At 71.5% G+C, this 55,246-nt stretch carries 55 protein-coding genes (1 of these 55 cut by a window edge); 37 read left to right on the top strand and 18 right to left on the bottom strand.

All coding sequences use genetic code 11. The features are described from left to right. Nucleotides 1-1,720, top strand: the 3' portion of a protein-coding gene (locus ACYVAG_RS00275) for an ABC transporter ATP-binding protein (RefSeq protein WP_460765089.1). 152 nt of this gene lie to the left of the window's left edge; only the last 1,720 of its 1,872 coding nucleotides appear in the window; the start codon falls outside the window, past its left edge; it ends in the stop codon at nucleotides 1,718-1,720. Nucleotides 1,721-1,815: 95 nt separating this feature from the next. Here ACYVAG_RS00275 and ACYVAG_RS00270 read toward each other — a convergent pair whose 3' ends face one another. From ACYVAG_RS00270 to ACYVAG_RS00255, 4 genes are read right to left on the bottom strand one after another with little or no spacing between them, the layout of a single operon-like run. Continuing rightward, complete coding sequence (locus ACYVAG_RS00270) at nucleotides 1,816-2,634, bottom strand: putative RNA methyltransferase (RefSeq protein ID WP_460765087.1); 819 nt, start codon at nucleotides 2,632-2,634, stop codon at nucleotides 1,816-1,818. A gap of 19 nt (nucleotides 2,635-2,653) precedes the next feature. Next, complete coding sequence (locus tag ACYVAG_RS00265; protein ID WP_460765085.1) at nucleotides 2,654-3,412, bottom strand: SDR family oxidoreductase; 759 nt, start codon at nucleotides 3,410-3,412, stop codon at nucleotides 2,654-2,656. Nucleotide 3,413: 1 nt separating this feature from the next. After that, the gene (locus ACYVAG_RS00260; protein WP_460765083.1) at nucleotides 3,414-4,214 is read right to left on the bottom strand and encodes an SURF1 family cytochrome oxidase biogenesis protein; all 801 of its coding nucleotides are present in this window, start codon (nucleotides 4,212-4,214) and stop codon (nucleotides 3,414-3,416) included. A 56-nt stretch (nucleotides 4,215-4,270) separates the two neighbouring features. Beyond that, a complete protein-coding gene (locus tag ACYVAG_RS00255) occupies nucleotides 4,271-4,540 on the bottom strand; it encodes a DUF6457 domain-containing protein (protein ID WP_460765082.1) in 270 nt (89 codons plus the stop codon). 91 nt (nucleotides 4,541-4,631) lie between these two features. Here ACYVAG_RS00255 and moaA point away from each other — a divergent pair, with 91 nt between their 5' ends. Beyond that, on the top strand, nucleotides 4,632-5,669 hold the full coding sequence (gene moaA / locus ACYVAG_RS00250; protein ID WP_460765080.1) for a GTP 3',8-cyclase MoaA: 1,038 nt from the start codon (nucleotides 4,632-4,634) through the stop codon (nucleotides 5,667-5,669). 577 nt (nucleotides 5,670-6,246) lie between these two features. Here the strand turns inward: moaA and ACYVAG_RS00245 are convergent. Continuing rightward, complete coding sequence (locus tag ACYVAG_RS00245; protein ID WP_460765078.1) at nucleotides 6,247-6,588, bottom strand: DUF3099 domain-containing protein; 342 nt, start codon at nucleotides 6,586-6,588, stop codon at nucleotides 6,247-6,249. Between the two features lie 108 nt (nucleotides 6,589-6,696). Between ACYVAG_RS00245 and fabG the strand changes: the two genes are divergently transcribed. From fabG to ACYVAG_RS00215, 6 genes are all read left to right on the top strand, one after another. Further along, nucleotides 6,697-7,431 carry a 3-oxoacyl-ACP reductase FabG gene (gene fabG, locus ACYVAG_RS00240; RefSeq protein WP_460765076.1) on the top strand — a complete coding sequence of 245 codons (735 nt, stop codon included), beginning with the start codon at nucleotides 6,697-6,699 and terminating at the stop codon, nucleotides 7,429-7,431. Nucleotides 7,432-7,454: 23 nt separating this feature from the next. Next, the gene (gene fabI / locus ACYVAG_RS00235) at nucleotides 7,455-8,225 is read left to right on the top strand and encodes an enoyl-ACP reductase FabI (RefSeq protein WP_460765074.1); all 771 of its coding nucleotides are present in this window, start codon (nucleotides 7,455-7,457) and stop codon (nucleotides 8,223-8,225) included. Between the two features lie 61 nt (nucleotides 8,226-8,286). Beyond that, on the top strand, nucleotides 8,287-9,939 hold the full coding sequence (locus tag ACYVAG_RS00230) for a Mur ligase family protein (protein ID WP_460765072.1): 1,653 nt from the start codon (nucleotides 8,287-8,289) through the stop codon (nucleotides 9,937-9,939). Nucleotides 9,940-10,074: 135 nt separating this feature from the next. Then, nucleotides 10,075-10,881 carry a hypothetical protein gene (locus ACYVAG_RS00225; RefSeq protein ID WP_460765070.1) on the top strand — a complete coding sequence of 269 codons (807 nt, stop codon included), beginning with the start codon at nucleotides 10,075-10,077 and terminating at the stop codon, nucleotides 10,879-10,881. Beyond that, on the top strand, nucleotides 10,878-11,327 hold the full coding sequence (locus ACYVAG_RS00220) for a phage holin family protein (RefSeq protein WP_460765068.1): 450 nt from the start codon (nucleotides 10,878-10,880) through the stop codon (nucleotides 11,325-11,327). Before ACYVAG_RS00225 ends, ACYVAG_RS00220 begins: the two co-directional genes overlap by 4 nt. Next, entirely contained in the window at nucleotides 11,324-12,085 is a 762-nt protein-coding gene (locus ACYVAG_RS00215) for a DUF3618 domain-containing protein (protein ID WP_460765066.1), read from the top strand. The genes ACYVAG_RS00220 and ACYVAG_RS00215 overlap by 4 nt, the downstream gene beginning before the upstream one ends. Before the next feature lie 256 nt (nucleotides 12,086-12,341). On the opposite strand, the gene cphA is transcribed toward ACYVAG_RS00215, so the two are convergent. The 3 genes from cphA to ACYVAG_RS00200 form a co-directional block, all read right to left on the bottom strand. Beyond that, nucleotides 12,342-15,149, bottom strand: a complete 2,808-nt coding sequence (gene cphA / locus ACYVAG_RS00210) for a cyanophycin synthetase (RefSeq protein WP_460765064.1) — start codon at nucleotides 15,147-15,149, stop codon at nucleotides 12,342-12,344. Nucleotides 15,150-15,248: 99 nt separating this feature from the next. Further along, on the bottom strand, nucleotides 15,249-16,190 hold the full coding sequence (locus tag ACYVAG_RS00205) for a cyanophycinase (RefSeq protein ID WP_460765062.1): 942 nt from the start codon (nucleotides 16,188-16,190) through the stop codon (nucleotides 15,249-15,251). Nucleotides 16,191-16,283: 93 nt separating this feature from the next. Continuing rightward, on the bottom strand, nucleotides 16,284-16,991 hold the full coding sequence (locus tag ACYVAG_RS00200; protein ID WP_460765060.1) for a hypothetical protein: 708 nt from the start codon (nucleotides 16,989-16,991) through the stop codon (nucleotides 16,284-16,286). A gap of 53 nt (nucleotides 16,992-17,044) precedes the next feature. Between ACYVAG_RS00200 and ACYVAG_RS00195 the strand changes: the two genes are divergently transcribed. From ACYVAG_RS00195 to ACYVAG_RS00185, 3 genes are all read left to right on the top strand, one after another. Then, nucleotides 17,045-17,827 (top strand): ABC transporter ATP-binding protein, encoded by a 783-nt coding sequence (locus ACYVAG_RS00195; RefSeq protein WP_460765058.1) that lies wholly within the window; start codon nucleotides 17,045-17,047, stop codon nucleotides 17,825-17,827. 114 nt (nucleotides 17,828-17,941) lie between these two features. Then, nucleotides 17,942-18,730 carry a sulfite exporter TauE/SafE family protein gene (locus ACYVAG_RS00190; protein ID WP_460765056.1) on the top strand — a complete coding sequence of 263 codons (789 nt, stop codon included), beginning with the start codon at nucleotides 17,942-17,944 and terminating at the stop codon, nucleotides 18,728-18,730. A 4-nt stretch (nucleotides 18,731-18,734) separates the two neighbouring features. Beyond that, nucleotides 18,735-19,538 (top strand): TrmH family RNA methyltransferase, encoded by an 804-nt coding sequence (locus ACYVAG_RS00185; protein WP_460765054.1) that lies wholly within the window; start codon nucleotides 18,735-18,737, stop codon nucleotides 19,536-19,538. 37 nt (nucleotides 19,539-19,575) lie between these two features. Here the strand turns inward: ACYVAG_RS00185 and def are convergent, their stop codons facing one another. Beyond that, nucleotides 19,576-20,166, bottom strand: a complete 591-nt coding sequence (gene def / locus ACYVAG_RS00180) for a peptide deformylase (RefSeq protein WP_460765052.1) — start codon at nucleotides 20,164-20,166, stop codon at nucleotides 19,576-19,578. A gap of 39 nt (nucleotides 20,167-20,205) precedes the next feature. Between def and ACYVAG_RS00175 the strand changes: the two genes are divergently transcribed. Then, the gene (locus tag ACYVAG_RS00175) at nucleotides 20,206-21,126 is read left to right on the top strand and encodes a tyrosine recombinase XerC (protein WP_460765050.1); all 921 of its coding nucleotides are present in this window, start codon (nucleotides 20,206-20,208) and stop codon (nucleotides 21,124-21,126) included. A gap of 8 nt (nucleotides 21,127-21,134) precedes the next feature. Here ACYVAG_RS00175 and ACYVAG_RS00170 read toward each other — a convergent pair whose 3' ends face one another. Then, entirely contained in the window at nucleotides 21,135-22,142 is a 1,008-nt protein-coding gene (locus tag ACYVAG_RS00170) for a M23 family metallopeptidase (protein WP_460765048.1), read from the bottom strand. Between the two features lie 318 nt (nucleotides 22,143-22,460). Between ACYVAG_RS00170 and rpsB the strand changes: the two genes are divergently transcribed. From rpsB to ACYVAG_RS00130, 8 genes are all read left to right on the top strand, one after another. After that, nucleotides 22,461-23,411, top strand: coding sequence for a 30S ribosomal protein S2 (rpsB, locus tag ACYVAG_RS00165; RefSeq protein ID WP_460765046.1), 951 nt, complete (start codon nucleotides 22,461-22,463; stop codon nucleotides 23,409-23,411). Between the two features lie 138 nt (nucleotides 23,412-23,549). Further along, complete coding sequence (tsf, locus tag ACYVAG_RS00160) at nucleotides 23,550-24,362, top strand: translation elongation factor Ts (RefSeq protein WP_460765044.1); 813 nt, start codon at nucleotides 23,550-23,552, stop codon at nucleotides 24,360-24,362. Between the two features lie 198 nt (nucleotides 24,363-24,560). Beyond that, nucleotides 24,561-25,271, top strand: a complete 711-nt coding sequence (gene pyrH, locus ACYVAG_RS00155) for a UMP kinase (protein ID WP_460765042.1) — start codon at nucleotides 24,561-24,563, stop codon at nucleotides 25,269-25,271. A gap of 91 nt (nucleotides 25,272-25,362) precedes the next feature. After that, on the top strand, nucleotides 25,363-25,905 hold the full coding sequence (gene frr / locus ACYVAG_RS00150; protein ID WP_460766756.1) for a ribosome recycling factor: 543 nt from the start codon (nucleotides 25,363-25,365) through the stop codon (nucleotides 25,903-25,905). Between the two features lie 16 nt (nucleotides 25,906-25,921). Then, entirely contained in the window at nucleotides 25,922-26,824 is a 903-nt protein-coding gene (locus ACYVAG_RS00145; protein ID WP_460765040.1) for a phosphatidate cytidylyltransferase, read from the top strand. Between the two features lies 1 nt (nucleotide 26,825). Further along, complete coding sequence (gene rlmN, locus ACYVAG_RS00140; protein ID WP_460765038.1) at nucleotides 26,826-28,007, top strand: dual-specificity RNA methyltransferase RlmN; 1,182 nt, start codon at nucleotides 26,826-26,828, stop codon at nucleotides 28,005-28,007. 49 nt (nucleotides 28,008-28,056) lie between these two features. Beyond that, entirely contained in the window at nucleotides 28,057-29,394 is a 1,338-nt protein-coding gene (gene gdhA, locus ACYVAG_RS00135; protein ID WP_460765036.1) for an NADP-specific glutamate dehydrogenase, read from the top strand. A gap of 72 nt (nucleotides 29,395-29,466) precedes the next feature. After that, nucleotides 29,467-30,666: a CapA family protein gene (locus ACYVAG_RS00130; RefSeq protein WP_460765034.1), complete on the top strand. Its 1,200-nt coding sequence runs from the start codon at nucleotides 29,467-29,469 to the stop codon at nucleotides 30,664-30,666. A gap of 9 nt (nucleotides 30,667-30,675) precedes the next feature. On the opposite strand, the gene ACYVAG_RS00125 is transcribed toward ACYVAG_RS00130, so the two are convergent. Together ACYVAG_RS00125 and ACYVAG_RS00120 are read right to left on the bottom strand one after the other, a co-directional pair. Then, nucleotides 30,676-31,779 carry an LOG family protein gene (locus tag ACYVAG_RS00125; protein WP_460765032.1) on the bottom strand — a complete coding sequence of 368 codons (1,104 nt, stop codon included), beginning with the start codon at nucleotides 31,777-31,779 and terminating at the stop codon, nucleotides 30,676-30,678. A gap of 91 nt (nucleotides 31,780-31,870) precedes the next feature. Continuing rightward, a complete protein-coding gene (locus ACYVAG_RS00120) occupies nucleotides 31,871-33,343 on the bottom strand; it encodes a S8 family serine peptidase (protein ID WP_460765030.1) in 1,473 nt (490 codons plus the stop codon). 107 nt (nucleotides 33,344-33,450) lie between these two features. Between ACYVAG_RS00120 and ACYVAG_RS00115 the strand changes: the two genes are divergently transcribed. Genes ACYVAG_RS00115 through ACYVAG_RS00095 form a run of 5 tightly spaced genes read left to right on the top strand, consistent with a single transcriptional unit; the run spans nucleotide 33,451 to nucleotide 38,809 of the window. Next, nucleotides 33,451-34,140, top strand: a complete 690-nt coding sequence (locus tag ACYVAG_RS00115; protein ID WP_460765028.1) for a M23 family metallopeptidase — start codon at nucleotides 33,451-33,453, stop codon at nucleotides 34,138-34,140. Between the two features lie 44 nt (nucleotides 34,141-34,184). Further along, the gene (gene dxr / locus ACYVAG_RS00110; protein WP_460765026.1) at nucleotides 34,185-35,435 is read left to right on the top strand and encodes a 1-deoxy-D-xylulose-5-phosphate reductoisomerase; all 1,251 of its coding nucleotides are present in this window, start codon (nucleotides 34,185-34,187) and stop codon (nucleotides 35,433-35,435) included. Between the two features lie 10 nt (nucleotides 35,436-35,445). Continuing rightward, a complete protein-coding gene (locus ACYVAG_RS00105; RefSeq protein WP_460765024.1) occupies nucleotides 35,446-36,744 on the top strand; it encodes a M50 family metallopeptidase in 1,299 nt (432 codons plus the stop codon). Between the two features lie 52 nt (nucleotides 36,745-36,796). Then, on the top strand, nucleotides 36,797-37,942 hold the full coding sequence (gene ispG / locus ACYVAG_RS00100) for a flavodoxin-dependent (E)-4-hydroxy-3-methylbut-2-enyl-diphosphate synthase (RefSeq protein WP_460765022.1): 1,146 nt from the start codon (nucleotides 36,797-36,799) through the stop codon (nucleotides 37,940-37,942). 9 nt (nucleotides 37,943-37,951) lie between these two features. Beyond that, nucleotides 37,952-38,809: a GNAT family N-acetyltransferase gene (locus tag ACYVAG_RS00095; RefSeq protein ID WP_460765020.1), complete on the top strand. Its 858-nt coding sequence runs from the start codon at nucleotides 37,952-37,954 to the stop codon at nucleotides 38,807-38,809. On the opposite strand, the gene ACYVAG_RS00090 is transcribed toward ACYVAG_RS00095, so the two are convergent. Further along, nucleotides 38,806-39,918, bottom strand: coding sequence for an AMP-binding protein (locus tag ACYVAG_RS00090; protein WP_460765018.1), 1,113 nt, complete (start codon nucleotides 39,916-39,918; stop codon nucleotides 38,806-38,808). The two genes, ACYVAG_RS00095 and ACYVAG_RS00090, sit on opposite strands and share 4 nt — an antisense overlap. Continuing rightward, nucleotides 39,915-40,718, bottom strand: coding sequence for an SDR family NAD(P)-dependent oxidoreductase (locus ACYVAG_RS00085; protein ID WP_460765015.1), 804 nt, complete (start codon nucleotides 40,716-40,718; stop codon nucleotides 39,915-39,917). The genes ACYVAG_RS00090 and ACYVAG_RS00085 overlap by 4 nt, the downstream gene beginning before the upstream one ends. A 56-nt stretch (nucleotides 40,719-40,774) precedes the next feature. On the opposite strand from ACYVAG_RS00085, the gene ACYVAG_RS00080 reads away from it, so the two are divergent. From ACYVAG_RS00080 to ACYVAG_RS00070, 3 genes are all read left to right on the top strand, one after another. Beyond that, nucleotides 40,775-41,539 carry a VOC family protein gene (locus tag ACYVAG_RS00080; protein ID WP_460765013.1) on the top strand — a complete coding sequence of 255 codons (765 nt, stop codon included), beginning with the start codon at nucleotides 40,775-40,777 and terminating at the stop codon, nucleotides 41,537-41,539. A gap of 80 nt (nucleotides 41,540-41,619) precedes the next feature. Further along, the gene (locus ACYVAG_RS00075; protein WP_460766753.1) at nucleotides 41,620-43,392 is read left to right on the top strand and encodes a proline--tRNA ligase; all 1,773 of its coding nucleotides are present in this window, start codon (nucleotides 41,620-41,622) and stop codon (nucleotides 43,390-43,392) included. A gap of 283 nt (nucleotides 43,393-43,675) precedes the next feature. Then, complete coding sequence (locus tag ACYVAG_RS00070; RefSeq protein WP_460765011.1) at nucleotides 43,676-44,920, top strand: DUF222 domain-containing protein; 1,245 nt, start codon at nucleotides 43,676-43,678, stop codon at nucleotides 44,918-44,920. An 84-nt stretch (nucleotides 44,921-45,004) separates the two neighbouring features. On the opposite strand, the gene ACYVAG_RS00065 is transcribed toward ACYVAG_RS00070, so the two are convergent. Next, nucleotides 45,005-45,727 (bottom strand): dienelactone hydrolase family protein, encoded by a 723-nt coding sequence (locus tag ACYVAG_RS00065; RefSeq protein WP_460765009.1) that lies wholly within the window; start codon nucleotides 45,725-45,727, stop codon nucleotides 45,005-45,007. Nucleotides 45,728-45,806: 79 nt separating this feature from the next. Here ACYVAG_RS00065 and ACYVAG_RS00060 point away from each other — a divergent pair, with 79 nt between their 5' ends. From ACYVAG_RS00060 to ACYVAG_RS00050, 3 genes are read left to right on the top strand one after another with little or no spacing between them, the layout of a single operon-like run. Beyond that, nucleotides 45,807-46,343: a MerR family transcriptional regulator gene (locus ACYVAG_RS00060; RefSeq protein ID WP_460765007.1), complete on the top strand. Its 537-nt coding sequence runs from the start codon at nucleotides 45,807-45,809 to the stop codon at nucleotides 46,341-46,343. Beyond that, nucleotides 46,340-47,299 carry an aldo/keto reductase gene (locus ACYVAG_RS00055; RefSeq protein ID WP_460765005.1) on the top strand — a complete coding sequence of 320 codons (960 nt, stop codon included), beginning with the start codon at nucleotides 46,340-46,342 and terminating at the stop codon, nucleotides 47,297-47,299. The genes ACYVAG_RS00060 and ACYVAG_RS00055 overlap by 4 nt, the downstream gene beginning before the upstream one ends. A 43-nt stretch (nucleotides 47,300-47,342) precedes the next feature. After that, nucleotides 47,343-48,155 (top strand): sulfite exporter TauE/SafE family protein, encoded by an 813-nt coding sequence (locus ACYVAG_RS00050; RefSeq protein WP_460765003.1) that lies wholly within the window; start codon nucleotides 47,343-47,345, stop codon nucleotides 48,153-48,155. 3 nt (nucleotides 48,156-48,158) lie between these two features. On the opposite strand, the gene ACYVAG_RS00045 is transcribed toward ACYVAG_RS00050, so the two are convergent. Next, the gene (locus ACYVAG_RS00045; protein WP_460765001.1) at nucleotides 48,159-49,205 is read right to left on the bottom strand and encodes a DUF4439 domain-containing protein; all 1,047 of its coding nucleotides are present in this window, start codon (nucleotides 49,203-49,205) and stop codon (nucleotides 48,159-48,161) included. 74 nt (nucleotides 49,206-49,279) lie between these two features. Here ACYVAG_RS00045 and rimP point away from each other — a divergent pair, with 74 nt between their 5' ends. Both rimP and nusA read left to right on the top strand, forming a co-directional pair. After that, nucleotides 49,280-49,852: a ribosome maturation factor RimP gene (gene rimP, locus ACYVAG_RS00040; RefSeq protein WP_460764999.1), complete on the top strand. Its 573-nt coding sequence runs from the start codon at nucleotides 49,280-49,282 to the stop codon at nucleotides 49,850-49,852. Then, nucleotides 49,852-50,844, top strand: a complete 993-nt coding sequence (nusA, locus tag ACYVAG_RS00035) for a transcription termination factor NusA (protein WP_460764998.1) — start codon at nucleotides 49,852-49,854, stop codon at nucleotides 50,842-50,844. The genes rimP and nusA overlap by 1 nt, the downstream gene beginning before the upstream one ends. Here nusA and ACYVAG_RS00030 read toward each other — a convergent pair. Next, a complete protein-coding gene (locus ACYVAG_RS00030; protein WP_460764996.1) occupies nucleotides 50,837-51,532 on the bottom strand; it encodes a M50 family metallopeptidase in 696 nt (231 codons plus the stop codon). The genes nusA and ACYVAG_RS00030 overlap by 8 nt on opposite strands. Before the next feature lie 35 nt (nucleotides 51,533-51,567). Here ACYVAG_RS00030 and ACYVAG_RS00025 point away from each other — a divergent pair, with 35 nt between their 5' ends. Next, nucleotides 51,568-52,899: a TrkH family potassium uptake protein gene (locus tag ACYVAG_RS00025; RefSeq protein ID WP_460764994.1), complete on the top strand. Its 1,332-nt coding sequence runs from the start codon at nucleotides 51,568-51,570 to the stop codon at nucleotides 52,897-52,899. Beyond that, entirely contained in the window at nucleotides 52,892-53,584 is a 693-nt protein-coding gene (locus ACYVAG_RS00020; protein WP_460764992.1) for a potassium channel family protein, read from the top strand. The genes ACYVAG_RS00025 and ACYVAG_RS00020 overlap by 8 nt, the downstream gene beginning before the upstream one ends. A gap of 70 nt (nucleotides 53,585-53,654) precedes the next feature. Here the strand turns inward: ACYVAG_RS00020 and ACYVAG_RS00015 are convergent, their stop codons facing one another. Beyond that, nucleotides 53,655-54,224, bottom strand: a complete 570-nt coding sequence (locus tag ACYVAG_RS00015) for a hypothetical protein (RefSeq protein WP_460764990.1) — start codon at nucleotides 54,222-54,224, stop codon at nucleotides 53,655-53,657. A 143-nt stretch (nucleotides 54,225-54,367) separates the two neighbouring features. Between ACYVAG_RS00015 and ACYVAG_RS00010 the strand changes: the two genes are divergently transcribed. Beyond that, a complete protein-coding gene (locus ACYVAG_RS00010) occupies nucleotides 54,368-54,637 on the top strand; it encodes a YlxR family protein (protein WP_460764988.1) in 270 nt (89 codons plus the stop codon). Between the two features lie 176 nt (nucleotides 54,638-54,813). After that, nucleotides 54,814-55,246 (top strand): translation initiation factor IF-2 N-terminal domain-containing protein (locus ACYVAG_RS00005; protein WP_460764986.1); only part of this gene is annotated, 433 nt, incomplete at its 3' end.

Genomic DNA, 55,246 nt, shown 5'->3' with positions numbered 1-55,246 from the left:
CGTCCTCGGCGCGGTGTTGGGCGTGCTGCCGCCCCTGCTGCTGAAGGACATCATCGACGACGGCGTGCTGGGCCGCGACCTAAACCTCGTGGTGAAGCTGGCGCTTGTGGTTGCCGCCATCGCCGTGCTCGACGCGGTCGTCACGCTGGCCCAGCGCTGGTGCTCGTCGCGGCTGGGCGAGGGGTTGATCTATGACCTGCGTACGCAGGTGTTCGACCACGTCCAGTCGATGCCGCTCGCGTTCTTCACCCGCACCCAGACCGGCAAGCTCGTCTCGCGGCTCAACTCCGACGTCATCGGCGCCCAGCAGGCGTTCACCTCCACGCTGTCGACGTCGGTGAACAACATCATCTCGCTGGTGCTCGTGCTCGGCGCGATGCTCGTGCTGTCGTGGCAGCTCACGCTGGCCGCGCTCGTGCTGCTGCCGATCTTCCTCATTCCCGCCCAGGTCATGGGGGCACGACTGGCGGGCCTCACGCGCGACCAGATGTCCCTGAACGCCGACCTGTCCTCGACGATGACGGAGCGGTTCAGCGTGTCGGGAGCCCTGCTGGTGAAGCTGTTCGGCACCGACCGCACCGAGCACGCGGCGTTCGCCGAGCGCGCGGCCGCCGTGAGGGACGTGTCGGTACGCATCGCCATGAACGGCCGGTTCTTCATGACCTCCCTGACGCTCGTCGCGGCCCTGGCCACGGCGCTGGTCTATGGCGTCGGCGGCTGGATGTCGATCGGTGGCACCCTCACCGTCGGCACGCTGACCGCGCTCGCCGGCCTCCTGGCACGCCTCTATGGTCCGCTGACCCAGCTGACGAACCTGCGCGTCGACGTGATGTCGGCGCTCGTGAGCTTCGAGCGGGTGTTCGAGGTCCTCGACCTCGAGCCGGCGATCCGCGACCGCGCCGACGCCCGGGACGCGACCGGCGAGGCGTCGGTGGAGTTCCGCGACGTGACGTTCGCCTATCCCGACCGGGCCGCGGAATCGCTGGCCTCGCTGGAATCGCCGGGCCGCACCGCCGACGGCGGGAACGAGCCCGTCCTGCTCGACGTGTCGTGGCGCGCCGAGCCGGGCCAGACCGTCGCGCTCGTCGGCACGTCCGGGTCGGGCAAGACCACGATGACCCACCTCATCGCGCGGCTCTATGACGCGACGTCGGGCTCGGTCCACGTCGGCGGTGACGACGTCCGCGACCTGCGCATGGCGAGCCTGCGCGACCAGGTCGGCTATGTCACCCAGGACAGCCACATGTTCCACGACACCATCCGCGCGAACTTGGCGTACGCGAAGCCGGGCGCGACCGACGACGAGATGTGGGCCGTCCTCGAGTCGGCCCAGATCCGTGCCCTGGTGGAGAACCTGACCGACGGCCTCGACACCGTGGTGGGGGAGCGCGGCTATCGACTCTCCGGTGGTGAGCGCCAGCGCCTGGCCATCGCGCGCCTGCTGCTGAAGGCGCCACCCATCGTCGTGCTCGACGAGGCGACGGCCCACCTCGACTCGGCCTCCGAGGCCGCGGTCCAGCGCGCGCTCGACCACGCCATGACCGGCCGCACGTCGATCGTCATCGCCCACCGGCTCTCGACCGTCCGCGGCGCCGACCAGATCCTCGTCGTCAGCCACGGCCGCATCATCGAGCGTGGGACCCACGCCGAGCTCGTGGGCGCGGGCGGGGCGTACGCGGAGCTCCACCGCACCCAACTCTCGGCGGACGCGCAGGACTGAGCCCTTCGGCTCGGGTGTCACGAAATGGCCACTCGACCCGCGAGAACGGCCGATCTGGCCGGTTTTCGGGTGAGTTGGGGACGTTTCGTGACAGCTCAGCGGGCGAAGACGCTGACGTCGACCGCGAGGGTGGTCGACGCGGGTTCCCAGGTCGGGTCCGTCGCATCCCTGCTGTGGAAGGCGTTCGGGCCCATCATGACCAGGGCGCGGACCGCGTCGGCGTCGAGGTCGAGGGGCGCGGTGACGGCGGCCCGATGGACCAACCGCAGGTGGGCAGCGGCAGTCTCGTCGAGCCGCCCCAACTTGTCGGGCTCGACCTCCAGGAGGCCTCGCTCGCGGCGCAGCGAGGCGAGGTGGTCGGGCCGCGGCGTGACCACGACCAGCCGTCCGCCGGGCGCCAGCATGCGCGCGGCGTCGGCGAGGTTGCGCGGCGCGAACACCGTCAGCACCACGTCGGCCCACCCGTCGGCCACGGGCAACCCGGCCCACGTGTCCGCGACGATCGCGCCCACCCGGGGGAGGCGAGAGGCGCGGCGGCAGGCGTGCGCGGAGATGTCCGCGGCGATCCCGCGGGCGTCGGGGCCGAGCGCGTCGAGCACCCCGGCGAGGTAGTGGCCGGGCCCGGCGCCGGCGTCGACGACCGTGGCGGGTGCCCGGCCGGCGGACGCGCCGAGAGCCTGCAGGATGCCCTCGACGATCGGCCGGTAGTGCCCGGCGGCGAGGAAGTCGGCGCGCGCCTGCACCATCGCGGCCGTGTCGGCGTGAGGCGGCGCGGCACGGCCGAGGAGGTTCGCGTACCCCTGTCGGGCCAGATCGACGCGATGGCCCGCGGCACAGGCCAGCGTGCGGTCGTCGAGCGCGTACGCCGCCCCGCAGGTCGGGCAGGTGAGCCCGTCGACGACGTCGGCGATCATGGTCTCGGGGCGCGGCGGATCAGAGGGCCCGCATGGCGCCGCCGTCGACCGGCAGCACGAACCCCGTGAGATAGGACGCGGCGGGCGACAGCGCGAACGTGGCCACGCGGCCGAACTCGTCGGGACGGCCGAGGCGGCGCAGCGGGATTCCCTCGGCCGTCGACCGGAGGGCGGCCTCCTTGTCGTCCGAGCCCGACAGCAGGGCGTCGAGGCGCTCGGTGTGGACGCTGCCGGGAAGCAGCCCGAAGACGCGGATGCGGCGCGGGCCCAGCTCGTCGGCAGCCTGCTTGACGAGCATGGCGAGGCCCGGGCGCAGCCCGTTCGAGATCGCCATGGTCGGCAGCGGCGACTTCGACGACGTCGAGAGCACGAACCCGATGGCGGCGTCGTCGGTGGCGCGCTCCACGACGGCGGCGAGGGTACGCCGGGCGGCGAGGAACACCGACTCGAACGACGTGCGCCACTCGTCGTCGGAGTTGTCGAGGACGCCGCCGCGGGGCGGGCCGCCGACGCTGACGAGCGCGCCGTCGAGGCGGCCGAAGCGCTCGATCGCCAGGGCACAGGCGCGGTCGGGCAGCGCGGGGTCGCTCAGGTCGCCGGGGAGCGCGGCGGCGCGATCGTCACCGAGGGTCGCGACACGCTCGGCGAGGAGTTCCTCGCGACGACCCACGAGCACGACGCGCGCGCCCTCCGCCACCAGCTGCTCGGCGGTGGCGTGGCCGAGCCCGGAGCTCGCCGCGGTGAGCAGGAAGACCTTGTCGTCCAGTCCGAGATCCATGTCAGCCCTTCGTGTCGTCGGTGTCGTCGCTGCCGGTGTCGTTGCTGCCGCGGTCATCTCGTCTGGCGGCGGCCGCGGCCCGCAGCTTCCGCCGCTCCACCAGGTCGCCGCGGATGAACACCACGAGGCCGACCAGCCCGATCGCGGTGAACAGGAACCACTGGACGGCGTACCAGAAATGGGGTCCCTCGCTGAGCTCGGGGAGGGCCACGGGGACGAACGCGCCCTGCTGGGCGGGCTGTGACTCGGTGAGTGACAGGTAGCCGTCGACGATCGGATAGGGGAGTGCCTTCCCGATCGCCGGGGCATTGACCAGGCGTACCTGGTTGTTCACCGGGTCGACGGCCTTGGGTTTGCCGATCTCGCTGCGTCGCACGTGCCCGGTGACGATGACCTTGCCGGCCGGCGGGGGCGGGGCGGCGTCGGGGATCGCCTGCCCGCGCGGGACCTCGATGAAGCCGCGGTCCACCAGGACCGTCTGACCGGATGCCACCCGCAGGGGCGTGACCACCTCGAAGCCCGGCGTACGGTTGTTGAAGCGATAGCGCACCTGGAACTGGTGGGCGGGGTCGTAGGTGCCCTCGACGGTGACGCGCTGCCACTGGTCGTCGTCGGTGATCGGTCGCCCGAACACGGCCTCGAACGGGGCCGGTGGCCGCGCCTGGTTCGCGATGATCGTGGCGTTGCGCTGCTGCTTCTCGTCGAGACGCCTCAACTGCCACTCGCCGAGGTTGACGAAGGCCACCGCCAGCACGATCACGAAGACCAGCAGCGCGACCCATCGCTTCCAGAGGCTTCGCACCGGGCCACTGTACGCGGGTTGGCGGACGGTCGTGGGGCCGGCGGGCGTGGCCTTTCTCACTCGGGCGGGGCGACCTCGTCCTCGTTGGCCAGGGCGAGCTCGGTGGCCTTCGCCGCGGCGGAGCCGAGCGACTGGCCGCGGCCCACCGCGATGCCGACGAGGAAGGCGGTGAGGGGAGCGGACGGGCGTACGACGTTGCGCGCGGCGTCGCGGGCCAGGTCGAGGATGATGTGGATGGATTCCTCGTCCATCACATAGCCACCGGTGTCGAGGGTGCCGGCCAGCTCGTCGAGCCAGGTCTGCAGGCTCGTCGCCTCGTCGCTCATGGGGGGTCCTTCCGCCGCGTGCCAGGGTCGCGACCGATCCTCGCACGGGCGGTTCCACCCACGGTGGGGACCCCGCCTAGACTGGCACCCCATGACTGCCCCCGACTCCCGTCCGCCGCTGCCGGCCACGCTTCCCCTCGCGGACGCGCACGGCCGGGTCGCGACCGACCTGCGGGTGTCGCTGACCGACAAGTGCAACCTGCGCTGCACCTACTGCATGCCGGCCGAGGGCCTGCCCTGGCTGCCGCATGACGAGGTGCTCACCAACGACGAGTTGCTGCGGCTGCTGCGCATCGCGGTCACGCGCCTCGGCATCCGGACGGTGCGGCTGACCGGGGGAGAGCCCCTGCTGCGGCCCGACCTGGTCGGTCTGGTCGCTGCGGTCGCGGCGCTCGAACCCCGCCCCACGGTGGCCCTCACCACGAACGGCATCGGGCTCGACAAGCGCGCGGCGCAGTTGGCCGAGGCCGGACTGGACCGCATCAACATCTCCCTCGACACGCTCGACGCCGCCACCTTCAAGCAGCTGAGCCGGCGCGACCGGCTCGCCGACGTGCTGACCGGCGTACGCGCGGCCCGGGCCGCCGGGCTCGCCCCCGTGAAGATCAACACAGTCCTGATGCGCGGGGTCAACGACCACGAGGCGGCCGACCTGCTGGCGTGGGCGATCGACGAGGGCGTGCAGTTGCGGTTCATCGAGCAGATGCCGCTGGACGCCCAGCACGGGTGGACCCGCGCGAACATGGTGACGGCCGACGAGATCCACGGGCGGCTGGCGGAGCGCTTCACGCTGGATGAGGACCCGGCCGACGCCGCGGCGCGGGGGAGCGCGCCCGCCGAGCTGTTCCGGGTCGACGGCGGGCCTGCGCGCGTCGGCGTGATCGCGTCGGTGACGCGACCGTTCTGCGGGACCTGCGACCGCGTACGCCTGACCTCGGACGGCCAGCTGAGGAACTGCCTGTTCTCGCGGACGGAGAGCGACCTGCGGGCGACACTGCGCGCGGGGGCGAGCGACGAGGAGATCGCCGAGCAGTGGGTACGCGCGGTCGCGGTGAAGCTGCCGGGCCACGGAATCAACGACCCGAGCTTCCTGCAGCCGGACCGGCCGATGTCGGCGATCGGCGGCTAGAGGGTTTCTGTCCTGGTGGGGCGTGGGCGGGGTGTGGGCCGGGCTCCGCGAGCTTCGTCTTGCGGCTGGGACGCCGGGTCGTGGGTTCTTTGGTCCTGTTTGTCGGCGGCGTCTTTACGCCGCTTCGCCGAACTCGCGGGTGCCCGACCCACACCCCGCGCACGCCGGACGTCCTCCGAGCGAGCGCCAGGGATCGTGGGGTGAACGATCCGTCGACCGTCGCCGTTTCCGAGTGAACGTTCTGCTCGGCTGGTTGTGGGACACGGAGGGGTGAAAAGTGCACAGGTGTGCGCATTTCGTGGCTTGGGCGTGCGTACGGTGGGCGTGTTGCGCGCAGGTGTGCGCTTTGTGCGGGGCTGGGCTAGGCCCGGGGGTGGAAAGTGCGCAGGTGTGCGCATTTCGTGGCCTGGGCGTGCGTACGGTGGGCGTGTTGCGCGCAGGTGTGCGCTTTGCGCGGGGCTGGGCTGCGCCGGGGGGGTGGAAAGTGCACAGGTGTGCGCATTTCGTGGTCTGGGCGTGCGTACCGTGGGCGTGTTGCGCGCAGGTGTGCGCTTTTCGCAGGCCGGGCCCCCGCCCCCTAGTCCTGGTCGATGATCACGCCCGCGGTCGGTGACGCCTCGCGCTCCAGCGCACGGTGATAGCTCGGTCCCTCGTCGATCACCGGCGTGCGCTCCCCGCGCCGGTCGACCGCGTTGGCGAAGAGCACCGCGATGCCCGGCAGCACCGCCGCCGCGCCAAGCAGCACCCAGCGCCACGGGCCGCCCACGAATGCCATCGCGATGAAGCACGCGATGCGGATCGACATCGTGACGGCATAGCGGACCTCCCGGCGGGAGAGGTCGACCGATCGTCCCCGCCGCGCGGTCGTGATCACGAGGGGTTCGGGCTGACCGCCCGGCCGTCGCGCGCTCGCAGGCATCCCTCCACTGTACGCCGCCGCGTCCGCCACGCGCCCCGCGAGACGTCGTTTCCCCGACCCGGGGGTAATCGGTAGCGTGAGCCCAACCCGAGCGAGCAGGAGCACCACATGACGACCGAACCCCAGGCGACGACCCAGACCGCCCGCACCGTCCTCGTCACCGGCGGGAACAAGGGCATCGGCCGGGCCATCGCCGAGCGGCTCGTCGCGGCGGGCCATCGCGTCGCCGCCACCTATCGCAGCGGCGACGTCCCCGACGGGGTCCTCGGCGTGCAGTGCGACGTCACCGATCCCGCGGCCGTCGACCGGGCGTTCACCGAGGTGGAGGAGAAGCTCGGCTCCGTCGAGGTCGTCGTCGCCAACGCCGGCGTCACCGCCGACGGCCTCATCGCCCGCATGTCCGACGACGACTGGGCGAAGGTCGTCGACACCAACCTCGGCGGCTCGTTCCACGTCGCGCGCCGCGCGGCCCGCACCATGACCCGCAACCGCTTCGGCCGCTTCGTCTTCATCTCGTCGGTCGTCGGCCTGCTCGGTTCGGCGGGCCAGGTCAACTACGCGACGTCGAAGGCCGGCCTCGTCGGCATGGCCCGGTCGCTCGCCCGTGAGCTAGGATCCCGCAACGTGACCGCCAACGTCATCACACCGGGCTTCATCGAGACCGACATGACGGCGGTGCTGCCGGAGGAGAAGGTGGCCGCGTACAGGTCCCAGATCCCCCTCGGCCGCCTCGGCCAGGTCGACGACATCGCTGCCACGGTGGAGTTCCTGGCGTCCGACCGGGCGGGCTACATCACCGGCGCGGTCATCCCCGTCGACGGCGGCCTCGGCATGGGGCACTGAACCTCAACACCAGGAGACAAACCATGGGAATCCTCGAAGGCAAGCGCATCCTGGTGGCCGGCGTCACCATGAACACCTCCATCGGGTACGCCGTGGCGCGGCTCGCGCAGGCCGAGGGAGCCACCGTGCTGGTGTCGAACTTCGGCCGCGCGATGAGCCTGACCAACCGCGTCATCCAGAAGCTCGACCCGGTCCCGCCGTTGCTCGAGGTCGACGTGACCGACCCGGCCCACCTCGAATCCCTTCCCCAGAAGGTGTTGGAACATGTCGACGGGCTCGACGGCATCGTCCACTCGATCGCCTTCGCCAACCCCGAGACCGCCCTGGGCGGCAACTTCCTCACCACGCCCTGGGAGGACGTCGGCAAGGCCGTGGAGGTGTCGGCCTATTCGATGGCCTCGCTGACCATGGCCTGCAAGGAGATCATGGCGGAGCGCTCGTCGGTCGTCGGCCTCACGTTCGACGCGACCGTCGCGTGGCCCGCGTACGACTGGATGGGTGTCGCCAAGGCGGCGCTCGAATCGACGTCGCGCTATCTCGCGCGCTACCTCGGCCCCGAGGGGATCCGCTCCAACCTCGTGGCCGCCGGACCGCTGGAAACCCTGGCCAAGAAGGCGATCCCGGGGGCGAACGAGTTCAACGACGTGTGGGCCACGCGCGCCCCGCTCGGGTGGGACCCGAAGGACATGGAGCCCACGGCCCGCGCGGTCGTGGCGCTCCTGAGCGACTGGTTCCCCAGCACGACGGGCGAAATCGTCCACGTCGACGGCGGCCTCCACGCGATGGGCGCCTGAGGTGACGACGCTCGAGGCGCGTTTCCTGGAAGGGCCGAATCTCTATTTTCCCCGCCCGGCGGTGAAACTCACGCTCGACGTCGCGCCGCTGATGACGTTGGACACCCGCGCCGCACGCGCGTTCGCCGGTGACCTCGGCGTGCGCGCCGTACGCCCGGGCGAGCCCGGCAGCGCGTTCCGCCAGCGTTTCGTGGCGCGTGTGGTCGCCGTCCTGGTGCGGCGGATCTCCGCGGGGGCAGGGGTTTCCCGGCTCGCGGTGCGCTCCCGTCCCGGCAGCCGGCCTGATCAGCTCGTCGTGGCCGTGCCGTGGCGCCACGGGGGCCGCGTACGTGCGCTCGGTGACGCCGTCGGCGACGTGATCGAGGCGGCGGGCTCGGGCGAGGTCGCGCGCGTCATGGCCGAGGTGACCACCCGGCTGGCCGAGGCACCCATGGGCGCCGCGCCGAACCTGCTGCGGCCCCGCGTACCGGTCGTCGCGATCACCGGCACCAACGGCAAGACGACGACCTCACGCATGATCGGCCACATCGCCAGGGCTGCCGGCCGCAACGTGGGATGGTGCTCGACCGAGGGCGTGTTCCACAACGGTGAACTCGTCGAGACGGGCGACTATTCGGGGCCCGGGGGCGCCCGCATGGTGCTGTCCCGCAAGGGGATCCAGCTCGCGGTGCTCGAGACGGCGCGCGGCGGGATCCTGCGTCGCGGCATCGGCGTGACCCACAACAACGTCTCCGTCGTCACGAATGTCACCGCCGACCACCTCGGCATGGACGGCATCGACACCCTCGACCAACTGGCCGAGGTCAAGGGCGTCGTGCCGCGCATCACCCGCCCCGGCGGCTGGTGCGTACTCAACGGCGACGACCCGCGGACGTTCGCCATGCGGCTGACGTCGAAGGGCCGCCCGTGGGTGTTCAGCCGCGACGCCGACTCCCCGTCGGGACGGGCCGTCATCGACGAGGGCGGCCGCTTCACCACCGTCCTGGACGGCTGGATCTGCTGGCTGGAGGCGGGTTCCGACCCCGTGCCCGTCGTCGAGGTCGACGCGGTTCCCATGACCCTGTGCGGCCTCAGCCGCGTCAACGTGGAGAACTCCCTGGCGGCCGCTTCGGCAGCTCTGGGACTGGGCTTCTCCACCGCCGAGGTCGCCGACGGGCTCACCACCTTCGACCCCGAGCGCAACAACCCTGGCCGCATGAACATCTGGACGCTGAACGGTGTGACGATCGTCTTCGACATGGCCCACAACGAGGCGAGCATGGCCGCGATGCTCGAGATCTGCCACGGCCTGCGCGCACCGGAGGGGCGCCTGCTGGTGGAGATCGCCGTGGCGGGCGACCGCCTCGACGAGGTCGGCGTACGCCTGGGCGAACTCGCCGGCCTCAACGCCGACGTCGTCGAGGTGGCCCAGAAGGACCGCTACATGCGGGGTCGCGAGCAGGACGAGATCAACGCGCTGTTCGAGCGCGGTCTCGAAGCGGCCGGCTCGCGGGTCTCGGCCTACCACGACTCCGAGATGCCGTGCCTGGAATCCCTTGTGGCGCAGGCGAATCCCGGCGACGTGATCGGGTTCATGACCCATCAGCAGCGCGCCGAGCTGACCGCCTGGGTCGCCGATCAGGGAGGCCACGCCTGCACCGGCGAAGAGGTCCGCGCACTGGTCGAGGCGGGCGCGCTCCGCGCCGGATTCGTGGTGCCCGGCTCCTTCTCCTGAGCCCGCGGGGAAGACCCCGGTCGCGCGACGAATGTCGACATGGCTACGCTCTACCCCATAGGTATCGACCTATGGATGTTTCCCGGATCCGCCAGGAGCACGCGGGCCGTCGGCCCGTGAGAGTCAGGAGCTGAGATGAGCAACACCCAGAACTACCCGTACGACGATGATCGCGGGAAGACCGATGTCGCCAAGGAGCACGCCGCCGGCCTGAAGGACCACGCGCTGGGCGCGGGTCAGGACCTTGGCGGCACCGCCAAGGCCGAGGCCAAGGGCGTCGCCCGCGACGCGAAGAACGAGATCCGCGGGCTGCTCGACACCGCGCTCGGCGAGTCCCGCGGACAGCTCCGCGGCGGCCAGTCGAAGCTCGCCGCCGGCGTGCGCTCGCTGTCCAGCGAGGTGAAGGAGATGGCCGAGGGAGGCACGCAGGACGGCCAGGCCTCGCAGCTGGCGCGTACGCTCGCCTCCACCGGCGACGACCTCGCCGGCTGGATCGAGAACACCGAGCCGCAGGACGTCGTCGACAACGTGCGTCGCTATGCGGCCCGCAACCCGATCACGTTCCTCGCCATCGCTGCGGGCGCCGGCCTGCTCGTGGGCCGTTTCGCCCGCGGTTTCCAGGCCGAGCAGGCCGACCAGGGCGGACGCGGCGCGTACGACGACTACCGTCGTTCGGACGCCCGCTACACGCAGGCGACCTACGACCGTACGCCGACCGCGCCGGCCTACTCCGACTACAGCGCCCGCGACGACTACGACCAGTCGGGCCAGTACACGTCGCAGTCCGGTCAGGGCTACACGACCGAGCCGGGTCAGGGCTACACGCAGTCGGGCTACGACACCACCACCCCGGGCTACCAGGCCGAGCCGGGTGCGCAGGGCCAGTCGTGGCAGAACCAGTCCGGCACGGCGTACGACACGAACTTCGGTGACCGTCGATGAGTGAGCAGTACGAGCCCGGACGGGCGTACGAACGCCAGGTCGAGGGCGACAACCGCAGCATCGGTGAGGTCATGGGCGACATCACCAAGGATGTCTCGACCCTGATGCGTCAGGAGGTGGCCCTCGCGAAGGCGGAGGTCGCCCAGTCGGCGAAGAAGGCCGGCACGGGCGCCGGCATGCTCGGAGGCGCCGGCGTGGCCGGCCACTTCGCGCTGCTGTTCCTGTCGCTCGCGCTGTGGTGGGCCCTCGCCCACCTGATGAACGGCGACCGCCCGATGTTCGGCTGGGCAGCCGTCATCGTGGCCGTTCTGTGGGGCATCGTCGCGGCGATCCTCGCCTCCATGGGCAAGTCGAAGCTCAACCAGGTCGAGGGCGCTCCTCGCACCGCCGATTCCGTCAGCAAGATTCCGAACGCCCTCAAGGGCGAGGAGGCGAAGAACTCATGACCAGCAACGATCCCGAGCAGATCCGTCGCGAGATCGAAGAGACCCGCGCCAATCTGAGCAACGACGTCAACGCGCTCGCCGACGAGGCGAAGCCGTCCAACGTGGCCAAGCGCCAGGTGGCCTCTGCGACCGACAAGGTCAAGGACGGCGCCCAATCCCTGAAGGAGAAGATCATGGGTTCGGACGACCAGTACGACGACTACAACCGTGGCGGCTACGACCGCCGTGACCGTGGTGCCGAGGCCTCGTACGCCGCGGGCCAGATGCGCGCCCGTGCCGCCGTGGGTGGCCAGGGCTTCAACGACAACGCGTCCGACTTCGGTCACCGCGTCGGCGACCGCGCGTCGGACGCCCGTGCGGCCGTCGGTCAGGCTGCGGGCGACGCCCGTCAGACCTTGGCCGACACCCCCGGCAAGGTGCGTCGCGGCACGCAGGGCAACCCCCTCGCCGCGGGCCTGATCGCCTTCGGTCTCGGTGCGCTCATCGGCGGCCTCGCCCCGGCGACCCGCCAGGAGCAGCGCGCCGTCGCCGAGCTCAAGGACCGTGCCGAGCCCCTGGTCGACCAGGCCAAGACCCAGGCCGCCGCGGTGGCCAACGAAGTCAAGGAGAACCTGGCCGAGCCGGTGCAGGAGGCCGTGCAGAACGTCAAGGACTCGGCGACCGATTCGGCCGACACCCTGAAGTCGCAGGGCCAGTCCCACGCAGACGACCTGCAGGGTCACGCGAAGGACGCGAAGGGCGACGTGCAGCAGCACTGACCCCGGAGTCGCCTCCGCGCAGCAACCACGGCGCCCCGCCACCCGAATCGGGTGGCGGGGGGCGGCGTACGGGTGGCGTGTTGCGCGCAGGTGTGCGCATTGCGCGGTTGGGGGCGGCGTACGGGTGGCGTGTTGGGCGCAGGTGTGCGCATTGCGCGGTTGGGGCGGCGTACGGGTGGCGTGTTGCGCGCAGGTGTGCGCATTCCGCGGGTCGGGGCGGCCTACGCCCGGCGCGTTGCGCACACCTGCGCACTTTTCACCCCTCGGCGGCCGGCTCCTCCTCGGACTCCTCCGACGGGCGCGCGTCTGGGTCAGCCACCTGGTTGTCGAACCCGCCGGTGGTCTCGGGTGCGGAGCCCGGGTGTGCCTGCTTCGAATAGTTCTCGAGCGCCGCCTGGACCACCGGATGCTTGTCCACACAGAGAACCACGAGGTCGCCCGGGTTCGAGACCGTCATCGCGTGGCGGGTCGCCTCGAGCTCGTCGAGCACCACCTCGACCTTGCGGCAGCGTACGCCGCCGGCCGCCATGGCCTCGCGTACGCCCTGCTCGGTCAGGGCTGCGGTCTCGCCCGGCGTCCGACCGCGCGGGTTCGCGTCCTCGCGCACCACGATCACATCGAAGTGGGCGGCCGCGATGGTGCCCATCTCGACCAGGTCGGCGTCGCGTCGGTCGCCCGCGCTCGCGATGACGCCGATGCGGCACGCGCGCCCGAACTCGTTCGTGGCGTCCATCTGCTCGCCGGTGCGGTCGACGAAGTCGCCGAGCATGCGCAGTCCGGGCGGGTTGTGGCAGTAGTCGATGATCACGGTGCGGCCGTCGACCACCATCTCGTTCATCCGGCCGGGGGAGAGGTAGTAGTTCGTCGAGAACGTCCTCAGGCCCTGGCGGATGTCGTGCAGCGACGCGCCGGCCGCGAAGGCGGCCGCGGCCGCGGCCATCGCGTTCTGGACGTTCATGACCGCGCGACCGCCGAACGTGGCGGGGAGCAGGTGGGTCCACGCGATCTGCATCGAGCGACGGCCCTCGCGCACCACGATCATGTCGCCGAGATCGCTCGACTCCAGCGTGACGGCGCGACCGCCGCGACGACAGTGGTCCTCGATCATGTCGTGGACCTCGGTGCCGGGCTTCGCCATCGAGAACCAGATGACGCGTCCGGAACACCGGCGGCGCATCTTGCGGACCAGCGGGTCGTCGGCGTTGAGCACGGCGAAACCGCTGCGGGGAACGGCTTCCACGACGACTGCCTTGACGTCGGCGAGCTGCTTCACGGTGTCGATGCCGCCCAGCCCGAGGTGGTCGGGCTGCACGTTGGTGACGACCGCGACGTCGTTCTGCTCATAGCCGAGGCCCTCGCGCAGGATGCCGCCGCGGGCCACCTCGAACACCGCGAAGTCGACGCGGGGGTTCTGCAGCACCATCTTGGCGGAGCGCGGGCCCGAGGCGTCGGCCCGGATCAGCAGGCGTTCGTCGACCAGGACGCCGTCGGTCGACGTCATGCCGACCTTCTTGCCGATGCCCTTGAAGATGTGGGAGATCATGCGGCTGGTGGTCGTCTTGCCGTTGGTGCCGGTCACGGCGACGATCGGGATGCGCGCCGGCGTACCCGGCGGGAACAGCATGTCGATCACAGGCTTGGTGATGTATTGCGGGTCGCCCACGGTCGGGTGGGTGTGCATGCGGAACCCCGGCGCGGCGTTCACCTCGCAGATGCCGCCGCCGGTCTCGCGCACGGGCTTGGTGATGTCGGGGGCGATGAAGTCGATGCCGGCGATGTCGAGGCCGACGACGCGCGCGGCCTCCTCGGCGATCTCGATGTTCTCGGGATGGGCCTCGAAGGTGCGGTCGATGGAGATGCCGCCCGTGGACATGTTGCCGGTCAGCGTCAGCTTGACCAGCTCGCCCTTCGGCGGCACGTCGTCCATCGCGAATCCCTGCTCACGCACGAGTTCGGTGGCGGCCCGGTCGACCTTGATGCGGGTCAGCACCTTCTCGTGGCCCACGCCGCGGCGGGGGTCGGCGTTGGTCTTCTCGACGAGCTCGGTGACGGTGCGTACGCCGTCGCCGATCACGTGGGCCGGGACGCGCTCGGCGATCGCGGCGATGCGCCCGTCGATGACGAGGCAGCGATAATCCTTGCCCGTCACGAAATTCTCGACGATGATCCCGCCGCGCCTGGCCTCGCCCTTGGCGACCTGATAGGCGTCGCGGACGGCCTCGACCGTGTTCAGGTTCAGGCACACGCCGCGACCGTGGTTGCCGTCGAGCGGCTTCACCACGACGGGGAAGCCGAGGCGCTGCGCCACGCGTACGGCGTCGTCCTCGGTGCGGACCGAGATCGACTTCGGCACGGGCAGGCCGGCCGACGAGAGGAGCGAGAGCGTGAGCTCCTTGTTCGACGCGATGTCGACGGCGACCGACGACGTGTTGGACGTCATGGTCGCGCGGATGCGGCGCTGGTGGACCCCCTGACCCAGCTGGATCAGCGAGGCGTTGTTGAGCCGGATCCAGGGGATGTCACGGGCCACGGCCTCGTCGAGGATCGCCTGGGTGGAGGGCCCGAAGGCCGTGCGCTCGGCGCGGACGATGAACGCCTCGAGCTGCTCCTCGAAGTCGAAACCCTCCTCGGGCTGCACGAGGTGATTGACCAGGCGTACGGCCAGCTCGCCGGCGGCGAGCCCGACGGTCTCGTCGACGTAGGCGTAGATGACGTTGTAGCGGCCGGGGTGGTCGCGCAGCTCGCGCGTCTTGCCGCGGCGCGCGTCGTGCCCGACGACCTGCTGGAGGGCGATCGCGACGTGCTCGGCGACGTGACCGAGCCAGGTGCCCTCGTGGAGCCGCTCGATGAATCCGCCCCGATGACCGCGCGAGCAGGTGTGGTTGTCCAGACCCGGCAGGAGTTCCACGAGCTTCTCGGTGAAGCCCGGCAGCGTGTTCGTCGGGAACTCCTCCAGCCCGCCCAGGTCGACGACGAGCTGGACGACCTTCTTGTAGTGCCAGACGTTGGGGCCACGCAGGACCCTGCTGGAGACGATGCTGAGCTCAGGACGCGGTGTCGTCATCGGCTGCTCCTCGGCGGTAGACGGGTAGTCGATCCTTGCACGCCCGACGTGATCGAGTCGACAAGTGTCCCGGCGCGAGAAGCGCCGCGGGCGGGCGAGTCAGTGCTGTTTGCGGCGCTGGTTGCGCGCGTACGTCGTGGGGTTCGCACCCTCCGACGCGATGTCGCGCGCGAGCTGGCGCAGGTCGGCGTTGGCCCGCTCGACCTCCGCCTGCTCGTGGGCGGGCAGGGGGTCGACGTTGACCACCAGCGATCGCGTCGCGAGGTCGAACTCCTCGCCGGCCGGCAGGACGTGCAGGATCGCGCCCGACGCGAGCAGGGGCGCCGACTGGTGGATCGAGGGGGCGTTGGTCTGCAGCCGGGATCCGTCCATGATCGTGACCGCACCGCGCCCGACGACCTTCAGGATGGTGCCGCGGACGACGGCCGCGGTGTCCTCGTCGACGCCGATGCCGAGGAGCGACGGGGACTGGGCCACCAGCGACAGGAGGCGGCCATAGCGGTTGCGCTGTTGGAAGTGCTGGTCGATCACGACGCCCCTGATGAGCCCGAGGCCCACCGCGAGGTGGCTCATGCGCTGCTTGGGGGTCGCTCCCGAGGCGCCGAACGCGATCATGTGCTCGGCCACGATCGACGCGCCCGCCGACGTGCCGCCGACGGCCGCCCCGCGTCGGTGGGCCCGGACGATGGCGTCGCCCACGGGGGTCCCGGTGATCACCGAGGTGAGCTTGACCTGGTTGCCGCCCGTCATGAAGATGCCGGTGGCGGCGTCGATCTTGGCCACCAGCTCGGGGTCGTCGGACTCGGCCCGCGTGGAGGGGCGGATGAAGTCCACCTCGGCCGCGCCGATCTGGTGGAAGACCGCCTCATAGACCTCGACGACCTCGTGACCCAGCGACGAGGCGGTGGGGATCACCACGATCCTCGCGTCCTTGCCGCCGGACGCGGAGAGGAACGAGCGAAGGACGGTGCGGCGGCGCATTTTCGCCTCGGCGCCCCCGATGGCGAAGACGGCGCCCTGGGCGGAATGGTGCTCAGTCATGGTCTGTGAACCCTAACCCGACCTGGGTCGCGCGTCCGAACGCCTCGCAATGCGGACGTCAGATCGCCGGGAGGACCAGGGGCCGCGTCGGGTTCAGCCCACCCAGCTGACAGCCGCACACAGGGCCTCGGCCGCCGCCGCGTGGACGCGGCGCAGGGCCGCGGCGCGCGAACCGATCGCGTGGCTGTGCAACACGGCGGAGTCGTCGTCGAGCGCCGCGCCCGTGGCCTCCCACAGCAGCAGGGCCCGATGGGCCGATTTCTGGGCGCGCCCGCCATAGCAGCGGGGGAGCACGACCTCCGGGACGTCGGGGCGCTGGCCCGAGGCCAGGTCGAGTTCGGCCAGTTGGCGGCCGACCTCGAGAACGGCCTCGGACAGTTGGCGGTCGGCCTCGCCGGGCGTGGTCGTCAGGAGCGGTGGCTCGGCGGCGTACAGACGCCACTGCACCGCCGGCCCGACCGGCTGCGGCACCCAGGCCAATCCGCCGCCGACGTGCACGACTGCGGCACCGGCCTCCAGCGCCGCGGTGGTGAGTGCGGCCGGCCCGCGCAGGGGCGCGAGGGCACCGGGCCGGGGGAGGGCGAGGGCCCAGTCGCCGGCGTGGAAGACCAGGGCAGCGGCGATGGCGCGGTCGAGGTCGCTCGCCCGCAGGGTGTCGAGCCCGACCAGTCCGTCGGGATCGCTGACGTGGTGGGCGGCGTCGTCGGCGACGACGGCGCGGGCGGCGACCTCCGGGCTCATCGCCGCGTGGCGGACGGCGTTGAGGTGGGCGGTGAGGCGGAGGGCGGCGTACACGGGCACCGGACCAACCTAGTCCGCAGGCGCCCGAGGCGGGAGGCGATAGTGTGCACCGCATGGTCGCAGTGGTTGATCTTGCCGAAGTCAGCATCGTCCGCGGGGGCGCCACCCTGCTCGAAGACATCACCTGGCGCGTGGACGAGGCCGATCGCTGGGTCGTCATCGGGCCCAACGGCGCCGGCAAGACCACCCTGCTGCAGGTGCTCGCCGCCCAGATCCACCCCACCAACGGCGTCGCCGGCCTGCTGGGGGAGGTGCTCGGCACCGTCGACGTGTTCGACCTGCGGCCCCGCATCGGCGTCACGTCGGCCGCCCTCGCCGACCGCATCCCGCGCGGCGAGGCCGTGCGCGACGTCGTCGTGTCGTCGGCGTACGCGGTGATGGGCCGGTGGCGCGAGGAATATGACGACCTCGACCACGAGCGCGCCCTCGAGCTGATGCAGCAGCTGCGCGTCGACCACCTCGCCGAGCGCACGTTCGGCACCCTGTCGGAGGGCGAGCGCAAGCGCGTCCAGATCGCCCGCGCGCTGATGACCGACCCCGAACTCCTGCTCCTCGACGAGCCCGCCGCCGGCCTCGACGTCGCCGGCCGCGAGTCGCTGGTGTCGACGCTGTCCGACCTGGCCGAGGACGCGTACGCCCCGGCCTCGGTGCTCGTCACCCACCACGTCGAGGAGATCCCGCGCGGCATGACCCATGCGCTGCTGCTCAAGGGTGGCCGGATCACGGCGGCCGGTCCCATCGCGGAGACGCTGACGTCGGAGGCGATGACCGAGACGTTCGAACTTCCGCTGGCCGTGAGCCACGACGAGGGCCGCTGGGCCGCGCGGGCCCGTTGATGGGCCAGAACCTCACCGAGTGGATGGGCGGACACCCGTGGGTGTGGGCGGCCAATGCGCTCGTGCTGGTGGTGGCGACCCTCCTCATCGCGCGCGGCGTGCGGGACTGACCGCGTGGGCGTCGTCGAGTTCCTGCTCATCGCCCTCGCGGGGGCCGCGGCGGGCCTGATCAACACCGTGGTGGGGTCGGGCACGCTGGTGACGTTCCCGACGCTGCTGGCGTTCGGGGTCCCGCCGGTGGTGGCCAACACCTCGAACTCCGTGGGCCTCACCGCCGGTGGCCTGTCGGGCACCTTCTCGATGTTGCCGGAGCTGCGGCCCCAGAAGGCGCGCCTGGTACGGCTCGGGCTCTGCTCCCTCGTGGGCGGCATCATCGGCGGCGTGGCCCTGCTGGTGCTGCCCTCGGCCGCGTTCAAGGCCATCGTCCCCGCCCTGATCGCGCTGGGCTGCGTACTCGTGGTGGTGCAGCCCTGGCTCGCGAAGAAGGTGGCGTCGCGCCACGCCGGCGTACCCCAGGACGGGGAGTCGCGCGAGCCGTGGTGGGTGTTCCCGTCGGTGGTCGGCGCGGGCGTCTACGGCGGCTATTTCGGCGCGGCCCAGGGCGTGCTGCTGCTCGCCATCCTCGGCATCGGCCTGCCCCACGAGTCGATGGCCCGCATCAACGCGGTCAAGAACGGCCTCGGCACCATCGTTAACGGCATCGCGGCTGTGGTCTTCGTCGCCGTCGCCTTCGGCGGCGGGCCACCGATCGACTGGTGGGCCGCCCTCGCGATCGCGCTCGGCTCGATCGTCGGGGCCCAGGTCGGTGCGCGCGTCGGTCGGAGGCTGCCGCCGACGATCTATCGCGTCGTCATCGTGGTCGTGGGCGTCGCCGCCATCGTCAACCTGCTGGTGCGGGGGTGACGCCGTGAACCGCGTCGACATCGACGCGGCCGACGACCCGCGGCTCGCCGACTACGTACGCCTGCGCGACACCTCGCTGCGGCGCTCGCTCGAGAGCGAGCAGGGCCTGTTCATCGCCGAGGGGGAGAAGGTGATCCGCCGCGCGGTCGAGGCGGGCTATCGGCCGCGGTCGTTCCTGCTGGCGGAGCGCTGGCTCGCCTCGCTCGCCGACGTGCTCGACGCCTGGCCGGACGTGCCGGTGCTGGTCGTCACCGAGGCCCTGGCGGAGGAGGTCACCGGCTTCCACGTCCACCGCGGCGCGCTCGCGTCGCTGCACCGCGAGACCCGCCACCAGGTCGCCGACCTGATGGGCGTACGCCGACTCGTGGTCATGGAGGACATCGTCGACCACACCAACGTCGGGGCGATCCTGCGCGGCGCGGCGGCGCTGGGCTGGGACGGGGCGCTGCTGGCCCCCCGCGCCGCCGACCCGCTCTATCGACGCTCGATCAAGGTCGCCATGGGTGCGGTGTTCTCGCTGCCGTGGGCGCGCCTCGACGACTGGGCGGGCACGGTGCCCGCGTTGCAGGCCGCGGGGTTCCGCGTCGTCGCGCTCGCGCTGGCCGACGGGGCGCGCTCGATCGAGGAGGTCGCCGCGTCGCTCGGTCCCGACGAGAGGGTCGCGATCCTGCTCGGCACCGAGGGCGCCGGCCTCTCAGAGCGCTGGGTCGGCCAGGCCGACGACGTGGCGGTCATCCCGATGCACGCCGGCATCGACTCGCTCAACGTCGCCGCCGCGGCGGCGGTGGCGTGCTGGGTGCTGCGCTGACGTCGCTCGGGCGCCCGTCGCTCGCGGGCCCGGGGGCTCAGCTCGCCGGCTGCTTCGGGCTGACCGGCCAGTCGTCGAGATAGCGCGGCGCGATCGCCTCGTGCTGCTCATAGAGCTTCTTGCGGGCGCGGCCCGACAGCCGGTCGCCGAAGACCGTGCCGTGGAGGTGGTCGGTCTCGTGCTGCAGGCAGCGCGCGAAGAACCCCTCACCGACGAGCTCGATGTCGTTGCCGTCGATGTCCTGGCCGCGGCAGATCGCATGGTCGGGGCGGGCGAGGTTCTGATAGGCGCCCGGCAGCGACAGGCAGCCCTCGTCGGCGGCCTCGAGGCGGCGGTCCTTGCCCTCCGGCAGCTCGACGGTCGGGTTGCAGACCACCCCGACATGGCGCTCACCGTCGTCGTCGGGGCAGTCATAGATGAACATCGACAGGTCGACGCCGATCTGGTTGGCGGCCAGGCCGACGCCCGTGGCGGCACTGAGCGTGGCGAACATGTCGCGCGCCAGACCCTTCAGCTCGTCGTCGAACTTCTCCACCTTCGCGCACGTCGCGTGCATCACCGGGGTGCCCCACCGCGTGATCGGGCGTACGGTCCCGCCGGTGGTCAGGTCGTCGATGTTCGTGGCCATGCAGAGTCCTCCTGTGAGCGTCCGTGGCATCGTAGTCGCATGGTCGACCTCCCCGAGTCGTTCGCGACGACGCTGGCCGCGTACCTGACCCATCTCGCGGCCGAGCGCCACCTGTCGGCGCACACGATCCGGGCGTACGAGGGTGACCTGACGGGCCTGCTCGAGCACCTGCACCGGCTCGGCCACGACGACCTCGCCGACGTCGACCTGCGCAGCGTACGCAGCTGGCTCGCCAACCAGCAGACCCGTGGCGCCGCGCGCACCACGCTCCAGCGGAGGGCTGCAGCCGTACGCGTGTTCTTCGGCTGGTGTCGTGACACCGGGCGTACGCCCACCAACCCGGCCCAGACGCTGAAGTCGCCCAAGCTGGCCAAGCGCCTGCCGCCGACGCTGGAGAAGGCCGACGCCGCGGCGATGCTGGACGCGGCGCTCGCCCGCGCGGCCGAGGACGAGGGCCCGATCGGGCGGCGCGACGTGGCGCTGCTGGAGATGCTCTATGCCTGCGGCATCCGCGTCGCCGAACTCTGCGGGCTCGACCTCGCCTCGCTCGACCACGACCGCCGCGTCGTGCGCGTCGTCGGCAAGGGCGACAAGGAGCGGACCGTGCCGGTGGGCGCGCCCGCCTGGCGCGCGCTGGAGGCGTGGCTTGTGGTCCGCGGCCAGGTCGCGGGACCTGAGAGCGGCCAGGCCGTGTTCCTCGGCGAGCGCGGGCGTCGCATCGACCAGCGGGTCGTGCGGCGCATCGTCCACCGCGCCCTGGGGCTGGTCGAGGGCGCCCCCGACCTCGGGCCCCACGGGCTGCGGCACGCCATGGCGACCCACCTGCTGGAGGGTGGGGCCGACCTGCGCAGCGTGCAGGAGATGCTCGGCCACGCGTCGCTCGCGACGACGCAGATCTACACCCATGTGACCAATGAGCGGCTGCGGGCGGCGTTCAGGCAGGCGCACCCGCGGGCGTGAACCGTCGATCACCCCAGCCACGTCATCGGGTCGATCAGCCGCCCGTCGATCCACATCATGAAGTGGAGGTGGCAGCCCGTCGAATAGCCCGTCGACCCCGACAGACCGATCACCTGCCCCTTCGCGACCCGCGCGCCCGGGGCCACCGTGTAGCGGATCGCATGGTTGTAGGAGCTCTTCACCCGGTGGCCGTCGACCGTGCCGTGGTCGAGCATCAGCCGGTTGCCATAGCCCCCGTTGAAATAGGACGCCTCCACCACCCCGTCGTGGACGGCGCGCAGCGGTTGGCCGCACCCCGTGCCGAAGTCGACGCCGTCGTGGAGCTTCCACACGCCCAGCACCGGGTGGCGGCGCATGCCGAACGGCGACGTCACGGGACCGCCGCCGGGGATCACCGACCCGTGGCCGCCGCGGCGATAGGGACCGCCCACCCCGGGCGGGACCGACGGCACCGGCTCGGCCGCTCGCTGCGTCGCCCGCTTCACCGCTTCCGCCGCCGCGTCGGCGGGCAGCAGGCGTACGCCGGCGCCACCGCCGACCATGAGCATGGGGTCGAGGTAGTCATCGCCCAGCTTGAGCCCCCAGTGCAGGCACGCCTCGACCAGCGGGTCGCGGCAGGCGTGGCCGCCGTCGAGCGTGCCGATGGGCTGGCCGGCGCGTACGGGGGTGCCGACCGGCAGTGACGTCGTCACCGGCTCATAGGTCGTCCGCAGCGCCCCGTGTTGCACCACGACCACCCCGCGCCCGGCGAGGACGCCCGCGTACGCGATCTGTCCGTCGGCGGCCGCGAGCACCGGCGCGCCGACGCGCCCGGCGAGGTCGACGCCGCGGTGACCGCGCAGCCACTTCCTGGGCGGGGGAGCGTACGGCCGGACCACCCGCGGGGAGCCCGCCAGGGGGAGCCGGCCGCGCGGGAGGGCGGGCAGCACTTCGGCGGCCCCGGCACGCGGCGGTGCGACGAGCGCGAGGGGCGTGAACAGGGCGGCGACGAGCACCACCAGGAGGCGACGGACCATGGAGGAAACATCCCTGACGATCCGGGAAACGTGTCACCGCCGATGCCCTCCTGTGGACAGCGCTTCGTGGTCGCACGAACCTGTGGACAACCCGTCCCGGCGCGGTTGGCGTACGCGGGGTCGAAGAGCGTACAATCACCTCGGCAACCCGGCCATCCGGGTTGACTTCGCATGCAGTCGTCCCCCACTCGACACGAATGGGGCGCGAGACGCGTGGTCCGGAGCGATCCGGGGCGTCGAGCGTGACTGCGTCAGGCGGCGCCGAAAGCCGGCGCCGAAGAACCGCAGGGGCGCAGTGCGCCCAGAGGAGGAACGGCCATGGCCGTCGTCACCGCCCGTCAGCTGCTCGAGAGCGGCGTTCACTTCGGACACCAGACCCGTCGCTGGAACCCGAAGATGAAGCGCTTCATCTTCACCGAGCGCAACGGCATCTACATCATCGACCTGCAGCAGTCGCTGACCTACATCGACCACGCGTACGCGTTCGTCAAGGACACCGTCGCCAAGGGCGGCCAGGTGCTCTTCGTCGGCACGAAGAAGCAGGCCCAGGAGACCATCGCCGAGCAGGCGACCCGCGTCGGCATGCCGTACGTGAACCAGCGCTGGCTCGGTGGCATGCTCACCAACTTCCAGACGATCTCCAAGCGCATCTCGCGCCTCAAGGAGCTCGAGGCCATGGACTTCGACAAGGTCGCCGGTTCGGGCCTCACGAAGAAGGAACTCCTCATGCTCAAGCGTGAGAAGATCAAGCTCGAGAAGGACCTCGGCGGCATCCGCGACATGCCCCGCACGCCGCAGGCCGTGTGGATCGTCGACACCAAGAAGGAGCACCTCGCCGTCGACGAGGCTCGCAAGCTGCGCATCCCCGTCATCGGCATCCTCGACACCAACTGTGATCCCGACGAGGTCGACTTCGCCATCCCGGGCAACGACGACGCCATCCGTTCGGTGTCGCTGCTGACCCGCGTGCTCGCCGACGCCGTCGCCGAGGGCCTGATGGCCCGCTCGGGTGGCGGCCAGGGTGGCGAGTCCACCGAGTCCGAGCCGATGGCCGAGTGGGAGCGCGAGCTGCTGGCCGGCCAGAAGGACGAGGCCAAGGCCGACGACGCCAAGGCTGATGAGCCCAAGGCAGACGAGCCCAAGGCAGACGAGCCCAAGGCTGACGAGGCCAAGGCCGAGACCCCGGCCGCCGACGCCGCCGACGAGGCTGGCAAGGTTGAGCGCGACGAGGCTGCTGCCGAGGGCGCGAAGGCCGACGAGGCCAAGTGATCCCCGCGGCCGCGGTCCTTCGGGGCCGCGGCCGCTCCATGCCCCGGGCACCCCGAGTCCCAGCCCGCACACAGATCTGACCGCTCACGAGATCCGGCACCTTCGGGATCACCGAAGGCCATACAGACAAGGAAGACAATGGCGATTACCGCTGCTGACGTGAAGAAGCTCCGCGACGCCACCGGCGCCGGCATGATGGACGCCAAGAAGGCCCTCACCGAGGCCGACGGCGACTACGACAAGGCCGTCGAGATCCTGCGTGTGAGTGGTCAGGCCAAGGCCGCCAAGCGCGCCGACCGCGAGGCCTCCAACGGTCTTGTCGCCCACTCCGGCAACGCGCTGATCCAGCTCGCCGCCGAGACCGACTTCGTCGCGAAGAACGCCGAGTTCATGGCGCTGGCCGATGAGGTCGCCAAGGCCGTCGACATCGCCAAGGCGAACGGCGTCGAGGCCGCCAACGCCGTCGAGCTGCCCTCGGGCAAGACCGTCGGCGACGCGATCCACGAGCTGGCCGTCAAGATCGGCGAGAAGCTCGAGCTCAAGGACGCGGCCTACTTCGAGGGCGACACCCACGTCTACCTCCACCGCCGCGCCTCCGACCTGCCGCCGCAGGTGGGCGTGCTCGTCGAGGCCGAGGGTGCCGACGCCGACCTGCTCCACGGCGTCGCGCTCCAGATCGCCTCGATGCGCCCGCAGTACGTCTCCCGCGAAGAGGTGCCCGCCGACATCGTCGAGGGCGAGCGCCGCGTCGCCGAGGCCAAGTCGCGCGAGGAGGGCAAGCCGGAGGCCGCCCTGCCGAAGATCGTCGAGGGCCGCGTGAACGCGTTCTTCAAGGACGTCTGCCTCGTCGACCAGGCGTCGATCACCGACGAGAAGAAGTCGGTCGGCCAGCAGCTGCAGGCCGCCGGCGCCACGGTGAAGCGCTTCGCGCGCTTCGAGGCCGGCGCCTGATCGGTCGCCGACCAACAGACGGTCGCCGAACCACCAGCACGTACGCGGGGCGCCGCGGGGAGAGATCCCCGCGGCGCCCCGCTGCATTGCCCGGCCCGGCCCAGCCACGGCCTGGCCCCGCAGACGGGGGAGTCGATTGGGCGCAATCACCCGCGTGCGGAATGATGGGGGAGCATCGAACTCGACGAAAGGTTCCCCATGGCGGCCTACAGGCGCGTACTGCTCAAGCTCTCCGGTGAGGCCTTCGGGGGTGGCAAGGTCGGCGTCGACCCCGACGTCGTCGGTTCGGTCGCCGAGCAGATCGCCGAGGTCGTCCACCAGGGCGTCCAGGTCGCCATCGTCGTCGGCGGCGGCAACTTCTTCCGCGGAGCCGAGCTGCAGCAGCGCGGCATGGACCGCGACCGCGCCGACTACATGGGCATGCTCGGCACCGTGATGAACTGCCTCGCGCTGCAGGACTTCTGCGAGAAGGCGGGGCTCGAGACCCGCGTACAGACCGCCATCACGATGGGCCAGGTCGCCGAGCCCTACATCCCGCGCCGGGCCGAGCGTCACCTCGAGAAGGGTCGGGTCGTCATCTTCGGCGCCGGTTCCGGCATGCCGTATTTCTCCACCGACACCGTCGCCGCCCAGCGCGCGCTCGAGATCGGCGCCGAGGTGCTGCTCATGGGCAAGCAGGGCACTGACGGCGTCTACGACTCCGATCCCCAGAAGAACCCGGACGCGAAGAAGTTCGACGACCTCTCCTATGACGAGTTCCTCGCCCGCAACCTCAAGGTCGCCGACTCCACCGCCATCTCGATGGCGCGCGACAACAAGCTGCCGATGGTCTTCTTCTCCCTCGACACCGAGGGCAACATCGGCCGCGTCGTCGCGGGTGAGAAGATCGGGACCACCGTCCACGCCTGAGCCCACGCTCACGCACCTGCACCACCGAAGCCCAGCAGCACCGAAGCCACGCACGACCGAAGAAGGGAACGACCACGTGATCGCCGACATCATGGCCGAGGCCGAGATGAAGATGGAAGCCGCCGTCGAGCACGCCAAGGAGGAGTTCGCCGCCATCCGCACCGGGCGCGCTCACCCCGGCATGTTCAACAAGATCATGGTGGAGGCGTACGGCCAGTCGATGCCGCTCCAGCAGCTCGCGACCGTCCAGGTCGCCGACGCCCGCATGGTCACGGTCCAGCCGTTCGACAAGTCGACCATGGCGTCGATCGAGAAGGGCATCCGCAACGCCGACCTCGGCGTCAACCCGGCGTCCGACGGCAACCAGATCCGCTGCTCGCTGCCGGAGCTGACCGAGGACCGCCGCAAGGAATACACCAAGCTGGCCCGCACCAAGGCCGAGGACGCCCGCATCTCGGTGCGCAACGCCCGCCGCGCCGCCAAGGACGCGATGGACAAGATGGTCAAGGACAAGGAGGTCGGTGAGGACGAGGTGACGCGCGCCGAGAAGAACCTGGACGCGTCGACCAAGAAGCACACCGACCAGATCGACGACGTGCTCAAGAACAAGGAAGCCGAGCTCCTCGAGGTCTGACCCGAGGGAGGGCTGCATGGCCGACACCGGATCACCCACGGCCACGGAGGCGACTCCGGGCCCGACGACGCCCGCCCACGGCCGCGCCGGCCGCAACCTGCCGGCCGCGATCGGGGTCGGGGTGTCGCTGGCCGCTGCCCTCGTGGTCACGCTGCTGTGGTGGAACCTCGGCTTCGTCCTGCTGGTGGCGGCCGCGCTCGCCGCGGGCGCTGTCGAGGTCCACAAGGCCCTCAAGCGACTCGACATGAAGGCCGAGATCGTGCCGATCCTCATCGGCACGGTCGCCATCGTCACGGGGTCCTATTTCGCGGGCCGGTCCGACCACCGCATCGACATCCCGTCGAACACCCTCATGCTCGCCATGCTCGGGCTCACGGCGCTCGTGACCCTGATCTGGCGGATGCCCCGCGGGGCCGACGGCTTCGTCCGTGACGCGGCGGCGAGCATGCTGATCATCGCCTACATCCCGCTGCTCGGATCGTTCGTCGGCCTGATGCTGGCGGGCGGGCAGGGGACGATGCGCGTCGTCACCTTCATCGCTGTGGTGTGCATGGGTGACATCGGCGGATACGCCGCGGGCGTGCTCTTCGGCAAGCACAAGATGGCCCCCCGCATCTCGCCCAAGAAGACCTGGGAGGGGTTCGCCGGCTCGATCCTCTTCGGCGTCATCACCGCCATCGCGTTCGCCGTCTGGGGTTTCGGCGTGGCGTGGTGGGGCGGCGTCGTCCTCGGTGTCGCGCTGGTGGCGGTCGGCGCGTGCGGCGACCTCATCGAGTCGCTGATCAAGCGCGACATCGGCATCAAGGACATGTCGTCGTTCCTGCCGGGTCACGGCGGCGTGATGGACCGCCTCGACTCCCTGCTGGTGGCCGCCCCGGTCGCCTGGCTCACGCTCTATCTGTTCGTCCCCGGAGGCTGACATGAAGCTCACCGACAAGCCGCTCCCGCTCGTGTTCGAGGCCCCCCGGCGCGGCAAGCCGCCGCAGCACTGGGTCGACCTCGCCCCGGAGAAGCGGACGCAGGCCCTCACCGACGCAGGCCTGCCCGCGTTCCGCGCCAAGCAGCTCTCGAAGCACTATTTCGAACGGTTCACGACCGACCCGGCCGACTGGACCGACATCCCGGCCACCATGCGCGACCAGCTCTCCGAGACCCTGTTCCCGAAGCTGCTGACGCCGGTCAAGACCCTCGCCTGCGACGACGACACGACCGTGAAGACCCTGTGGCGCCTCCACGACGGCGCCCTGGTCGAGTCGGTCCTCATGCGGTACGCCCGGCGCGGTGACTCGCCGGACGACCTGGCCGAGGACGAGGCCCCCGCGCCGAAGAACATGCGTACGACGATGTGTGTGAGCTCGCAGGCGGGCTGCGGCATGGCCTGCCCGTTCTGTGCCACCGGCCAGGGCGGGCTGCAACGCAACATGTCGACCGCCGAGATCGTCGAGCAGGTCGTCGCGGGCTTCCGCGCCCTCGAGCGCGGCGAGGTCGGCGGCGGCCCGGGCCGCGTGAACAACATCGTGTTCATGGGCATGGGCGAGCCGATGGCCAACTACAACGCGGTGATCGGGGCCGTGCGTACGCTGACCTCGCCGCAGCCGAACGGCCTCGGCATCTCGGCGCGCGGGGTCACCGTCTCGACGGTGGGCCTTGTGCCGCGCATCCAGCAGCTGGCCACCGAGGGCCTGCCCGTCACGCTCGCGGTCAGCCTCCACGCGCCCGACGACGAGCTGCGCGACGACCTGGTGCCGATCAACACGCGGTGGAAGGTCGACGAGGTCCTCGACGCGGCCTGGGAGTACGCGAAGACCACCAAGCGGCGCGTGTCGATCGAGTACGCGCTGATCAAGGACATCAACGACCAGGCCCATCGCGCCGACCTGCTCGCCCGCAAGCTCAGGGCCCGGGGAGACTGGGGGTGGGTGCATGTCAACCTCATCCCCCTCAACCCGACCCCGGGCTCGATCTGGACGGCGTCCCGCCGTGAGGACGAGCGCGAGTTCGTGCGACGGCTGGAGGCCCATGGCGTGCCCGCCACGGTCCGCGACACCCGCGGCCAGGAGATCGACGGCGCGTGCGGCCAGCTCGCGGCCGACGACCGCTGACCGAGGTCCACCGAGAAGAAGTACGCACACCCGAGTCCGAGGAGACACCATGGACGCTGCCCTCCAATCGACGTTCGACGCCGTCGTCGCCCGCAACCCCGGCGAGGCCGAGTTCCACCAGGCCGTCCGGGAGGTGTTCGAGTCGCTCGCGCCGGTCCTGCGGCGCAACCCGAAGTATGTCGACGCAGCCGTGCTCGAACGCATCTGCGAGCCGGAGCGCCAGATCATCTTCCGCGTGCCGTGGACCGACGACCAGGGCCGCGTACGCATCAACCGCGGCTTCCGCGTCGAGTTCAACTCGGCGTTGGGTCCCTACAAGGGGGGCCTGCGGTTCCACCCGTCGGTCTATCTCGGCATCATCAAGTTCCTGGGCTTCGAGCAGATCTTCAAGAACTCGCTGACCGGCATGCCGATCGGTGGCGGCAAGGGCGGGTCCGACTTCGACCCGAAGGGCCGCTCCGACGGCGAGATCATGCGCTTCTGCCAGTCGTTCATGACCGAGCTCTATCGCCATCTCGGCGAATACACCGACGTGCCCGCGGGCGACATCGGCGTGGGCGGCCGCGAGATCGGGTTCCTGTTCGGCCAGTACAAGCGCATCACGAACCGCTACGAGGCCGGCGTCCTGACCGGCAAGGGCCTGTCGTGGGGCGGCTCGCTGGTCCGCACCGAGGCGACGGGCTATGGCACGGTGATGTTCACCGCGCAGATGCTGGCGACGCGCGGGCAGGACCTCGAGGGTCGCAGCGTCGTGGTCTCCGGGTCCGGCAACGTCGCCATCTATGCCATCGAGAAGGCCCAGCAGCTCGGCGCGAAGGTCGTCGCCTGCTCCGACTCGAGCGGCTACGTCGTCGACGAGGACGGGATCGACCTCGAGCTGGTCAAGCAGGTCAAGGAGGTCGAGCGCGGGCGCATCGACGCGTACGCCGACCGCCGCGGCTCGGCCCGGTTCGCCGCCGAGGGCTCGATCTGGGACGTGCCCTGCGACGTCGCGCTGCCCTGCGCGACCCAGAACGAGCTCGACGAGGCCCACGCGCGGAAGCTCGTCGGGAACGGGGTCGTCGCGATCGCCGAGGGCGCCAACATGCCGTGTACGCCGGGCGCCGTCGCCGTGTTCCAGGAGGCGAAGACGCTGTTCGGACCTGGCAAGGCCGCCAACGCCGGCGGCGTCGCGACGTCGGCGCTGGAGATGCAGCAGAACGCGTCGCGCGACGCCTGGGACTTCGACTACACCGAGGAGCGCCTGCGCACCATCATGGTCGACGTCCACGACCGGTGCGCGGAGACGGCGGAGGAATACGGGGCGCCCGGCAACTACGTGCTCGGCGCGAACGTCGCGGGCTTCACGAAGGTTGCTGACGCCGTGATCGCGATGGGCGTCATCTGAGCGCCTGACCTGAGACGATTCCCGGGAGACCGGGAACATCGCGCCCGGTGGGGGACTCCATGGGGCGTGACGATGAAGAGCTGGACGGCCGGCGCCGCGGCGCTGGCGCTGTGCGGTGCGGTCGCGAGTTGCGCGGCCGCACCGGCGACGACGCCGACGCGTCCCGCCGACACCCGTTCGCCGTCGGCTGCGCCGACCCCACCGCTCGCGCCGCCTGCGCCCCGGCCCGCGGGCCCGCGTACGGCGTCGGTGGTGATGACCGGCGACCTCCTGTGGCACAACACGCTGTGGTTCGGGGCCAGGGAGGACGCGCGCGCGGCCGGGCGTACGGGCGAGGACGCGATGGACTTCACGCCCACGCTCGCCGGCGTACGCCCCGTCGTGCAGGCCGCCGACCTGGCGATCTGCCACAACGAGGTGCCGGTGGCCAAGAACGGCGGACCGTACGCGGCGTACCCCGCCTTCAACGCCCCGCCGCAGACCCTCGACGCCGTCAAGGCGCTGGGCTATGACCTGTGCACGACGGCGTCCAACCACAGCCTCGACCAGGGCTTCGACGGCCTGAGGACGACGCTCGACCAGATGGACGCGCGCGGCATCAGGCATGCCGGGACCGCGCGTACGCGCGAGGAGGCCGAGACGCCGACGATCGCGACGACGAAGGACGGCGTACGCATCGCCGTGATGACGGGCACCTATGACACCAACGGCATCCCGCGTCCGAAGGGCAAGGAGTGGTCGGTGCCCGACCTGGACCCGGCCGGGCTGCTGGCACGGGCGAAGAGGGCGCGGCAGGCCGGCGCCGACATCGTGCTCGTGGCGATGCACGGGGGCGAGGAATACCAGAACGCGCCGAACGCCCAACAGCTGGCGCTGGCGAAGGTGTTGACGGCGTCGCCGGACGTGGACCTCGTCTACGGCCACCACGTGCACGTGGTGCAGCCGATCACGAAGGTGAACGGCAAGTGGGTCGTCTATGGGCTCGGCAACCTGGTCGCCCAGCACAAGACCGACGTGCCGATGGGCTATGAGGGCATCATCACCCGGTTCGCGTTCACCGAGCGCACGCCGGGGAGGTTCGAGGTCACGGAGGCGGAGTTCCTGCCGACGCTCACCACGCACTACGCGGCCGGTCACCCGGCGCGCGTCGGGCTGGTGAACGAACAGCTGGCGGCCCATCGGGGCGATGCCGGCCGGCTCGAGGAGGCGAAGAAGCGGACGCGGCGGATCGTGACGTCGCTGGGCGGGTGCGAGGGGCTGGGCGAGCGCTGACCCTGCGGTTCAGGGGGCGAGCAGGTCGGTCACCTCGGCGATGTCGTCGACGAGGTGGAGGTGGCCGGCCATCGGCCTCCCGTCGGCCAGGGCGGTGAGCAGCTGCCAGGCCGGCAGCTTCTCGGTCCAGTGGTGTCGGCCGACCAGCACCATCGGCGCGATCGTCGTCGGGTCGGTCGCGTAGTAGTTCGGCGTCGCGGCCTGGAAGATCTCCTGCAGGGTGCCCGCGGCGCCGGGGAGGTAGACGATGCCGGCGCGGCAGCGGTGGAGCAGGGTGTCCTCGCGCAGGGCGTTCGCGAAATATTTCGCTATGTGGGTCCCGAACGCGTTGGGCGGCTCGTGGCCGTAGAACCACGTGGGGATGGCGAGCGAGGTGTGGGGGTGGTCGCCGGGGGTGGCCTGGTCCTGCGGCCAGCGGCGGCGCACCTCGAAGGCCGTACGCGCCCACGCGTCGATGCCGGGCCGGAACGACGGCACCTCGGCGAGGATCGCCAGCGCCTCGTCGAGGCCGTCGCGGCCCGCGAACCACGCGCCGAGGTTGGCGGCCTCCATCGCGCCGGGGCCGCCGCCGGTCAGGACGACGAGGCCGCGTTCGGCCAGCGACCGGCCCAGCCGGGCGGCGTCGGCATACGCGGGGGTGTCGCGCCCCAGCGCGTGGCCGCCCATCAGGCCGACGACCCTGCTGGGGTCGACGGCGACCTCGTCGAGCGCGTCGGTGACGGCGTGGTCGTGCAGTGCCATCGCGAGCGACGCGGCGGCCGACGGGGAGTGGCCCTGGGCGTGGGACCAGGCGTAGACGCGGGCGTCGAGGGAGTCGGCGTACACGGCCGAGTCATAGAGCTCGTCGGCGGTGTAGACGTGACCGCGGTAGGGGTCGAACGGCAGGTCGGGGAGCGCGGGGAAGACGAGGGCGCCGCGGGTGGTCAACGCATCGGCCACGCCGTCGTCGAACGTGCAGCCGAGGAAGGCCGCCCCCGCGGGGTCGAGCCGCGCGAGCACGTCGCCGCGACCGGTCAGGTCGACCGACTGCACGAACCAGCCGTGCATCGACGCCGCTGCGGACGTGTGGTGGTCGAAGGCCGCCAGGGTCTCGATCTCGAGGTGCTCGCTCATGGGGGCCATCCTGTCAGCCGGGCGGGAACGGCGAAGGGCCCGCGACACTCCGGGTGTCGCGGGCCCTCGCTGGTCGAGCGTGCGGAACGGGTCAGCGGGTGACGGCGTCGAGGGCGTCGATCATGCCCTCGCCGTAGAACGAGTTGTTCGCCGTGGTCCCCGTGCACGTCTGGTCGGTCGGACGGTCGGTGGGAGCGCACGGACGGTCATCGGCCTGCTGCTTGATCATGGCGATGAGCTGCGCCGGCGTGGCGTTCGGATGGGTCGACTTCAGCAGCGCCAGCACGCCGGCGGCGTGGGGCGAGGCCATCGACGTGCCGGACTTCAGCCCGTAGGTGCCGTTGAGCGTGGTCGACAGGATCGCGCGGCCCGGTGCGGCCACGTCGATGACGCCCAGCCCGTAGTTCGAGAAGTTGGCCTTGAGGCCGTTCTGGGCGATCGCCGAGACCGTCAACACGCCCGGCAGTTCGGCCGGGATGTCGTGGCAGGTGTTGTTGATCGTGCGCTCGACAGGCGTGGTGTCGTTGGGCGAGCCGTCGTCGGTCGTCTTGTTGGCGAGGTCGTAGTAGTTGTTGCCCGCGGCGGCGGCGTGGACGACACCCTTGTCGGTGGAGTACTGCACCGCGCGGCGCACGGCCTCCTTGGCGGGCGCCTGGTCGGCCTGGTCACCGCACCAGAACTCGAACGGGTCGACGAAGTAGGAGTTGTTCGTCACGTCCATGTTCTTCTCGGCGGCCTGCACGAAGCCGCAGATGGCGTACTCGGGGTAGATGAAGCCGTCGTCGTTGACGACCTTCACCGAGGCCATGCGGACGTTGGGCGCGACGCCGACGATGCCGACGCCGTTGCGGGCGGCGGCAATGGTGCCGGCCACGTGGGTGCCGTGGTCGGACGTCGTGGGCTCCCAGCCGGTCTTCGACGGCTGGCCGGCGCCCACGCAGTTCACCGAGCTGGCGACGTCCAGGTTGGGCTTGAGGTCGGGGTGGTTCGGATCGATGCCGGAGTCGAGCACGCCGACGAGCACGTTGCGGGAACCGTCGGTGATCCGGTGGGCCTGGTCGGCCTTGATCATGACGTTGTCCCACTGCTCGCCCTCGCGGGGATCGGCGGCAGCGGCCGTCGGGGAGGCGGCGCCGGCGATGTCGCCGTTGAGCATCTCCGCCTTCTTCTTGTAGGACGACGCGCCTCCCTTGTGGCCGTTGGAGGTGCCGGGGGTGCCCTCGGAGACCTCGGCGGTGCGGGTCGGGCCGGCCGACTCGACGTGCTTGGACGCGCGTACCTTCTTCAGGAAGTCGCCCTTCGTCGAGTGGGCGACGACGACGCCGATCTGGGGCCACGACTGCACGACGGTGCCGCCGGCCTGCGTGACGGCGCGCTCGGCGAGGCGGACCTGGCCCGGGTTGGCCTTCGTGTTGAGGACATAGCTCATGAGCCGTCCGTCGGACATGTCGATCGTGACGGGCGTGGAGGCGGTCGGGGCGGCCTGCGCCGAGATGGCCGGCAGCACCAGGCAGGCGGCAGCGGCCAGGGAGAGGGAGGCGCGGCGTACGTTGCGGATCTTCATTGATCTCCTCGAGGGATGGTGCCTGCGGGGGCAGGCACATGTCGTGCGCGTCACACTAGGGGAGGGTCCAGAGTTTGGGAAGAGTCGACATGGGAGGGGAGGCACGGATGAACCGGGTGGGTTGCGTGATTCTTCTGGGGTCGCTGCTGGTGCCCGCGGCGGTGGGGTGCACGCCGGATCGGCCGCCGCCGACACTGCCACCGGGCGCGTCATCGGTGCCGACTCCGAGCGTTGCCCCGAGCGCCTCGGAGAGCCCGAGCCCGACCGCCACACCCACGCGTACGCCGGCCGCGACGCCCCCGCCCACGCGTACGCCGACCCCCGCCGGCGACCCCCGTTGGCGCTTCTTCACCGACGACACGACCGCGTACGCGTCGCCCTGGTATGAGGGCCGCCACCGCCTGATGATCGGCTTCGGGTGTACGCCGGCGCCCTACTACCGCAGCGATTCCCGCTGCCCGGGGAAGCAGGGGTTCCACCACGGCATCGACGTCGCGATGCCGTGCGGTGTCGAGCTCCGCGCCGGTGTCGCGGGCCGCGTCGTGCTGGGCGGGCTGGGGGATGCGTACGGGTCGAAGGCGTTCCGCATCCGCGCCGACGGCGCCGACCTGATCGTCGGCCACGTCCAGCGCGTGCTGGTGCGCGACGGGCAGCGCGTGGAGGTCGGCACGCCGATCGCCGAGAACGGCGACCTGGGCGCTCCGGACGGCTGCCACCTCCACCTCGAGCAGCGCGCGGTGGGCGGGGGAGTGTCGACGGCGCGCGACCCGCGGGCGGTGCTGGGGCTGCGCGCCTGACCCGGCCGTCTCGCCTCCGGGCTGATCTCTGCGAGAATGGCCCGGTGCGAGACGTCGTGATCCTTGGCAGCACCGGTTCGATCGGCACGCAGGCCCTCGAGGTGATCGCGGACCGGCCGGCCGACTTCCGCGTCGTCGGCCTCGCGGCGGGCGGCGGCAACATCCCGCTGCTGGCGCGTCAGGTCCTCGACGTCCGCCCCGCAGTGGTCGCGCTATCGCGGCCGACCGCGGTGCAGGACCTCCAGCTCGCCCTGTACGCCGAGGCGAAGCAGCGCGGCTGGAACGCCGGCGGAACGACCCTGCCGAAGATCATCGCCGGGCCCCAGGCGTCGGCCGACCTCGCGGCGATGGAGTGCGACGTCGTGCTCAACGGCATCACCGGCGCCGCCGGCCTGACGGCGACGATGGCGACGCTCGCCGCCGGCACGACGCTCGCCCTGGCCAACAAGGAGTCGCTCGTCATCGGCGGGCGCCTCGTCACCGAGGCGGCCGCCCCGGGCCAGATCGTCGCCGTCGACTCGGAGCACTCGGCGATCGCGCAGTGCCTGCGGGCGGGGCGCCGCGACGAGGTACGCCGGCTCATCCTCACCGCGTCCGGCGGGCCGTTCCGCGGCCTGACCCGCGCCGACCTCGAGGGCAAGCGCCCCGAGGACGCCATGAAGCACCCCACGTGGGCGATGGGCCGCGTCATCACGATCAACTCGGCGACGCTGGTCAACAAGGGGCTCGAACTGCTCGAGGCCGGGCTGCTCTATGACGTGGCGCTCGACGACATCACCGTCGTGGTCCACCCCCAGTCGATCATCCACTCGATGGTCGAGTTCCACGACGGCTCCACGATCGCCCAGGCCTCGCCGCCCAGCATGAAGCTCCCGATCGCGCTGGGCCTGACCTGGCCCGACCGGGTGCGCGACGCCGCGTACGCGTGCGACTGGACGCAGGCCGCGACGTGGACGTTCGAGCCGCTCGACGACGCGACGTTCCCGGCGGTCCAGCTCGCGCGGCGCGTCGGCACGCTGGGCGGGACGGCGCCGGCGGTCTACAACGCCGCGAACGAGTCGTGCGTCGACGCCTTCTGCGCGGGCCGGATCGGGTTCACCGACATCGTCGACACGATCGCGACGGTGGTGGACGAGCATTCCTCCTCGACTCGCTCCGCTCGCTCGGAGAACGTTGGGCCCGGCGACGTAGGATCGACGTTGGTCGGCCCCGAGTCCGTCACGCTCGACGACGTGCTCGCCGCCGACCGCTGGGCCCGCGCGCGGGCCGCCCAGCTGACCGCGAACCAGGAGTGAGCCGACCCGCATGGAAACCGTGATCTACCTCGGCGGCGCCATCCTCTTCTTCGCCCTGATCATGGCCTCGATCGCGTTGCACGAGGTCGGCCACATGGTGCCGGCGAAGCTGTTCGACGTGAAGGTCACGCAATATTTCGTGGGCTTCGGCAAGAACATCTGGTCGTTCCGGCGCGGCGAGACCGAGTACGGCTTCAAGTGGCTGCCGCTGGGCGGCTACGTGAAGCTCGTCGGCATGTATCCGCCGGAGAAGACCACCGGCCGCGTACGCGCCGCCTCGTCGAACCCGATGTCGTCGATGATCGCCGCCTCCCGGGCCGCGGAGTGGGAGGACATCCGGCCCGAGGACGACGGGCGGCTGTTCTACCAGAAGACGACGTGGCAGAAGCTCATCATCATGGCCGGCGGCCCGCTGATGAACGTGCTGCTGGCGTTCCTGATCCTGTGGGGCGTGGGCGCGGTGCACGGCACCTGGCGTCCGCAACCCGTGGTCCAGCAGGTCCAGGAGTGCATCGTCCCGGCCGACCGCGCCGAGAAGACCTGCCAGCCGGGCGACCCGAAGACCCCGGCGTACGCCGCGGGCCTCGCCCCGGGCGACCGCCTCGTGAGCTTCAACGGCGCGCCGGTGACCGACTGGGCCCAGATGCAGACGCTGATCCGCGCCAATCTCGACCGTGACGCCCGCATGGTCGTCGAGCGCGCCGGCGCCCGCGTCGAGCTGCCGGTCGTGAAGACCGTCATCAACGGCGTGCCCGACAAGATGGACCCCGGGAAGCGCATCCAGGCCGGGTTCCTCGGCATGGTCCCGGCGTCGGAGAAGGCGTACGCCACCCCCGCCTCGACGGTGCGCGACATGGGGGAGATGACCCAGCAGTCGCTGCACGCGCTGGCGCGGTTCCCGGTCAAGGTCTACAAGGTGGCCGAGGACCTCGTCCTCGGCAGGCCACGCGACGTCTACGGCCCCATGTCGATCGTGGGCGCCAGCCGCGCCGCGGGCGAGATCTCGTCGACCGACCGGATCGGCGCCGGCGACAAGGTCGCGACGTTCCTGAGCCTGCTCGGCGGTGTGAACCTGTTCGTCGCCCTGTTCAACTTCGTGCCGCTGCTGCCGCTCGACGGCGGCCACATCGCCGGCGCCCTGCTCGAATGGGTACGCCGGGTCGCCGCCCGCCTGACCGGCCGCGCCGACCCGGGGCCCCTCGACACGGCGAAGCTGCTGCCGATCGCCTATGTTGTGTTCGGGTTCATCACGCTCTCCGGCCTGGTGTTGATCCTGGCCGACATCATCGACCCGGTGAAGCTGTTCTGAGCGCCCACGCACGAGTCCTGAGCCCGAACCCACGACCACGAGGAAGCCTGAGATGACCGACCTGGGAATGCCCGAAGCCCCCGCCCCCGTTCTGGCCCCGCGCCGAAAGACGCGCCAGATCAGGGTCGGCGACGTGCTGGTCGGCGGCGACGCGCCGGTCTCGGTGCAGTCGATGACGACGACCCAGACGACGAACATCAACGCGACCCTGCAGCAGATCGCCCAGCTCACCGCGGCCGGCTGCGACATCGTGCGCGTCGCCTGCCCGAGCCAGGACGACGCCGAGGCGCTGCCGGCGATCGCGAAGAAGTCGCAGATCCCGGTCATCGCCGACATCCACTTCCAGCCCAAATATGTCTTCGCCGCGATCGACGCGGGCTGCGCCGCCGTGCGCGTGAACCCCGGCAACATCAAGGCGTTCGACGACAAGGTCGGCGAGATCGCGAAGGCGGCCAAGGACGCCGGCGTCTCGCTGCGCATCGGCGTGAATGCGGGCTCGCTCGACAAGCGGCTGCTGGCGAAATACGGCAAGGCGACGCCCGAGGCGCTCATGGAGTCGGCGGTCTGGGAGGCCTCGCTGTTCGAGGAACACGACTTCCACGACTTCAAGATCTCGGTGAAGCACAACGACCCGGTCGTGATGGTCCGCGCGTACGAGCTGCTGTCCGAGCGCGGCGACTGGCCCCTCCACCTCGGCGTGACCGAGGCCGGCCCGGCGTTCCAGGGCACGATCAAGTCGGCGACGGCCTTCGGCGCCCTGCTCAGCAAGGGCATCGGTGACACCATCCGGGTCTCGCTGTCGGCCGATCCGGTTGAGGAGGTCAAGGTCGGCTCGAAGATCCTCGAGTCGCTGAACCTGCGCCCGCGCAAGCTCGAGATCGTGTCGTGCCCGTCGTGCGGTCGCGCGCAGGTCGACGTCTACACGCTCGCCGAGCGCGTCACCGCCGGCCTCGAGGGGCTGACGGTCCCGCTGCGCGTCGCGGTCATGGGCTGCGTCGTCAACGGGCCCGGCGAGGCCCGCGAGGCCGACCTCGGCGTCGCGTCCGGCAACGGCAAGGGCCAGATCTTCGTCAGGGGCGAGGTCATCAAGACCGTGCCCGAGGCCGACATCGTCGAGACGCTCATCGAGGAGGCCATGAAGATCGCCGAGACGATGCCCGGTGGCTCCGGTGAGCCCGAGGTCGCGGTCACGGCCTGAGGGTCTGACATGACCATCCTCGGGCGGCGCTCCCGCGTACGCCCTCTCGACGACGACGACCGCGAGGCGGTCCTCGAGCTGGTCTCGGCCGACCCGGTCGCGAACGTGTTCGTCGCGTCGCGGGTGATCCAGTTCGGCGTCGCGCGGTGGCGGCTCGGCTGCCCGATGTGGGGCTTCTTCCGCGGCCGCGAGCTCGAGTCGATCTGCCACGCGGGCTCCAACCTCGTCCCGATCAACGCGTCCACCGACGCGCTCGCGGCGTTCGCCGAGCGCACCGAGGGCGTACGCCGCTGCGGCTCGATCGTGGGGGAGTCGACCCAGACGATGGAGCTGTTTCGGCTGCTCGGCGAGCGCTGGGGGGCCTCGTTCTCCCGGCCGCGCGAGGTCAGGGCCCACCAGCCGGTGATGGAGATCCGCACTGTTCCGGCGGTCCATGCCGACCCGCGCGTCCGGCGCATCGGCGCCCGCCACCTCGAGCCCTATTTCGAGGCGGCCGTCCGCATGTACACCGAGGAGGTCGGCGTCAGCCCCATCGCGGGCGGCGACCGCAGTCATTACCTCGCGTACGTCGCGCGGCTGATCGACCGCGGCCACGCGTACGGCATCGTCGAGGGCGACGAGGTCATCTACAAGAGCGACATCGGCTCCCACGCCCTCGGCGTCGGCCAGGTGCAGGGCGTCTGGCTCCACCCGCGGCTGCGCGGGCAGGGGCTCGCGGCGCCGGCGATGGCGTCGGTCGTGAACCTCGTGCGCGAGGAATTTCCCACGGTCTCGCTGTACGTCAACGACTTCAACACCCGCGCCCGCGCCACGTACGCGCGCGTAGGCTTCCGCGAGGTCGGCGAGTTCGCGACGGTGCTGTACTAGTCCCGGATCGTCACCGTCCGCGGCACGTGGGCGCGGCCGAAAGTGTCGCGCGCGAGCTCACGGACGTGGTCGGGGGTGAGTGCCGTGCCCGGGTCGACGACGAGGGTGACGTCGAACCGCCGGAGGCCGCCGACATCCACGGGGTCGAGCATGACGGCGCGTACGCCGGGCATCCTGTGGAGCAGGGCCTCGAGCGCGGCGACGTCGACCAGTTCGCCGCCCGAGACGAGGTGACCGTCGGCGCGGCCCGTGACGAACGCGAGGCCGTGGGCGAGGTGGCCGCGGTCGAGCGCGACCGGGCCGTCGGCCAGCGGCGCGCGGACCTCGAGGAGGCCGTCGCCTCGCGCGACCAGGCGTACGCCGGGCAGCGGCCGCCCCACGGTGCCGGGATGGGCCCGCAGCTGGCCGGGATCGGCGACGCACACCGTGCCGGTCTCGGTGGAGCCGTAGCAGTTCCACACCTCCGCGCCGAGGCCGTCGGCGAGGCGGTCGGCGAGGGCGGGGGTGAGGACGTCGGACCCGGCAACCACACGGGAGACGCGGATCCCGGCCGCCTCGGCGGCCGGGGCGAGGCGCGCGAGTTGGAGGGGGATGCCGGTGAGAAGGTCGGGGGAGTAGATGCGCAGGAGGCGCACAGCCTCGTCCGTCGACGCCCCCGACAGGTCCACGAACGTCGCCCCGAGCGCCGCCGCGGCCACGAACGTGCCGAGGCCGTGGCCGTGGTCGAGCGGCGCCAGCGACGCGACGGTGCGTACGCCGCGCAGCGGCAGGCGGCCGAGGAGCCCGACCAACTGCAGGGCCCCGCGTACGCCGACGCGGGGCCGCACGCGGCGGGCCGGCCCTGTGGTTCCGCTGGTGGCCACCCGGAGGCCCGAGCCCGCGCGACTGGCGGCGAGGGCGGGGATGGCCGTCAGGTCGCGGTCGAGTTCGGCCCAGGTGAGGGCACGGTCGGGAGTGACGTACGCGAGGCGCTGCGGCAGGTCGCGGGCGCGCCAGCCCACCACGGCATCGGCGGTGAACCGGGGCGTACGCGGGAGTCGGACCACGCGCGCGGCCCGGGCGAGGTCGGCGGCGGTGTTGCGTGCACCGCACCGAAGCTGCGCGGTCATCGCCGGCGCCCACGCAGGGTGAACGTCCCGATGACGCGCGCCGAGGAGGCGGGGAACGTGGCAGCCCCGGCGGCGCCCACGCGCGCCCACCACGGGCTCGCGAACCCCGTGGGCCGGGCGAGCGCGAGGGCCACGCGACGGGCGGCGGCGTCCGCCGACAGTGCGCCGAACGGGGCCTCCCCGTAGGTCGGGGCGCTCATCGGCGTCGCCACGAGGGGGAGTTCGATCACGGTGGCGCGTACGCCCAGCCTGGCCAGCTCGGGGGTGATCGACCGCACCCACAGGTCCATGGCGCCTTTGGACGCGCTATAGGCCGACCAGCCGGGGACGGCGATGCGGGCGTTCGTCGACGACACGTGCACCAGCGTGCCGCGGCGCGCCGCCGTCATGGCCCCGAGCAGGGGGAGCGCGAACGTGGCGGCGCCGACATAGTTCGTCGCGGCCGTCCGGGCGAGGTCGTGGGGGCGGTCGAACGTCTCGGCCACGCCGCGGTGCAGCGACTTGCCGGCGTTCGACACGAGCGCGCCGGGGGCGCCGCACTCGTCGACGAGGCGCCGGGCGGCGGCCTCCGCGGCGGCGAGGTCGCGCAGGTCGAGGGGGACGACGGTGGCCTCGGCCCCGGCGCGGCGGGCGTGGCCGGCGACGTCCTCCAACTCGGCCACCCGGCGGGCCACCAGGACCAGGCGTACGCCGGGCGCGGCCAGGCCGCGGCACAGGGCCGCCCCGATGCCGCTGGAGGCCCCGGTGACGACCACCGGCCGACCGGCGGCGGCGCGGCGTGCGGCGGCGTACGCGTCCATGGGCGGAGCGTAGCGACTAGGGTTGGCACGTACGCCGAAGCCCTCAGGAGGACACCGTGACCGACAGCCCCGAGTTCGTGCTCTGCCTCTATCGCGCCACCGCCGATGTAGAGCGGATGGTCGCGTTCCTGGAAGCCGTGGGACTCCATCGCACCGTGCGCCGCGACGAGGACGGAACCGCCTTCCTGTGGGGTCGTTCCGGCATGGTCGCGGTGTTCGACGCCACGGCCGGCGACGGGCGCGCGCGGGTCGGCGAGACCCAGCTGTCGTTCGAGTCACCCGACCTCGACGAGGCCGCGGCGGGGCTCGCGGCCGCCGGCACGAAGCTGACGATCTGGGACGACGAGGGCGCGCGGCGGGTCGCCGGTCTGCAGGACCCGTCTGGCCGCGGGATCTTTGTGCGTGAGTCGATGCGCGACGCCGACGACGACGGAGCCGCGTACGAGCACCACCCGATCGACGTCGTCGCGGTGCGCGAGTCGACCGACGTCGCCCGCGACGCCGCTTTCTTCGGCGCGCTGGGGTTCGTGAAGACGTTCGGCGACGAGCACTGGACGTCGCTCGACTCCGCGACCGACGGCGGCGTCATCGGACTGCACGCCCCGTGGGGCGACCCGGCGAAGTCGGAGGCGCTCGCGGCCCCCGCGGGCAGCCCCGCGCTGGCCCATCTCGGGTTCCAGACCGCCGGTGACCTCGACCCGATCGCGGCGCGCCTGCAGGCCGCGGGTTTCGCGGTCGCGCAGGCCGGCGACGGCTCACTCCCGGCGATCGAGGTCGCCGATCCCGACGGCGTGAGAATCGAGATCCACCGCGTCGGCTGATCCCGCTAGGGTGGCGTACGCCGAAGGGTTCGGCGAAGGAGGAGTGCCACGTGTCCCATCAGTCAGGTCAGCTCGCCCGCATGTCGCAGCTGTTCGTCCGCACGCTGCGTGACGACCCCGCCGACGCCGAGGTCCCGAGCCACCGGTGGCTGGTGCGCGCGGGCTACATCCGCCGCGTCGCGCCCGGCATCTACACCTGGCTGCCGCTGGGCCTGGCAGTGCTCCACAACGTGGCGAAAATCGTGCGCGAGGAGATGGACGCGATCGGCGCCCAGGAGGTGCAGTTCCCCGCGCTGCTGCCGAAGGAGCCCTACGAGGCGACGAACCGTTGGCTCGAATACGGCCCGAACCTGTTCCGGCTGACCGACCGCAAGGGTGCGGAGATGCTGCTGGGCCCGACCCACGAGGAGATGTTCACCCTCCTGGTGAAGGACCTCTATTCGTCCTACAAGGACCTGCCGCTGTCGCTGTATCAGATCCAGACGAAATATCGCGACGAGGCCCGCCCCCGCGCCGGTCTGCTGCGCGGCCGCGAGTTCGTGATGAAGGACTCCTATTCCTTCGACGTCGACGAGGCCGGGCTCGATCAGTCGTACGCGCGCCACCGCGAGGCGTACATCAAGATCTTCGACCGTCTCGGCTTCGACTACGTGATCGTGCAGGCCATGGCCGGCGCGATGGGCGGCTCGAAGTCGGAGGAATTCCTTGCGGTGGCGGAGAACGGCGAGGACACGTTCGTCCGCTCGGCGGGGGGCTATGCGGCCAACGTGGAGGCCGTACGCGTGGCTGCGCCCGAGGCCGTGCCCTTCGACGACGCCCCGGCGGCCCACGTCGAGGACACGCCGGACACGCCGACGATCGACTCGCTCGTGGCCGTGGCCAGATCGCTGTTCGGTGATCGCGAGTGGTCGGGTGCGGACACGTTGAAGAACGTCGTGTTCATGGTGCGCCAGCCCGACGGTCGGCGCGAGCCGCTCGCCATCGGGCTCCCTGGCGATCGGGAGGTCGACGCCAAGCGCCTCGAGGCCGCGCTCGAGCCGGCGGTGGCCGAGCCGTTCACCGACGAGGACTTCGCGGCCTATCCGCTGCTGGTCAAGGGCTACATCGGCCCGGGCGCGCAGGGGTCGTCGGTGCTGGGCATCGGCGACGCCGAGGGTCCCGACGCCGTGGGCCGCGTACGGTATCTGCTCGACCCGCGCGTCGTGCCCGGCACCCGGTGGGTGACCGGCGCCAACGAGCACGGCAAGCACGTGTTCGACCTGGTCTGCGGCCGCGACTTCGTGGGCGACGGCGTGATCGACGTGGCGGAGGTGCGCGAGGGTGACCCCGCCCCCGACGGCTCGGGTCCGCTGACGCTCGCCCGCGGCATCGAGATGGGCCACATCTTCCAGCTCGGCCGGAAGTACGCGGATGCGCTAGGGCTGAAGGTCCTCGACCAGAACGGCAAGCAGGTCACGGTGACCATGGGCTCCTACGGCGTGGGCGTCTCGCGCGCCGTCGCCTGCGTGGCCGAGGGCACGTCCGACGACAAGGGCCTGTGCTGGCCGCGCGAGCTGGCGCCCTACGACGTCCAGATCCTCGCGACCGGCAAGGGCGACGAGGTGCTCGACAAGGCGACGGAGATCGCGCAGGCGCTGGTGGAGCGCGGCGTACGCGTGCTCCTCGACGACCGCAAGGCCTCGCCCGGCGTTAAGTTCGCAGACGCCGAGGTGCTGGGCATGCCGACGTCGGTCGTGGTCGGGCGCGGGCTGGCCGATGGGGTCATCGAGGTGCGCGATCGCAAGTCGGGCGAGAAGCACGAGGTCGCGGTGGACGCGGCGGTGGAGGAGATCGTGGGGGAGCTGGGGCGCTGAGGCAGGGCCTCGGTTGGAGCTCATCATGGCGGTTCAGGGAGCTCGAAGAATTGTCGGACCCCTCTCCTAGAATTGGATCATCAGTTCGAAAAGGGGTAATGATGAGTCCGAACGAACCACCCGGGGGCGCTCCGCCCGACCGTGTCTCCACGATCATGGCGATCCGCGCCGCCAGCGCCCGCGCGCGCAAGGCCGAGATCGACGAGCTCGTCCTGGTCGCCGAGGCGGCCGATGCGTTCTCGTGGGTCGACGACGTCGAGCCGGAGGGGGAAGAGAGCGGCTCGTGCTCCACGGCGAGCGGCTGTGGCGCTATGGCCGCGATGGCACGCCGGAGGCGTCCGACCTGCTGCGCTATGAGGTCGGCCCAGCGCTCGGACGCTCGCCCGAGGCCGCCGGCGTATTGATCGGTGAGGTGCTCGACCTCCGCCACCGATTCCCGCGGGTGTGGGAACTGCTGCTGAACGGCTATGTGACCCCGTGGGTCGTCCGGCGCATGACCCACGTCGCCGCGCCGCTGAGCCTCGACCTCGCGCTGGAGGTTGATCGCCGCGTGGCGCCCTATGCGCCGGGCTGGGGACCGCGCCGCCTGTTGAAGCAGGTCGAGTCGCTGGTGGTCCACCTCGACGCCGAGGGCGCCGAGGCCCGCCGCAGGGCCCGGCTCGAGGACCGCTTCGTCGGGTTCGACAAGGAGGCGGGTGGCGTGATGATGCTGCGGGGCCAGCTGGACGCCGGGCCCGCGGCCGAACTCGAGAAGACGCTGGTGCGGCTCGCCGGAGTGCTCGAGGACGGCGGGGCGGCCGGCGACGAGCGGCTGCTTCGCGCTAAGGCGCTGGAGGCGCTCGCCGATCCGGCAGCTGCGGCTCGGCTCCTGGGCGGCGAAGAAGGCGACGGGGCCGACGAGGCCACGGTCACGCCGACTGCAACCGTCAGCCCAACCGCCGTCGCCACCACCCTCGAATTGATCGTCCACATCGAGCGGGACCTGCTCGAGCGCGGCGCCGGCGGCGACTCACCGAAGCTCGGTCCGCTTGTTCGATCCCAGCTTGACGCGTTGGTCGGATCGGCCGCCAAGGTCGTGGTGAAGCCGGTGATCGACCTCGAGGCCGTGACGCTCAGCGAGGCGTACGAACCGCCGCCGTCGATGCGGGAACGGGTGCTGCTGCGCAACCCCGTGGTGGTCTTCCCGCACTCCGAGCGCTCGTCCCACGGCCGGGTCGACCTCGACCACACCGAGGAATGGCCCCAGGGCCCGACGACCGAGCCGAACCTCGGGCCGCTCGACCGCGGCGGCCACAACGCCAAGACCCACGGCGGATTCCGGCTCACGCAGATCCGCGCGGGCGTCTTCCACTGGCGCACGCCCTGCGGTCAGGAGAAGTGGGTGACGCCCCATGGGACGTCCGACTTCGACCCCGCGATCGACCGGCTCCTCGACCCGGCCGGCACGCGGCGCCGGGCGCGTGAGGCTCGGGAGAACAACGCTCGTGCGGCTGCGCCGAGGTTGCCGGAGGAGGGTGACGCGGCCTGACGAGGTGAACGGGCCGCGGTGGCACAGGCTGAACGTTGCGCCACCGCGGGAACGGTCGCGCCCGAGAACGGGTCGCGTCCGAGTTCAGTCGCGTCCGGCAGCCAGGTGCACTCCGAAGAACGCGTCGATCCGCTCCCACGCGTCGCGCGCCGATGCGGGGTGGGGCCCCATGTTCATGACCGGCGCCAGCAGCCGGATGGGCTGCGGCGCGTTCTGTCGATCGTTGAGGAACGAGTGGCCCGCGCCCGCGTACTCCTTGACATCGTGCTCCACGCCGAACCCGGTCAACGTCCGTTCCAGCGTGGCCGCAGCACCCTTCAGGCTCGCGTCCTTGCCGCCATAGCTGGCGACGACGGGGCACGCACCCTCCAGGACCGCGAGGTCCTTGGGCAGTTGACCGTAGTTGGGCGCGGCGGCCGCGTACCCGCCCTGACCCGCCAGCACGAGCGCGAAGCCGCCGCCCATGCAGAAGCCAATGACCCCGACACCGCCGCCGACGTCGGGCGAGTCGAGCAGCCACTGGCGCGCGGCCTCGATGTCGGCGAACGCGCGGCCCTTCTGCTCCGACAGGGCGCGCATGACCCCGCGGATGCAGCGCAGGCCACCGCCGTCGCTGAACAGGTTGGGCGCGATCGTCAGATAGCCGAGGGAGGCGAGGTGGTCGGCCTGGCGACGCAGGACGTCGTCCAGCCCCCACGCCTCATGGATCGCGACGACCCCGGGCCAGGGGCCGGGGGTCGAGGGCGTCGCGACGTACGCGGACAGGCCGGGCGAGGTGCCGGGACCCGTGAGATCGACGGTCGTCATGGGGAAATGCTCGCACGCGGCAGAAATCGTCCGCCCACCGCTTGCGTTGGTGCGCGCTCACACCCGTACCGTCGGACTCATGGACGATCCCGCCCTCGACGACACCGCCATCGACGACACCGACTTCACCGCAGTGGCCCTCAAGGTCGCCTCCGGTCACCTCACCATCGAGGAGATCGTGGCCCAGCTGCCGGACCCCGACGACGCCACCCTGCGTACGGTCGCCGAGGTCGCCGACCACCTGGGCGTGTCGCCCCACACCATCCGCTACTACGAGCGCCAGGGCCTGGTCGAGGTCGCCCGCGACGCCGCCGGCCACCGCACGTACGACAGCCAGGCCGTGCGCCGCCTGACGTTCCTCGTCCGCATGCGCGTGTCCGGCATGGGCATGGCCGACCTCCAACGTTACGTCGACCTGATCGAGGGAGGCGACGCGACCGTGCCCAGTCGTCTCGACATGATGCTCGAGCACCGCGACACCATCCGGCTGAAGATCGCCGAGCTCCAGCTGTCGCTCGCCGCGACCGAATACAAGATCGCGACCTACGGCGGCCACCTGGGCGACCCGGAACCCACGGCCACCTCGGCCCTCGCCCCGACCAGGGAGTACTCATGATCACCCGCACCCTCGGCGAACTCGACGTCTCCGCCCTCGGCCTCGGCTGCATGGGCATGACCCTCGCGTACGGCCGCCCCGACCAGGAGTCCGCCCGCCGCACCGTGGACGCCGCCGTCGACGCCGGTGTCACGCTGTTCGACACCGCCGACATGTATGGCAACGGCGCCAACGAGGCCTTCGTCGGCCAGGCCCTGCGGCCCCACCGCGGCCGCGTACGCATCGCCACGAAGTGCGGCATCACGACATGGCCCGTGCTCGGCATGCCGCGGGGCCTCGACGCGCGCCCCGAGCGCATCCTCCGCTGTGCCGACGCCTCGCTGAAGCGACTCGGCGTCGACGTGATCGACCTCTACTACCTCCACCGCCCCGACCCGTTGGTTCCCATCGAGGAGTCGATGGGTGCCATGGCCCAGCTCGTCGGCGCGGGCAAGGTCCACGCGGTCGGCCTGAGCGAGTGCGACGCCGCCACGATCCGCCGCGCCGCGACCGTGGTCCCGATCGCCGCGCTCCAGACCGAGTGGTCGCTGTTCGAGCGCGCCATCGAGGACGGCCCGCTCGCCGCCGCCCGCGAGGTCGGCGCCACCGTGGTGCCGTACTCCCCCCTGGGCCGCGGCATGCTCACCGGCGACCCGAAGGCCGCGACCGACCTGCCGCTGCTCGACTACCGTCGGTTCCTGCCGCGGTGGCGCGGCGCGAACCTCGCCGCGGCGCTCCGGGCCGTCGACGTCGTACGCCGGGTCGCGGCCACGCGCGGGGCCACCCCGGGCCAGGTCGCCCTCGCGTGGGTGCTCGCCCAGGGGGATGACGTCGTCCCGATCCCCGGCACGACCAAGCCCCATCGGCTCACCGAGAACCTCGAGGCGCTCGATCTGGCCCTCACCGACGACGACCTCGCCCAGCTCGACGGGGTCGCCGCGACCGCGGGCACCCTCACCCGCGACTGGCGCGGCTGAAACGCGCACGGGACGGCAGGCCACGGGTGGGAGACTGTCGCCCGTGCCCCTGCTCGAGATCGACCCGTTCAGCCTGCCCGTCCCGCCCCACGTGCTCGCCGGTCTCATCCTGGCGGCCTTCGTCGCGGGCTGGGTGGACGCGGTCGTCGGCGGGGGAGGGCTGATCCAGCTCCCCGCGCTGCTGATCGGCCTGCCGAAGGAGACGCCGTCGCCGTACATCCTCGGCACCAACAAGATCTCGTCGGCGGCCGGCACCCTTACCGCCACGATCACGTACGCCCGGCGCATCGCCCTCGACTGGCGCACCCTGATCCCGCTGGTCGCCATGTCGTTCACCGGTTCGGCGATCGGCGCCGCGATGGCCCGGCTCATCCCCAAACAGGCCCTCACCCCGATCGTGCTCGTCGCCCTGGTCGCGGTGGGCGCGTACACGCTGTTCAAACCCCAGCTCGGCCTGGTGCACCAGCAGAAGCACACCGGGGCCCGCCACTACGGTTCGACCGCGGCCATCGGGCTCGGCGTCGGCGTCTATGACGGCATCCTCGGCCCCGGCACCGGGTCGTTCTTCGTCATCCTGATGGTCGCCGTCCTCGGCTATGGCTTCCTCGAGGCCAGCGCCAAGGCCAAGATCGCCAACCTCAGCACCAACGTCGCCGCCATCGCCGTGTTCGGACTCCACGGCGAGCTGCTCGTCGCCCTCGGCATCGTCATGGCCGTCGCCAACCTCGCGGGCGGCTTCCTCGGCGCCCGCACCGCACTGAACCGCGGCAACGGCTTCGTACGCACCGTCTTCCTCGTCGTCGTCGGCGCACTGATCCTCAAGTTGGGCTGGGACACCGCGGTCCAGTTCCTCTGAGCGTCAGCCCGCCCAGCCCGGCCACTGCGGAAGCGGTCCGCCCCACTGCAGCGTCAGCCGCACCGATTCCTCCAGCGCGCGCAGCGCGGCCTCCCTCGACGGCTGATCGGTCGCCGCGGCCAGCCAGGACCCCGCGTACGGCTGGAACGCCAGCTCCATGCCCCGCAGCAGCTCGCCCGCCCGCGCGCGGTCGACCGGCTGCACCGGCAGCGCGTACGCCGGCTCGGCCGCGGGCACCGGAAGCCTGCGCTCCCGCAGCCACGCGCTGAGCCGGTCGCGCTGGTCGCGGCGCGCGTTGATGAGGTCGAAGACGCCCTTGTCCTCCGGGCGCCGGAACGCCGGGTACGCGGCCTGATAGCCGAACACGAGCGCGTGCAGTTGCTTGACGGCCTCCGTCACCGCCTCGGCGTCGGTCAGCACGAGCGCCGGCCGGTTCGGTGTCACCGGGGCCTCTGGCCGCGCGGCGTCGCTCGGCAACCCGTACGCCATCCCCGACGCGTACGCCGCCAGGGACCCGAACAGCAGGGCGCCGCTGCCCTTCGACGCGGCCGCCGACGACCGGTACGCGGCCGCGGCCCTCCCCAGGCGATCGCCGACACCGCGCAGGACGGCGGTCCGATCGCCCGCGGGCAGCGACGCCGTCGGGGTGGGCTCCGGCCGCGGGGTGAAACGCCCGTCCGGCGTCGGAAAGCTGGTGGGGCGGTCCGTCGGCTTCGCCCCGCGAATGGCGAGTAGGTGCGCCTCGTGGTCGCGACCCGCCCACGACGCCAGCTGGATCGTGGCGGGGGACAGCTTCAGCCGCGCCCCCTCACTCTTCAGCAGTCCCGCCACCTGCCACAGGGCGGCCTCGGTGGTGATGGCCGCGTCCAGCCCGGCCAGCACCGGCAGGGGAGTGACGCTCGGCTCCGGGGGCGGGTTGATCGACCCGCCGCTGATGCGGGGATCGCTCAGCGAGCACGCCCCGAGCAGGGTGACCGCTCCTCCGGTCACGGCGAGGAACGCCCTCCGGTCGAACGCGCGCGGGCGCTGCGGCCGGGGTCCTGAGGTCACGGCGCGAACCTACCGCAACCGCTAAGATGTCGAGAACAACTGCAGCCCACAATCGGATCCCGGAGGACGCCTCGATGAAGGATTCCACGCTCACCGACCTGCTCGAGCCTCTCCTGTCCCACCACGGCCTGGAGCTCGAAGCCCTCGACAACGTCCCCGCCGGCCGGCGCCGGGTCCTCAAGGTGACCGTCGACGGCGACGGCCCCGACGGCCGCGGCCCCACCCTCGACGAGATCGCCTCGGCGACGCGCGCGATCTCCGAGCACCTCGACGAGACCAATGCGATGGGCGAGCAGGCCTACACCCTCGAGGTCTCCAGCCGCGGCACGTCGCGCCCGCTGACCGAGCCGAAGCACTGGCGCCGCAACGTCGGGCGCCTGGTCAAGATCACCACCGTCGAGACCGAGCCGCTGGTCGGCCGCATCGTCGAGGCCGGTGACGAGGCCGTCGTCCTCGAGGTCACCCGCGACACCAAGAAGGGCATCACCGAGCGCGAGACCGTGGCGTACGCCGAGGTCACCAAGGCCGTCGTGCAGGTCGAGCTGAACCGCAAGAACGACGAGCTCGACGCGGCCGAGGCCGCGCTCGACGCGAACGAGAACGACGACGAGCACGACCCGAACGAGCACGAGGAAGAGGACATCTGATGGACATCGACATGGCGGTGCTCCGCACCATCGAGAAGGACAAGGAGATCCCCCTCGACGTGCTCGTCACGGCGCTCGAGGAGGCCCTGCTCAACGCCTACGACAAGACCGAGGCCCCCGTGCGCGGCGCCCGCGTCCAGCTTGACCGCCGCTCCGGCAAGGTCACCGTGATGGCCCCCGAGCGCGACGAGGAGGGCGAGGTGGTCGGCGAATACGACGACACGCCAGCCGACTTCGGCCGCGTCGCCGCCGCGACCGCCCGCCAGGTCATCTTCCAGCGCCTGCGCGACGCGGAGGACGAGCGGAAATACGGGCGGTTCTCCGCCAGCGAGGGCGACATCCTCGTCGGCACCATCCAGCAGGACCGCGACTCCCGCACCGTCCGGGTCGACCTCGGCGAGATCGAGGCGATCATGCCGTCGGCCGAGCAGGTGCCGGGCGAGACCTACTCCCACGGCAAGCGCATCCGCGTCTATGTCGTGTCCGTACGCAAGGAGCAGCGCGGCCCGCAGGTCGTGGTGTCGCGTACGCACCCCAACCTCGTCACGAAGCTCTTCCGCATGGAGGTGCCCGAGATCGAGCAGGGCGTCGTCGAGATCAAGGCGGTCGCCCGCGAGGCGGGCCACCGCACCAAGATCGCCGTGCTGTCGCACAACAAGGACGTCTCGGCCAAGGGCGCCTGCATCGGCCCGATGGGCCAGCGCGTCCGCGCGATCATGCACGAGCTGAACGAGGAGAAGATCGACATCATCGACTGGTCCGAGGACCCGGCGAAGTTCGTCGGCCAGGCCCTGTCGCCGGCGAAGGTCAGCAAGGTGACCGTCGTCGACCCGACCGCCCGCGCCGCGCGCGTCATCGTGCCCGACTACCAGCTGTCCCTGGCGATCGGCCGCGAGGGCCAGAACGCTCGCCTGGCCGCCCGCCTGACCGGCTGGCGCATCGACATCAAGCCCGACACCGAGGTCGCCGCCCCCGAAGCCCCGGCTAGCTGACGACCCCCGGCACCAGCAACGCGACTCCGCCCACGAGACAGCCCAGCGTGACCACGCCGAACAGCGCGGTCCACAGCCCGGCCGGAACCCCGGTCAGGCGGGCCAGCTGGGCGGAGTCGCTCGTGCGTGAGCCCTGCCGCGCCAGCTCCAGCACGGGCCGGGGCGCGGCCAGCAGCCACACCCAGCAGATGAGGTGGGCGAGCCACGACTGGTGGACCGGCGCGAGATACCACGACGCGGCGCCGACCCCGACGGCCACCGTGGCCATCACCAACAGCCCGTAGAAGTTGCGGATCTTCAGCAGCATCGCCGCGAACAGCAGCGTTAGCAGCCACAGCATGGCCACCGCGTACCCCAGCCCCAGCACCCAGGCCGATGCGAGCCCGAACAGGCCGGGGGTGACATAGCCCGCGGCCAGCGTCGCCACCATGCCGGGCCCGCGCGCCGGGCCGCGCGACACCGTCAGTCCGGACGTGTCGGTGTGCAGCCTGATGCCGGTGAGGCGGCGCCCGGTCAACGTCGCGACGAGCGCGTGGCCGGCCTCGTGGGCGATCGTGACGAGCATGCGGGTCGCCGGCCAGGCCAGGACCACGAGGCCGAGGGCCACCAGGCCCAGCAGGGCGACCACCTGCCCCTCCGGCGGGGGCTGCGTCTCGGTCACCCGACCCACGATCTCCCGCCAGAACATTCGGCCAGCGTACGCGGGCCCCCTACGATGGCCGGGTGAAGGCGCTGACCCACCCCGCGCGGCTCGTGCCGCTCGCGTTCCTCGCGGCGATCGCCGTGGGCACGTGCCTGCTGATGCTCCCGATCGCGAGCGCGCCGGGCGAGACCACGCAGTGGCTCGACGCCGCCTTCACCGCCGTCTCCGCCACGTGCGTGACCGGGCTCGTGACCCTCGACACGCCGACGCACTGGTCGACGTTCGGCAAGGTCGTCATCCTGCTCATGATCCAGGTCGGCGGCTTCGGCATCATGACCCTCGCGACCCTGCTGGCCCTGCTGGTGGGCGGCCGCTGGGGCCTGCAGGCCAGCCTCGTCACGTCGTCGGAGACCCACAGCTCGCTCGGCGACGTGCGCAACGTGCCCAAGCGCATCGCCGTCACCATGCTCGCCGCGGAGGCCGTCGTCGCCGCGGTGCTGACGCTGCGGTTCAGGGCCGCGTACGACCCCGACTGGCCGACGGCGCTGTGGCATGGCGTCTTCCATGCGGTGTCGGCGTTCAACAACGCCGGCTTCGCGCTCTACAGCGACAACGTGATGTCGTTCAAGACCGATGCGTGGATCGTGCTCCCGCTGTGCGCGGCCGTCGTGGCGGGGGGCCTGGGTTTCCCCGTCTATTTCGAGCTGACCCGGCGCTGGCAGCTGTTCCGCTATCGACTCTGGTCGGTGCACGCCCGGCTGACGATCATCGGCACCGTGGTCCTCCTGGTCGTCGGGTTCGTCGCCTTCCTCGTCGTCGAATGGCGCAACCACCTCACCATCGGCGACCTCACGGTGTGGCAGAAGCTCGTCAACGGCGTCGCCGGGTCGGTCTTCCCGCGCACGGCCGGGTTCCAGACCGTCGACTACGAGCTGGTGCGGCCCGAGACGCTGCTGGTCCACTACGCCCTGATGTTCATCGGTGGCGGCTCGGCCGGCACCGCGGGCGGCATCAAGGTGGGCACGTTCTTCCTGCTGGCCTATGTCATCTGGTCGGAGGTGCGCGGCGAGCCCGACGTCGTGATCGGCCACCGGCGGATCGGCGGCGAGACCATGCGCCAGGCCCTGGCCGTCTCGCTGCTCGCCATCGGGCTGATCGCGCTCGGCACCTTCGTGATCCTGTCGGCGACCCACTTCCGCCTCGACGTCGTGCTGTTCGAGACGATCTCGGCGTTCGGCACCGTCGGGCTGTCGACGAACCTGACCCCGTTCATGCCGCCGATCGGCAAGGTCGTGCTCATGGTCCTCATGTTCTGTGGCCGGGTCGGGCCCATTTCTGCCGTGGCCGCGATGGCCGTGACCCGGCGTACGCACCGCTATCGACTCCCGAAGGAGCAGCCAATTGTTGGGTGACAAGGAATGGCGCAAGAAGTCTTGGACGCGGTCGACCGAGGGGGCCGTCCTCGTGGTGGGCCTCGGGCGGTTCGGCCTGGCCGCGGCCCTCGAGCTCGTCCGCATGGACCAGGAGGTGCTGGCCGTCGACGAGCGGCCCGAGCTCGTGCAGCGGTACGCGAACGAGCTCACCCACGTCATCGTGCTCGACTCGACCGATGCCGAGGCCCTCGAGCAGATCGGTGCGGGATCGTACGAGCGCGCGATCGTGGCGATCGGCACCGACATCGAGGCGTCGATCATGACGGTGCTGGCGCTGTCGGAGGCGGGGGTGGGTGACATCTGGGCCAAGGCCATCACGCGCAAGCACGGCGAGATCCTCGCCCGCGTCGGGGCCCACCACGTCGTCTATCCCGAGCGCACCATGGGCCAGCGCGTGGCCCACCAAGTCGCGGGGAACATGAGCGACTACATCCAGTTCGAGGACGGCTTCTCGCTCGCCCGCACGGAGGCTCCCGAGCTGTCCTGGGGCAAGTCGCTGGGGGAGTCGGTGATCCGGTCGAAGTTCGACGTGACCATCGTCGGCGTGAAGCGCCACGGCGAGGACTTCACGTACGCCCGCCCCGAGACCGTCGTCGAGCGCGGCGACGAGCTGATCGTGGCCGGGCGTACGGACCTGGTCGAGGGGTTCTGCCTGCTGCGGTGAGGCCGGAGGCGACACGCGGGACCGCCCCAGGTCTGGAGCGGTCCCGCGCGGGGGGAAGGGGGTCGGTCGCTCAGCGGCGGCCGTGACCCCGGCCGATGACACCCGCATCGGCGGCCTTCGTGACGGCGTCGGCCTCGGCCTGCGTGAGCTTGCCGTCCTTCACCGCCTGGTCGAGCCTGGTCGTGAAGGCGGCCTTCGCGTCGGCCTCGTGGGCGGCGCGCAGCTCGGTGAGCGCCGTCGTGACCTTCGCCTCGTCGACGCCCAGCTTTTCGGCGAGCTTCTTCGCGAGCTCGGCCTGGCGGGCCGCCGGGTCGGGCTTCGTGCCCTGCTGCTGGGTCTGCTGGCGCGTCGCCTGCTCCTCGGTGTGGATCGCCTTGAGCGCCTCGGTGACCTTGGCCTCGTCGACGCCGAGCTTGGCCGCCAGGTCCTTGGCGGAGGCGCCGCCGAAGCCGCCCCTGCCGCCGCTGTCGCCCTTGCCGGGGCGGGGAGCGTCGGTCGGCGCGCCCGACGGGGCTGCCGAGGGGGAGGCGGACGGCGTGGCGGTCGGCTCGGCGTTGGCCATGGTCGCGGCGCCGGCGCCCAGGCCGGCGAGGGCGAGGCCGCCCAGCAGGACGGTGGTGGCCAGAGTGTTCTTCGACATGGGGTCTCCGTGATCTCGTCGTGTGTGGTGGTGCTTCGTGGTCACCATTGCGCCGGGTCAGGCTGGGACATTCCCCGGCCGCGGCTGTGGTCAGCCTGTGGCTCGCTGTGAGGCGCCGGGCGCGCCGGGGATAGGCTGCCGCGGTGACCCAGCCCATCCGCACCTGCGTGGGGTGTCGCAGCGCCCGCCCCCAGGCCGAGCTGGTCCGCGTGGCCGTGGTCGCCGGCGTGGTCGACCTCGACCCCGACCGCACCGCAGCCGGGCGAGGGGCCTGGCTCCATCCCGACCCGGACTGCGTCGCCCTCGCCGTACGCCGGCGCGCGTTCGGCCGCGCCCTGCGTACGCAGGCTCCGGTGGCCGACGGCCTCGCGGAGCGCGTCGCCGCGTATGCGAAATCTCGCGACAACCGTTAGACTGTACGTTGCGCTCCCGGGTCTGAACACCATTCCCGGGCAACCACACCGCCTCGTCCGAGGCGGTCGATCAGAAGGTGGGCTCACGCTCATGACCACTCGATGAAGAACCAGCAATGAGCATGTTCAACAACTAACTGGTCCGCGCACACCCGATGCGGGCCTGAAGGAGAGTAGTGGCCAAGGTCCGCGTCTACGAGCTCGCGAAAGAGCTCGGACTCGAAAGCAAGAACGTCCTCTCGACGCTGAATGACATGGGCGAGTTCGTCCGGTCGGCGTCGTCCACGATTGAAGCGCCGGTCGTACGCCGGCTCCGCGACCGCCTGGAGGCGGACAAGGGCGGCGATTCCCAGCCGGCCGCGAAGCCCACGGCGAAGTCCGCCCCCGCCGCGCCGAAGGACTCCGGGGGCAGGACCCCCGAGGCCAAGGCGCCCGCGTCGAAGCCCGGTCCCGCTGCGCCGAAGCAGGCGGCCCCCGCCGAGGCCAAGCAGGCCCCGGCGACCCGGCCGTCCGGCCCGCGCCCCTCGAGCCCGACCCCGGGGCCGCGCCCCGGGCCCCGGGTGCCGAAGGCCGCCGGCGGTGCTGCCGAGACGCGTGCGTCGGCGGAGC

This window comes from Mariniluteicoccus flavus (assembly GCF_054776655.1).
This window is presented reverse-complemented; position numbering and strand designations above follow the sequence as displayed.

What these genes read in the sequence shown, in the direction of transcription:
- ACYVAG_RS00270 (WP_460765087.1), bottom strand. Translation starts at nt 2,634, where the DNA reads ATGATCGCCGACGTCGTCGACGGGCTCACCTGCCCGACCTGCGGGGCG.
- ACYVAG_RS00265 (WP_460765085.1), bottom strand. Translation starts at nt 3,412, where the DNA reads ATGGATCTCGGACTGGACGACAAGGTCTTCCTGCTCACCGCGGCGAGC.
- ACYVAG_RS00255 (WP_460765082.1), bottom strand. Translation starts at nt 4,540, where the DNA reads ATGAGCGACGAGGCGACGAGCCTGCAGACCTGGCTCGACGAGCTGGCC.
- moaA (WP_460765080.1), top strand. Translation starts at nt 4,632, where the DNA reads ATGACTGCCCCCGACTCCCGTCCGCCGCTGCCGGCCACGCTTCCCCTC.
- ACYVAG_RS00245 (WP_460765078.1), bottom strand. Translation starts at nt 6,588, where the DNA reads ATGCCTGCGAGCGCGCGACGGCCGGGCGGTCAGCCCGAACCCCTCGTG.
- fabG (WP_460765076.1), top strand. Translation starts at nt 6,697, where the DNA reads ATGACGACCGAACCCCAGGCGACGACCCAGACCGCCCGCACCGTCCTC.
- fabI (WP_460765074.1), top strand. Translation starts at nt 7,455, where the DNA reads ATGGGAATCCTCGAAGGCAAGCGCATCCTGGTGGCCGGCGTCACCATG.
- ACYVAG_RS00225 (WP_460765070.1), top strand. Translation starts at nt 10,075, where the DNA reads ATGAGCAACACCCAGAACTACCCGTACGACGATGATCGCGGGAAGACC.
- ACYVAG_RS00220 (WP_460765068.1), top strand. Translation starts at nt 10,878, where the DNA reads ATGAGTGAGCAGTACGAGCCCGGACGGGCGTACGAACGCCAGGTCGAG.
- ACYVAG_RS00215 (WP_460765066.1), top strand. Translation starts at nt 11,324, where the DNA reads ATGACCAGCAACGATCCCGAGCAGATCCGTCGCGAGATCGAAGAGACC.
- cphA (WP_460765064.1), bottom strand. Translation starts at nt 15,149, where the DNA reads ATGACGACACCGCGTCCTGAGCTCAGCATCGTCTCCAGCAGGGTCCTG.
- ACYVAG_RS00205 (WP_460765062.1), bottom strand. Translation starts at nt 16,190, where the DNA reads ATGACTGAGCACCATTCCGCCCAGGGCGCCGTCTTCGCCATCGGGGGC.
- ACYVAG_RS00195 (WP_460765058.1), top strand. Translation starts at nt 17,045, where the DNA reads ATGGTCGCAGTGGTTGATCTTGCCGAAGTCAGCATCGTCCGCGGGGGC.
- def (WP_460765052.1), bottom strand. Translation starts at nt 20,166, where the DNA reads ATGGCCACGAACATCGACGACCTGACCACCGGCGGGACCGTACGCCCG.
- ACYVAG_RS00175 (WP_460765050.1), top strand. Translation starts at nt 20,206, where the DNA reads ATGGTCGACCTCCCCGAGTCGTTCGCGACGACGCTGGCCGCGTACCTG.
- ACYVAG_RS00170 (WP_460765048.1), bottom strand. Translation starts at nt 22,142, where the DNA reads ATGGTCCGTCGCCTCCTGGTGGTGCTCGTCGCCGCCCTGTTCACGCCC.
- rpsB (WP_460765046.1), top strand. Translation starts at nt 22,461, where the DNA reads ATGGCCGTCGTCACCGCCCGTCAGCTGCTCGAGAGCGGCGTTCACTTC.
- tsf (WP_460765044.1), top strand. Translation starts at nt 23,550, where the DNA reads ATGGCGATTACCGCTGCTGACGTGAAGAAGCTCCGCGACGCCACCGGC.
- pyrH (WP_460765042.1), top strand. Translation starts at nt 24,561, where the DNA reads ATGGCGGCCTACAGGCGCGTACTGCTCAAGCTCTCCGGTGAGGCCTTC.
- frr (WP_460766756.1), top strand. Translation starts at nt 25,363, where the DNA reads ATGGCCGAGGCCGAGATGAAGATGGAAGCCGCCGTCGAGCACGCCAAG.
- ACYVAG_RS00145 (WP_460765040.1), top strand. Translation starts at nt 25,922, where the DNA reads ATGGCCGACACCGGATCACCCACGGCCACGGAGGCGACTCCGGGCCCG.
- rlmN (WP_460765038.1), top strand. Translation starts at nt 26,826, where the DNA reads ATGAAGCTCACCGACAAGCCGCTCCCGCTCGTGTTCGAGGCCCCCCGG.
- gdhA (WP_460765036.1), top strand. Translation starts at nt 28,057, where the DNA reads ATGGACGCTGCCCTCCAATCGACGTTCGACGCCGTCGTCGCCCGCAAC.
- ACYVAG_RS00130 (WP_460765034.1), top strand. Translation starts at nt 29,467, where the DNA reads ATGAAGAGCTGGACGGCCGGCGCCGCGGCGCTGGCGCTGTGCGGTGCG.
- ACYVAG_RS00125 (WP_460765032.1), bottom strand. Translation starts at nt 31,779, where the DNA reads ATGAGCGAGCACCTCGAGATCGAGACCCTGGCGGCCTTCGACCACCAC.
- ACYVAG_RS00120 (WP_460765030.1), bottom strand. Translation starts at nt 33,343, where the DNA reads ATGAAGATCCGCAACGTACGCCGCGCCTCCCTCTCCCTGGCCGCTGCC.
- ACYVAG_RS00115 (WP_460765028.1), top strand. Translation starts at nt 33,451, where the DNA reads ATGAACCGGGTGGGTTGCGTGATTCTTCTGGGGTCGCTGCTGGTGCCC.
- ACYVAG_RS00105 (WP_460765024.1), top strand. Translation starts at nt 35,446, where the DNA reads ATGGAAACCGTGATCTACCTCGGCGGCGCCATCCTCTTCTTCGCCCTG.
- ispG (WP_460765022.1), top strand. Translation starts at nt 36,797, where the DNA reads ATGACCGACCTGGGAATGCCCGAAGCCCCCGCCCCCGTTCTGGCCCCG.
- ACYVAG_RS00095 (WP_460765020.1), top strand. Translation starts at nt 37,952, where the DNA reads ATGACCATCCTCGGGCGGCGCTCCCGCGTACGCCCTCTCGACGACGAC.
- ACYVAG_RS00090 (WP_460765018.1), bottom strand. Translation starts at nt 39,918, where the DNA reads ATGACCGCGCAGCTTCGGTGCGGTGCACGCAACACCGCCGCCGACCTC.
- ACYVAG_RS00085 (WP_460765015.1), bottom strand. Translation starts at nt 40,718, where the DNA reads ATGGACGCGTACGCCGCCGCACGCCGCGCCGCCGCCGGTCGGCCGGTG.
- ACYVAG_RS00075 (WP_460766753.1), top strand. Translation starts at nt 41,620, where the DNA reads ATGTCGCAGCTGTTCGTCCGCACGCTGCGTGACGACCCCGCCGACGCC.
- ACYVAG_RS00065 (WP_460765009.1), bottom strand. Translation starts at nt 45,727, where the DNA reads ATGACGACCGTCGATCTCACGGGTCCCGGCACCTCGCCCGGCCTGTCC.
- ACYVAG_RS00060 (WP_460765007.1), top strand. Translation starts at nt 45,807, where the DNA reads ATGGACGATCCCGCCCTCGACGACACCGCCATCGACGACACCGACTTC.
- ACYVAG_RS00055 (WP_460765005.1), top strand. Translation starts at nt 46,340, where the DNA reads ATGATCACCCGCACCCTCGGCGAACTCGACGTCTCCGCCCTCGGCCTC.
- rimP (WP_460764999.1), top strand. Translation starts at nt 49,280, where the DNA reads ATGAAGGATTCCACGCTCACCGACCTGCTCGAGCCTCTCCTGTCCCAC.
- nusA (WP_460764998.1), top strand. Translation starts at nt 49,852, where the DNA reads ATGGACATCGACATGGCGGTGCTCCGCACCATCGAGAAGGACAAGGAG.
- ACYVAG_RS00030 (WP_460764996.1), bottom strand. Translation starts at nt 51,532, where the DNA reads ATGTTCTGGCGGGAGATCGTGGGTCGGGTGACCGAGACGCAGCCCCCG.
- ACYVAG_RS00015 (WP_460764990.1), bottom strand. Translation starts at nt 54,224, where the DNA reads ATGTCGAAGAACACTCTGGCCACCACCGTCCTGCTGGGCGGCCTCGCC.